We start from the raw sequence: 57,671 nt of genomic DNA on the forward strand, positions 1-57,671 counted from the left end.
GGCCATCGACGTCGACGATGGTCGACGGGTCGGCGGTCAACACCTCGTTCAGAAACGCAAGCCCGAGGACGGTCGGCCCTGCGGTCGCTACGCTGTTCCCCGCCGAATCGACGATCTCCAGCGTACCATTGCCATCCTGATACACCGCCCGAACGCGGATGTTCAGACCGGCGACATCGTCCGCTACCAGATAGGTGGCACCGATCGCCCGCGATACCTCGCCAGCGGCGACAAAGGAGATGTCTTCAAAGATGCCCGAACCCGGAACGTTTTCGACCTGCCAGTAGTAAGCCACGGGACCGGTTACCGCGCCGGTCGGATTGGCCGCACTCACGTTGTCCGCGTCGCGGACCGACTGGTCGCTGACGCGCAACAGTTGGCCGGCGACAGACGCATCGGTACGCGCACCGGTGGCAGCATCGAAGATTGCCAGACGCCCCACAGGTGCGCTGTTCAAGGCGGTGCCAACGCCGGACGCCTGCGCCTGGTCAGAGAACTGCAGACGCTCGATGCCCGTCAGGCGATCGACGCCATCACGCCCGGCCACCAGGTCGGTCACGATGACGGCATTGCCGTCGACAGCGACTGTGTACTCCGACGCATTACCGGTGAACACCGCGGTGTCGAAGCTGTCAGTGCCGGTCAGAATCTCCCGCACGATGACCAGTTGGCCCGGGTTGTAAGTACCGTTGAGCATCGCCTGAACCATCGGCGCCATGCTGTCGAACGTAGCGATTTCCGCGCCAGTGCCATCGGCGTTCGCCCGTACGCTGATGCGTACGTTCAGCCACTTGTCACCGTCGATGATGTCGTCACCACCGCGACCTTCGATGAGGTCGCTGCCGCTGCCACCGAGGATGATGTTGCCGCCGTCGAAGAACGTCGCTCCGACTGGCAGCAGGCCCGCCAGACCGTCGATCAGGCTGATGTTGGTCAGTACACTGCCGGTTGCACCCGCAACGGGTAGCGTTGCGGCAGTTTCGCTGTCACCGCGCAGGAAGTCACCGTGGGACGAACCCGACAGCCCTTCCATGATGTCGAAACGCACCAGCGCCGAGGCGCCCGAACCTGGCACCGGTGGCACATCGAAGAAGCGGTCGCTGTAATCGATGGTCACGCCCTGGGCGAGATCCTTGAAGGTTGCCCAGTCATAGCCGGAGCCGCCGATATAGCGGTCACCGAAGCCGAGACTGCCGACCATGATGTCGTCACCGCCTTCGCCATTGAACTTGTCGTTCTCGTTACCGCCGATGAATACATCGTTGCCGATGACCGGGTCGTTGCCGAGCGGGTCGAAGTTGTCGCCAGGCGCACCGTCCGAGGTGCCCTTCTCGATCCAGTCGTCGCCTTCGTTACCCATGTCCTGTTCGTTGGCCTTGCTGCCCAGGATGAAGTCATTACCCTGACCACCAATGGCCTCGGAGGCATCCTCACCGGTCACGATGAAGTCGCTGCCGAACCCGCCAATGATCAGGTTGATGCCGTTGCCTCCGTGCAGCACGTCGTTGCCGTCGCCACCCTGGATGTTATCGTCGCCGCCGGTGTCGGTGATGATGTCGTCGCCGGCACCACCGCGCAACTGGTCGTTGCCGTCACCGCCGTCGATGCGATCGTTGCCGCCATCCCCCCAGACCGTGTCATCGCCTTCACTGGAGATGAGGATGTCTGCGTCGTCTGTGCCACCCAGCACGATGTGCTCGGCACCGTTGTACCGGATGTAGTTGGTGTCCGGCCCCACGGTCAGCGGGTTGTCGCGGAACACTACCTGCTCGCCGTTCGGGCCGAGCGGGTCGGCGGTGAGCAGGCCTTCGTTGAATTGCCTGCCCTGATCCACTTCCAGATAGAACCCAGGGTCCGAGAACACCAGGCCCGGCAAGTGCGTGGCCGAGGTGTTGGCCATGATCAGCTTGGCGAACGAGTTGCTTTCAAGCTCGGCATTCATCGACAGGCCAGAGGTACGCTCCAGGTAGTAGAAGCGGTCGCCGTCCTGCAGTTTTTCCAGCTGGTTCTCGAACACGAAGTTGAAGGTCGAGCCGAGCATGCCGCCGAACGGGGTTTTCTGTTCGGCCAGGCCGCCGATCCACAGGTCAATGGCATCGACACCGGTGACCGTCACACCCTTCAGGTCGTCGGCAGTGCCCGGCACGCCATCCGTGCCGGCCAGCGTAACGTTGGCATAGGCACCCGTGCTGTTGAGGAAGTCCAGACGGTCAGCCGGCGCCCCCACACCACCAAAGACCAGCGCCAGGGCTGCCGCGCGCTTGCCTTCCAGTGTGAGCGCCGCCGTGATCGTGTCATGCGTGCCATAGGCCGCGATGAAGTTGATCAACGACTCCGGATGTTTGAGGTACTGCACCAGATCGACCCAGCTGGTGTACGGCTTGAGTTGGCTATCACCGGTCTGGCTGTAGATGTCGCGGCGGATCGCGTTGAGTGAGGGAATCCCCACGTCGCGGCCGCGGGCGATGTTGAGCGCAGGCAGGTCGAGCGGCAGGCCAAGCAGGTTGTTGCGCAGCGCCTCGGTGACGAACTCGTCGATTTCGTTACCGGCTTGCCGCGTTACCCCGCGTACGATCGCACTAGTCGCGTCCTCTGGCGATACGCCACTGGCGGCGTACGCCAACGGGTTGAGGAACGCCGCGATCAAGCCCATTTGCTGATCGGGATTAGCGCTGGCCGGATCGCCTATCACATTGAAGTCGATGTCGTAGCGATCGACGGTCTCGGTCAGCATCGAGTGGCCAAACCGATACACGGTGTGGGCGAACTCGGCGACGATCGAGGCATCGAGATCGACGTCGTAGACCTGGGTCGGTGCGAAGAACAGGTCGACTCTAGGCTGGATGGTCCGCGCAAACTCCTCGAACACCAGGTGCTGATACTGCATTTCGGTGCCGAACTTGGCCGCCTGGAACAAGCGCTCGCCATTCCACACAAGCGCATCGAACTCGGCCTGGGTGGCTGGCAACGCGGCCACCGGATTGAGCAGCCACTCGTTGAGGAAGGCCACGTCACCCGAGTCGAGCACGGTGTCCTTGGTCTGCTGGACCAGACGGTTGTGTTCGGAGTGGAAGATCGCATGCACCGCGGTCAGGCCGATGTTCTCGTTGACCCGGCCGTCGCCAGCGATGTAGTGAGCGTCGAGCAGTTCGTTGTCATAGGTCAGGTTGTTGCCGGCCGCGTCAATGGGCTGCGCATTACCGACAGCGGTGTCGGCATCCGCCTGCAGAACCCCACCGACGATTACCGGCGCGGCATTGTGGTTAATGTCGACGAGGAACTGGTGACCGGTGCGCACAGCATTGGTCAGGTCAAGGGGAGCAGTCGGATCGCCTTCGACAAGGAGGTCATCCGGCGTGCCGCCAAGACCGTCAGCCCCCTTCATCACCACCATCGGGAAGCCGTTCGGCCCCTTGATGAAATTGCCATAGGCGTCAGTCGCCAACAGCGGGGCGTTGTCGACGTCGGCATCGGTCAGGTTGATGCCGAGAATGTCACGGGCTTGCGCCTTGACCACCTTCCAGGTCGCCATGCCACCGATTTCGACGTCGTCCGCGGTACCAAACCGGCCATCCGCGCCCAGATCACGGTTGGTGATCAGCCTGCCGGTCGCTATAGGGCCAGTGTCGGTCAGTTGATAAGCGCGCAGGAACACCTGGTGCGACGGGTGCGAGCTATAGGTCTGGTTCTGGTCCACGAATGGCGTGGTGGTGTTGCTTTGTTCATGGATGTCGTCGGCCGTACCGAGAACGCCATCCGGCCCCGGCAGGTTGGTCGCGCGGGTCAGGACCATGAAGTTGGTCGGGCTACCGGGCACGAACAGTGGATCATCCGGTTGCAGCGGGATGAAGACGGTGCCCGAACCACCTTTGGTGACCAGGTCCAGACCATGATCGAAGAACTGCCCGAAGAAGGTCATCCAGGCGTTGAACGGCGCGGACAACCCCGCGTCCGCCGCGACGTTCTCGAAAAAGTACACATCGTGATCATCGGCAGTACCGAACTGACCATCCATCCCTGGGCTGGCGACAATCTGTACGCCTTCCTTGAGCACGTCGTCGTTACCCACCGCGCCGAAGTTCAGCACGCCGTCCAGGCCCGGGTTGAATGCCGTGGCATAGGCTGCCGGGTTGTTCGCTGTCTGATCGACGATCAGGTTACTGATGGTGCGTGGCTGCGAGTCAATCACAAGGCCACTGTTCTGCGCATACGACGTCCCCCCTTCCGCCGGATTGAAGACCGGATCGGTCAAGCGCGGAAAGACATTATCGGCGGCACCAAACTCGGTATTGTTGTTGCCATTGAGGTTCATCAGGTTGTTGTTCGACCCGTCGACCGCACGCAGGCCCAACGGCGCGCGGATATTCGGGATCAGCGAGAGGATGTCCTGACCGGACGCTTCGGCCTCCGCAATCTTGATCTGGTCAAGAATGAAATTGAGGTCGGAGCGGACCATGTGCAGGCCCGCGCCACCCGCAGTGGCATCGACTACAGGTACCAGCGCCGTTGGCGTGACCGGTGCACCGGCAACGATGGCAGCCGTCGGCGTGGAGAACAGGATCTCCGTGGTGCCATGACCGTCCTGATAGATCGCCTTGACCCGCAACGACAACCCGGCGAGATCAGGAGAGACCTTGAACGCGGTGCCGTCGGCGCTTTGGAACGCCAGGTCGCCAGCCGGCAACAGGATGATGTCCTCGAATACGCCGCTGCCTGGAGTTGCCTCGAATTGCCAGATGTAGGACACCGAGGAGTTGGTGATCAAGCCCTGCGGATTACCCGCCGCGACGTTGTCGGCATCGCGCACCCCGGCCACACTGACCGTCAGCGTGTCACCCACTGTTATTGCCCCGCCGTTGCCATCCGAGACAGTCGGACTGCCAACCGGTTGGGCATTGAGCCCATCCACCAGCACCAACTGGTCATCGGCGAATTGCAGGCGTTCGATATGCAGCAGGGTATCGGTGCCGTCGCGACCCGCGACGCTATCTATCACTGTATAGACATCGTCCGCCAGATCGTCCGTGCCACGGTCGTCAACGGTAACCGTATACTCGGCCTGAAGCCCGGAGTAGATGGCCGTGTCGAAGGCAGCCCCGCCCGTCGAGGTGCCGGGCATGATTTCCCGCACGGCCTTGAGCTGGCCAGGGTTAAAGGTGCCGTCCAGCATGAACGGGATCATATCGACCATGCTGTCGAAGGTGGCGATCTCAGGACCGGTATGGTTGACATCGCCAGCGGCATAAACGGCAATCCGCACATTGATCCATTTGTCGCCATCGATCAGATCATCGCCACCGCGGCCCTCGATCAGGTCGCTGCCATTGCCGCCGAGGATGATGTTGCCAGTGGCAAAGCCCGTGACCGGCAATCCGGCATCGGCCAGGAACTGGTCCAGTCCGCGGATCAGCGCGACATTGGTCAGCGCACTGCCCGTGGCACCACCGTGGTTGACGATAGTGACGGCATCGACATCATCGCCTTTGAGCACATCGCCAAAAGCCGAACCAGACAAGCCTTCGACCTCGGCAAAACGGTCGAGAATCGAGGCTGGCGAGGCACCGACCGGATTGAATATGCCGGCATTCTGGTTTGGTGCGTTACCGTGGGGCTGCGCCAGCGCCGCCAGGCTCAGGTCAACGGTCACGCCGACCTTGTCATTCTTGTAGGAGACCCAGTCGAAACCGGACATGCCGTCCATCTTGTCCTGGGCATCGCTGCCGATGAAGATGTCGTCGCCACCCTCGCCGATCATTTCGTCGAAGCCGCCACCACCGACAAAGATGTCGTTGCCGATCACGTCGTCATTGAGCAATGGCGAGAAGTTATCGCCAGGCGCACCGTCCTGGGCACCCTTCTCGATCCAGTCATCACCTTCGTTGCCGGTCGGTGGCAGGTTGGTCTTGGCACCGAGGATGAAGTCGTCACCCTGGCCGCCGAAGGTAGTGCTGATGTCTTCGGTGGTGATGATGAAGTCCTGGCCATCGCCACCCAGGATCAGGTTGCCCGCAGCAAGCATGCTGCCGACCACGATCACATCGTTACCGGCATTGCCTTCCAGACGGTTGTCGCCGAACGAGTCGGAGATGATGTCATCACCCGCGCCGCCCAGTACCGCATCGTTCCCGGCACCGCCTTCGAGGCGGTCGTTGCCGGCGTCGCCGTAAAGGGTGTCATCGCCGTCACCGGAAATGATGATGTCATTGCCGGCGGTGCCACCCATGACGATATGGTCTTCACCGGTGTAATGCAGATAATTGGTGTCCGGCCCCACGGTGTCGGGGTTATCGCGAATCACCAGCGGCACGACTTCCACGCCGTTGATCATGATGCCGCCCGTCGGATCGGCACGGCTGTCCACACCCAGGCCGGTGAACTGGGCGGCCTGATTCACTTCGAGAGTGAACGTCGGCGTCAGGAACACGGTGTTCGCCAGGTGGGTGACATCGGTGTTGAGCATGATCAGCTTGGCAAAGGAGTTGTTCTCAAGTTCAGTGCCGAAGTTCAGGCCCGCGGTACGCGACAGGTAGTAGAAGCGGTCGCCGTTCTGCAACGCCTCCATCTGGGTTTCAAACACGAAGTTGAACGTCGAGCCGAGCATGCCGCCGAACGGCATCTTCTGTTCGGCGAGGCCACCGACCCAGAAGTCGATGTCGTCGACGCCCGTGATCGTCACACCTGCCAGGTCATCTGCAGTACCCAGTACCCCATCCCTGCCTGCCGTCGTTACGTTGGCCCAGGCACCGGTGCTGTTGAGGAAGTCCAGGCGGTCAGCCGGCGAACCGGCAACATTGAAGACCAGCGCAAAGGCTGCAGCGCGTTTGTCTGCCAACGTGGTCGCCGCCGTGATCGAAGAATGCGTACCAAAGGCCGCAATGAAGTTCACCAGCGACTCGGGGTGCTTGAGGCTGTCCGCCAGGTCAGCCCAACTGATGTACGGCTTGAGTTGGCTGTCGCCTGTGGATGCGTAGAACTCACGGCGCGCCTCGTTCAAGGTGGGGATGCCGGTGTCGCGACCACGCGCCAGGTTCAGGCTCGGCAAATCGAGCGGTAGACCGAGCAGGTTGTTGCGCAACGCTTCGGTGACGAACTCATCGATCTCGTTGCCGACCTGACGAGTCACACCACGCACGATCGCCCCTGCCGCCTGGTCCGCAGTTACCCCGCTACCGGCGAACGCCAACGGGTTGAGGAAGGCTGCGATCAGACCCAGTTGCGAGTCCGGGTTGGCCGGGTCAGTGAGGAGCGGATTGAACGCGGGGTCGAAGCGATCGACGGTCTCGGTCAACATCGAGTGACCGAAGCGGTACACCACGTGGGCGAACTCGGCGAAGATTGCCGGGTTGATCGAGGTGTCATACCCGCTAGGCGCAAGGAATCCGTCGACCTGCGGCTGAATGGTCCGTGCGAACTCCTCGAACACCAGGTGCTGGTACTGCATTTCAGTGCCGAACTTGGCGGCCTGGAACAGGCGTTCGCCGTCCCACACCAACGCTGCGATCTCGGCGGGTGTAGTCGGAATCGCGGCCACGTCGACTGCCAGCCACTCATTCAGGAAAGCCAGGTCGCCGGCGGCTATGAGGGTGTCCTTGGTTTGCTGGACCAGACGGTTGTGCTCGGAGTGGAACACATGGTGCACGGTAGTCAGGCCGATGTTTTCGTTGACCCGACCGTCGCCGGCAATGTAGTGGGCGTCGAGCAGTTCGTTGTCATAGGTCAGGTTGTTGCCGCCCGCGTCAACGGGCTGCGCATTGCCGACAGCGATGTCGGCATCCGCCTGCAGAACCCCGCCAACGACGACCGGCGCGGCATTGTGGGCGATGTCGTCGAGGAAGCCATGCCCGGTACTCACCGCGTTGGCCAGACTGATCGGAGCTGCCCGGTTGCCTTCGACCAGTTGAGTGACGTCATCCGCTGTCCCGGCGATGCCGTCAGCACCGTTGCTGATGCGAATCACCACCTGCGGCATGCCGTTCGGCCCGCGGATGAAGTTGCCGTACGCATCGGTTGCCAGCAATGGCACGTTGTGTACATCGGCGTCAGTCAGGTCGATGCCCAGAATGTCACGGGCCTGGGCCTTGACCACCTTCCAGGTCGCCATGCCGCCATTTTCGCCGCTGCCATCGTCGGCAGTGCCGAACAGGCCATCGGCGCCGAGATCGCGGTTGGTAATCAAGCGCCCCGTGGCAACAGGATCGCCGGCCGCATTGAGCATGTACTCGCGCAGGAACACCTGATGCGAAGGGTGCGAGCTGTAGGTCTGGCTCTGGTCGACGAACGGCGAGGTGGTGTTGGTCTGGCCGTCATCGGCAGTGCCGACGACTCCGTCCGCGCCGGCGGTACGCACCGCGCGTGGCAGCACCATGAAGTTGGTCGGGCTGCCCGCTACGAACAACGGATCGTCCGGTTGCAGCGGAATAAACACGAAGTCGGTAGCGCTCTTGGTGACCAGGTCCAGGCCGTGGTCGAAGAACTGGCCGAAGAAGGTCATCCACGAGTTGAAGCTGGCGGTCAGGCCGACGTCCGGCGACACGTTGGGCATGAAGAACACATCCTTGTCATCGGCCGTGCCGAACACACCATCCAGCCCGGGGCTGGTGACGATCTGTACACCGTCCTTGAGCACATCGTCGTTGCCCACCGTACCGAAGTTGAGCACACCGTCCAGGCCCGGGTCGAACGCTGCGGCATAAGCCGCCGGGTTATTGGCGGTCTGGTCGACGATCAGGTTACTGATAATCCGTGGTTGCGGATCGGTCACCGACCCTGTCCCGGCGTATGCATCCAGAAACGAGGGATCAAGCAGGCGCGGGAACGCATCGTCCGCGGCGCCAAACTCGCTCTGGCTGGTGACCAGGTTGTTGAAGGTGCCATCGACGGTACGCAGGCCGAATGGCACCTGAGTGTTGGGAAGCAAATCAATGAGGCTGGTGCCGTCGGCATTCGCTTCTGCGATAAAGATTTGCTTGAGGATGAACTCCAGGTCCGACTTGCTGAAATTGGCCATTTTGGATTGCCCTCGATCTGTCTGGGTAAAGGCACGGGACGAGGAAATCCTCCCGCGCCAAGTCAAGTGCTGGCTTGCGCAGTTTGTTGGGTATGTTTTTTTTGCGAGAGATCTGGCGCTACCCGGGACTCGGGATACGCGCCTGGAGTTCGCGAAATGAATTGCTCGCCGGGCGATCAGGCAGAGCGGATTCGAGCCCTGGGCGGGCCATGGAATCTGGAAGTGAAGGCGAACGTCCTGGACACCACCTTCCCTCTGCAAAGAAACGAAATGATCGACATGATTCGGCTCCTCTCGGGAAAGTCACCGCGCCTTGCATTGCCAAAGCGATGGCAAGCTACAGGCGGGTGGGCTCCACCGATAACTAAGACTAAAGTTCCATAGCAAATTTTTGTCAATTTTACGTCGATAAAACAGACGACTGGTGTTAGTGCTTTTAACTATCTGTTTTTAAAAGATATATATGAAATTTAGTGTAGGTATAGAGCGAAATGTTATTTCTTACTGCCGGGAGCGCATAAAACAAATGAATAACATCGCAGCGCGTAACTACCCAAGTTCCTTTCATGTCCTTCATCCAGGACAACACTGTGCCCTTCCAGCCTTGGGTGGAGAGAATGCGCGCGTCGAACCGGAGGTACGGATGGCCGTCGAAAAAGGCCTGAAGCAAATACAGAAAGCCTGGGCAGATCGTCTCGGTAGCCCTGATGCGGCATGGCCGTCATCGCTCAATGTGTGGGAACGCCAGTCCTGTCCCGAGCAGTCGGGATAGAACGAACTCGCAAGGAAATCATGGTCTTGACCCGTAAAGCTATTTCACGCCGGAAAAATGGAAGAACGTCTCCGATTATGCGAAGGCAGCTCGCAACGCCATGATCAAAGAGAAAGGGAGGGCATCCATTACCCTCCCCTCTACTGTTCCGCCCTCCTGCGACGGTACTGACCAGGACCTCAGACGACCAGAATGAAGTCCGTCTGATCAACGGCCGCGCTGCTGACACCCACCAGGCGGATAGAGTCCGTTCCAATCCCTACCACCGTGTCCGCCCCGTCAGCCGTTATGCTCACGTTGGTCGCGAACACCGCGCTGGTGACTCCCATCCCCCTGATATCGAGCAAGTCCTGCCCGGCGGCCGGGTTAGCTCCGAAGTTCAGGATCGTATCGTTGCCGAAGCTTGGGGCAAACGCGAAGATATCGTTGCCGGCGACGCCGCCACTCATCACGTCGTTACCTGCGCCACCGACGAGGACGTCATTACCCGCCCCCCCCGCGATCGTGTTGTCGAGCGCGTTGCCGGTGCCCGCAAAGTCGCCGCTGCCGCCGAAAAACAGGTTGTCGACGTTGGCACCCAGGACGTAGCTCCCGAGCGAGGTCCAGGCCGTGTCAGTACCCTCACCGCCAAGCTCGGTCACCACGTCCCCAAGGTCGGTGACTTCGTAGACATCGTTGCCGACACCGCCGGTCATCGTGTCGGCACCTGTGCCACCGATGATGAGGTCGTTACCTGCGGCACTGACGAGGATGTCATTACCCGCGCCTCCCGCGATCACGTTGTCGAGCGCGTTGCCGGTGCCCGCGAAGTCGCCGCTGCCGCCGAAAAACAGGTTTTCGAGGTTGGCACCCAGGACGTAGCTCCCGAGGGAGGTCCAGACCGTGTCGTTGCCCTCACCGGTGAGCTCGGTCACCACGTCCCCGAGGTTGTCGACTGCGTAGACATCGTTGTCGACGCCACCGACCATCGTGTCGGTACCTGAACCACCGATGAGGATGTCGTTACCTGCGGCACTGACGAGGATGTCATTACCCGCCCCTCCCACGATCGTGTTGTCGAGCGCGTTGCCGGTGCCCGCAAAGTCGCCGCTGCCGCCGAAAAACAGGTTGTCGACGTTGGCACCCAGGACGTAGCTGCCGAGCGAGGTCCAGACCGTGTCGCTGCCGGCACCGCCGAGCTCGCTCACCACGTCCCCAAGGTCGGTGACTTCGTAGACATCGCTGCCGACGCCACCGACCATCGTGTCGGTACCTGCGCCACCGATCAGGACGTCGTTACCCGCACCGCCCACGAGCGTGTTGTCGAGCGCGTTGCCGGTGCCCGCGAAGTTGCCGCTGCCGCCGAAAAACAGATTGTCGACGTTGGCAGTCAGCGTGTAGCCCGAGAGCGAGGTCCAGACCGTGTCGGTGCCCTCACCGCCAAGCTCGGTGACCACGTCCCCGAGGTCGGCGACTTCGTAGACATCGTCGCCCACACCGCCGGCCATGGTATCGGCACCCGTCCCCCCGATGAGCATGTCATTGCCTGCGTCACCATTGAGGATGTCGTTGCCGCCCAAGCCGTTCAGGATGTCGTTGCCAGCACCTCCGCTGGCTATGTCGTCGCCTGCCGTGCCGGTGAATATGTCGTCACCGGCGGTACCGACAAACAGATTACCGACCACTGTCGTTGCGGCCGAGGTGACCCGCTCGAGTGTGCCGAGGTCATCGGTGTAACTCGCGACGACACGCAGTTGCTGACCGACCTGCGCCGGACTGAGCGTGAAGGTCGTGCCCGTCGCACCGGCGATGTCGGCAAAGATCCCACCGCTCCCCACCTGCCACTGATGGGTAATCACCGAGGTCGTGATCCCGTCGGCGTCGGTGAACGCATCCGTGGCGGTCAAGTCCGAGCCTAACGTAGGGGTCGTATCGCTGATCAGCACCGTGCCGACCGGCAGGAGGTTGACGGGGCTGCCGCCGAGCGGCGCAGTTAGCGCGGTCGGCGCCGAGAACACGCTTTCCAGCACGCCGTGGCCGTCCTGATAGATGGCCCTGACGCGCAGCGCCAGTCCAAGCTCAGCGGCAGTCACCGTGAAGGTCGGACCGGTCGCGGTTCCTAGTCCGCCTCCGAGCACAATACCAATGTCGTCGAAGACACCGGTGCCGGGGTTCGTTTCGACCTGCCATACGAAGGCGATGGGACCGGTGATCGCACCGCCCGTAGTGACATTGTCCGCATCCCTGACGGTGTCGGCCAACACCGTCAACACTTGGCCAACGGCCGGCGTGCCATCGCTGATCCTCAACAAGCCCACCGGCTCGGCGTTCAAGCCAGCGACGAGAACCTGCGACTGATCGGCGAACTGCAGCCGCTCGATATTGCTGAGGGTGTCGATCCCGTCCCTGCCAACGACACTGTCGGTGACTGTCACGGTGCCGTCGACGTTCTCGATGACGGTGTAGTCGGCCAGAAGGCCGGTGTACAGGGCCGTGTCGAAGGAATGGCCAGGGTTAAGGGGGTCAGGTGCATCCGTCAGGATCTCACGGACGGCGACGAGTTGGCCGGGGTTGTAAGTGCCGTTGAGCATGAGCGGCACCAACGGGACCATGCTGTCGAACGTTGCGATCTCCGGACCTGTGCCGTCGATGTTCTGCCGCACGCTGATACGCACGTTGAGCCACTTGTCACCGTCGACCAGGTCATCGCCACCACCACCTTCGATGATGTCGCTGCCGCCGCCGCCGAGGACGATGTTGCCGGCGCCGAACTGATCGTCGGCCGTACCCAGAATGCCATCCACGCCGGCTGCAGCGGTGCCGACGAACGAGCGCAGGCCGCTGACCAGGTCGAAGTTGGTAAGCACGCTGCCCAAGGCTCCAGAGGCCGCGATCACGGCCGCATCGGCATCATTGCCGCGCAGGATGTCGCTGAAGTGCGATCCTGACAGACCTTCCACCTGGCGGAACCGAGCCACGGTTGCGGCCAACTCCGGCAGTGGCGCGCCGAGAACGATGTCGGCGAGGCCCAGATCGACGCTCACGCCGAACGAGTCGTCCTTGAAACCGGCCCAGTCGTAACCGGAACCACCCAGGTAGCGGTCGCCCGCGCCGCCGTTGCCGTACATGATATCGTCGCCGCCTTCGGCCATGAATCTGTCGGGCCCGCCGGTGCCGATGAAGATGTCGTTGCCGCGTATCGGGTCGAGCCCGTTCGGATCGAAATTGTCACCGGGAGCGCCATCGGCGGTTCCTCTCTCGATCCAGTCGTCGCCTTCGTTGCCCATCAGTTGTTCGTCGATGGTACTGCCCTGGATGAAGTCGTCACCCGCGCCGCCGAAGACCTCCGAGGAGTCCGTGCCGCTGACGATGAAGTCCTTGCCGAAGCCGCCGAGGCTCAGATTGAGGCCGTTGCCGCCGTGGATGACGTCGTTGCCGTCGCCACCGTGGATGGTGTCGTCGCCGCCTATGTCGCTGATGATGTCGTCACCATCGCCGCCGATGATGAAGTCGTTGCCGTAGCCACCCTCCAGGCGATCATTGCCGCCGTCGCCATAGAGCGTGTCGTCGCCTTCGCTAGAGATGAGAGTTTCATTGCCGGCTGCGCCACCGAGCACCACATGGTCTTCGCCGGTGTACTGCAGGTAGTTGGTATCGAGACCGACCGTGCTGGGGTTGTCCCGAATCACCAGCGGAACCAGGGCGCTGCCGCCGACAGGATCGGTATTACCGGGCAGGTCGTCGACGGTGCCTACTATGCCGTCCGGACCTGCAATCACGCTCTCATTGAACTGCCTGGTCGGATCGACCTCGAGGGTAAAGGCCGGAGTCAAGAACATGACGGCCGGGAGGTGGGTCGCATCGGTGTTGGCCATCACCAGCCTCGCGAACGAGTTGTTCTCCAACTCGGTGACGAAGTTTTGCCCCGCGTTGCGATCCAGGTAGTAGAAGCGGTCGGCGTTCTGCAGCTTCTCCATCTGGTTCTCGAACACGAAGTTGAAGGTCGAGCCGAGCATGCCGCCAAACGGCACTTTTTCCTCGGCGAGGCCGCCGATCCAGAGGTCGATGTTGTCCAGACCGGTGATGGTGACGCCGGTCGGGCCACTCGCCCAGGCGCCGGTGCTATTGAGGAAGTCCAGCCGGTCCGCCGGCTCGCCGGCGCCGCCCAACACCAGGAGAGAGGCCGCGGCGCGCTTCCCGTCGAGCGTGGTGGCGCTGGTAATGGAGGCGTGCGTGCCATAGGCGGCAATGAAGTTGATCAGCGATTCCGGGTGCTTCAGGTGTTGCACCAAATCGGCCCAGCTGATGTAAGGCTTCAGGTTGCTGTCGCCCGTCGAGGTGTAGAACTCGCGACGCGCCTCGTTCAGGGTCGGAAGCCCGGTATCACGACCGCGCGCGATGTTGAGGGCGGGCAGGTCGAGCGGCAGTCCCAACAAGTTGTTGCGCACCGCTTCGGTGACGAACTCATCGATCTCGTTGCCGACCTGGCGCGTCACGCCGCGGACAATGGCACCGGCCGCCTGCGCAGGCGTCGGGCCGCTGGCGGCAAACGCCAGCGGATTGAGGAAGGCCTGAATCAGGCCGACATCGCTGGAGACGAAGTTGGGGTCCAGCCGGTCGATGGTCTCGGTCAGCATCGAGTGGCCGAGGCGGTAGACCGCGTGCGCGAACTCGGCGACGATCGCCGGGTCGATCTCGGTTTGATAGTTCTGGTGTTCAGGAATGAAGGGATCGATGTTCGGCTGAATGGTACGCGCGAACTCTTCGAACACCAGGTGCTGGTACTGCATCTCGGTACCGAATTTCGCCGCCTGGAACAGGCGCTCTCCGTTCCAGTGCAAGGCAGCGATCTCAGCCGCGGTTGTTGGCAACACCAACAATTGGGCATCGGGCATCAGCCACTGGTTCAGGAAGTTGACATCGTTGGAGGCGATGGCCACATCCTTGGTGTGCTGGACCAGACGGTTGTGCTCCGAGTGGAAGATGGAGTGGACGGTGGTCAGGCCGATGTTCTCGTTGACCCGACCGTCGCCGGCGATGTAGTGCGCGTCGAGCAGCTCGTTGTCGTAGAAGCCTGCGGCCACCGGGCCGCCGGCAACGTTATCCACATCGGCCAAGAGCGGAGCACCGGTCTGGCTGTCCACCGGAACGGCGGTGTGGGCGATATCGATGAGGAACTGATGGCCGGTGCGCACGGCATTGACCAGGCTGATCGGCGCAGCAGGATCTCCCTCGACGAGCACATCATCGGCGGTATCGGGAATACCATCCGGGCCCGTCATCATGACCATCGGGAAGCCGTTCGGGCCCTTGATGAAATTGCCGTAGGCATCGGTGGCGAGCAGCGGCACGTTGTCGAAGTCGGCATCGGTGAGGTTGATCCCGAGCAAGTCATGAGCTTGCGCCTTGACCACTTTCCAGGTGGCCATCCCGCCGATTTCGACGTCGTCGGCCGTGCCGAACACGCCATCGGCGCCCAGGTCACGATTGGTGATCAGCTTGCCGGTCGCCACCGGCGCGCCGGCGGCATCGAACTCGTAGGCGCGCAGGAACACCTGGTGCGAAGGGTGCGAGGTATAGGTCTGGTTCTGGTCAACGAACGGCGTGGTGGTGTTTGCAGCCTCGTGGATGTCATCGGCGGTGCCGAGGATGCCATCGGGCCCGGGCTGGTTGGTGGCCCGCGTCAACACCATGAAGTTGGTCGGGCTGCCCGGAACGAACAGCGGATCGTCCGGCTGCAGCGGGATGAACACCGTGCCGCTGCCGCCCTTGGTCACCAGGTCCAGGCCGTGGTCGAAGAACTGACCGAAGAAGGTCATCCAGGTATTGAACGGTGCGGACAGACCTGCGTCCGGCGCCACGTTAGGCATGAAAAAGGTCTGGAACGTCGTGCCGTCGGTACGGGTTCCGGTAATCACCTGTGCACCGTCCTTCAAGACATCGTCAACCGTGCCGAGGATGCCATCCAGACCGGGATCGAACGTGGCCGCGACCGCCGCCGGGTTGGTGGCGGTGTTGTCGGCGACCAAATTGCTGATGGTGCGCGGCTGCGAGTCGGTCACCAGGCCGCTGGTCTGGGCGTAAGTGGTGCCCGCCTCCGCCGTATCGAACTGCGCCGGAACCAGTCGCGGGAAGATCGTGTCGGCTGCACCGAACTCGTTCTGAGCCGTCACCAGGTTGTTGAACGACCCGTCGACCGTGCGCAGGCCCATACCCACCCGTGCATTTGGCAGCATGCTCAGGAGATCCTCACCGGCCGCATTCCTTTCCGCGATCTGAATCTGATCGAGAATGAACTGCAGATCGGCCCGGATATAGTGCACACCAGTGCTGGCAACCGGAGTCTCGGCCGGCAGCGGGGCTGCCGGTGGCGGAGCGACGCCGGCTACGACCGCTGCGGTTGGAGCAGAGAACGCCGTTTCGAGCACGCCATTTTCATCCTTGAAGACGGCCCTGACGCGCAATTCCAGCCCGGCGAGATCCGGGGTCACCGTGAAGGTCGGCCCGGACATACGCTGCGAGGCTGCTCCACCGTCGACAAGACGGATAATGTCTTGAAAGACGCCCGAGCCCGGAATCGCTTCGAACTGCCAGAAGAAGGCGATCGGTCCGGCGATCGCACCGCCGGTAGCGACGTTGTCCGCATCAGTCACGTCGGCAGCCGATACCCTCAGCAGTTGACCCGTGGTCGGCGTAGTGTCCGGGGTGTTGCTGGCAGCATCGAGTATGGTCAGCAAGCCCACCGGGTCGTTGTTGAGCCCGACCCCGCCTGGCAGGGTGAGCGACTGATCGTTGAACTGCAGCCGCTCGACATTGGTGAGGCGGTCGGTGCCGTCGCGACCGACGACGTTGTCGGCCACGGTGGTCACACCGCCCACAGTGGTGACGGTATAGTCGAGCAGGTTACCGGTGAACAAGGCCGTGTCAAAGGCGGGGGCCGCCGTCAGGACCTCGCGGACGATGACGAGCTGACCGGGGTTGAAGGTACCATCGAGCATGAACGGGATCATCGGCTTCATGCTGTCGAAGGTGGCGATCTCCGGCCCGGTTCCGTCGAGGTTCTGGCGCACGCTGATGCGCACATTCAGCCACATGTCGCCGTCGATCAGGTCGTCACCGCCGCGGCCTTCGATGATGTCGCTGCTATCACCGCCGAGGAGGATGTTGCCCGCGCCGAACTGATCGTCTACCGTGCCCACGATACCGTCCGGGCCGGCTGCAGCCGCGCCAAGAAACGCCCGCAGACCGGCGACGAGGTCAATATTGGTAAGCACGCTGCCTTGGACACCGGCAGCGGCGATCGTGAGCGCGTCGGCATCATCGCCGGTCAGCATGTCGCTGAACGCCGACCCCGACAGACCTTCCACCTGGGCGAAATTGGTATGCACGCCTGCAACAGAAGGCGACAGGGCCGATTGTTCGAAGACGATGCGGTTCATGTCCACAGTCACGCCGAAACGATCATCCTTGTAGGTGGCCCAGTCGAAACCGGACATGCCCAACATCTTGTCCGGGCCCTCACTGCCGATGAAGAGGTCATCGCCGCCTTCACCGATCATTTCATCGAAGCCGCCGTCACCGCTGAAGACGTCGTTGCCGCCGACCACCTCTGCCAGCAGAGCCAGTGGCAGGTTACCGGCGAAATTGTCGCCGGGGGAGCCGTCCTGGTTCCCGACCTCGATCCAGTCGTCGCCATCGCCGCCCGTCATTGGCAAGTTCACCCGGCTGCCGAGCATGAAGTCATTGCCGGCGCCGGCGAAGACCTCCGAAAAGTCCTCGCCGGTCACGATGAAGTCGTTGCCGTCACCGGCGAGGATCAGGTTTACGCCCTTACCACCGTGAATGACGTCGTTGCCGGCCTCACCGTGGATGACGTCGTCGCCGCCCGCGTCGGTGATGATGTCGTCGCCAGCGCCACCCTCGATCTCGTCGTTGCCGTAGCCGCCTTCGAGGCGATCATTGCCGGCGTCGCCCCAGAGCGTGTCGTCGCCGTCACCAGCGACGAGAATGTCATTGCCGACCGTGCCGCCGAGCACCACATGGTCTTCGCCGGTGTACTGCAGGTAGTTGGTATCGGGACCGACCGTGTTGGGGTTGTCGCGGATGACCAGCGGCGTGATCACGACGCCGTTGATGATGATGCCGCCAGTGGGATCGGCATTGCCGGGCAGGTCGTCGACGGTGCCCAGTATGCCGTCCGGACCGGCAATCACGCTCCGGTTGAACTGTCTGGTCGGGTCGACCTCAAGGGTAAAGGTCGGGGTCGAGAAGGCGAGCGCCGGGAGATGGGTCGCGTCGGTGTTGAGCATCACCATCTTGGCGAACGAGTTGTTCTCGAGCTCGCTCAGGAAGTTGAGTCCCTGGGTGCGGTGCAGGTAGTAGAGCCGGTCGCCGTTCTGCAGGTTCTCAAGCTGCTCCTCGAAGACGAAGTTGAAGGTCGAGCCAAGCATGCCGCCGAACGGCATTTTTTCCTCGGCCAGGCCACCGACCCAGAAGTCGATGTCATCAACGCCGGAGATGGTAACGTCGTCTGCGGTGTTCGCAATACCGTCCGCCCCGGCGTTGTTCGCCCAGACACCGGTGCTGTGGAGGAAGTCCAGGCGATCCACCGGCTCACCGACGCCGCCCAACACCAGGAGAGAGGCCGCTACGCGTTTCGCGTCGAGCGTGGTGGCGCTGGTAATGGAGGCGTGCGTGCCATAGGCGGCGATGAAGTTGATCAGCGATTCCGGGTGCTTCAGGTGTTGCACCAAATCGGCCCAACTGGTGTAGGGCTTCAGCTGGTTGTCGCCGGTGCCGGCGTAGAATTCACGGCGCGCCTCGTTCAAGGACGGGATGCCGGTATCGCGGCCGCGCGCGATGTTGAGGGCGGGCAGGTCGAGCGGCAGGCCCAGCAAGTTGTTGCGCACCGCTTCGGTGACGAACTCATCGATCTCGTTGCCGGCCTGGCGCGTCAAGCCGCGGACGATGGCGCCGGCCGCCTGCGCAGGCGTCGGGCCGCTGGTCGCAAACGCCAGCGGGTTGAGGAAGGCCTGAATCAGGCCGATCTCGCTGGAGACGAAGTTGGGGTCCAGCCGGTCGATGGTCTCGGTCAGCATCGAGTGGCCGAGGCGAAAGACCGTGTGCGCGAACTCGGCGACGATCGACGGATTGATCGTGTCATCGAAGTCCAGGAAGGCGTCGACTTGCGGCTGAACGGTACGCGCGAACTCTTCGAACACCAGATGCTGATACTGCATCTCGGTGCCGAATTTCGCCGCCTGGAACAGGCGCTCACCGTTCCAGTTCAAGGTCGTCAGATCAGCAGGAACAGCCGTGACGGGCGTCAGCAGCCACTGGTTCAGGAACGTCAGGTCGCCGGCGGCCGTAGAGGCGAGGACTGTGTCCTTGGTCTGCTGGACCAGCCGGTTGTGCTCCGAGTGGAAGATGGAGTGGACGGTGGTCAGGCCGATGTTCTCGTTGACCCGGCCATCGCCGGCGATGTAGTGCGCGTCGAGCAGCTCGTTGTCGTAGAAGCCAGCAGCCACCGGGCCACCGGCAACGAGGTCGGCATCGGCCGTCAGTGGCGCACCGGTCTGGCTGTCCACCGGAACGGCGGTGTGGGCGATATCGATGAGGAACTGGTGGCCGGTGCGCACGGCATTGACCAGGCTGATCGGCGCAGCAGGATTACCCTCGACGAGAATATCATCGGCGGTATCGGCAATACCATCCGCGCCCCTCATCATGACCACCGGGAAGCCGTTCGGGCCCCTGAGGAAATTGCCGTAGGCATCGGTGGCGAGCAGCGGCACGTTATCGAAGTCGGCATCGGTAAGATTAATGCCAAGCAGGTCGCGCGCCTGCGCTTTTACCACTTTCCAGGTGGCCATCCCGCCGATTGCGACGTCGTCGGCCGTGCCGAACAGGCCATCGGCGCCCAGGTCACGATTGGTGATCAGTTCGCCGGTCGCCATCGGCTTGCCGGCGGCATCGAGTTCATAGGCGCGCAGGAATACCTGGTGCGAGGGATGCGAGCTATAGGTCTGGTTCTGGTCGACGAACGGCGTGGTGGTGTTTGAAGCCTCGTGGATATCGTCGGCGGTGCCGAGGATGCCATCGGGTCCGGGCAGGTTGGTGGCCCGCGTCAACACCATGAAGTTGGTCGGGCTACCCGGAACGAACAACGGATCGTCCGGCTGCAGCGGGATGAACACCGTGCCGCTGCCGCCCTTGGTGACAAGGTCCAGGCCGTGGTCGAAGAACTGACCGAAGAAAGTCATCCACGAGTTGAACGGCGCGGACAGGCCCGCGTCCGGTGCCACGTTAGGAATGAAAAAGGTCTGGAACGTCGTGCCGTCGGTACGGGTTCCAGTAACGACCTGCGCACCGGCCTTCAAGACATCGTCAACCGTGCCGAGGATGCCATCCAGACCGGGATCGAACGTGGCCGCGACCGCCGCCGGGTTGGTGGCGGTATCGTTGACGATCAGGTTGCTGATGGTGCGCGGCTGCGAGTCGATCACCAGGCCGCTGGTCTGGGTGTAAGAGGTGCCCGCCTCAGCGGGGCTGAAGACTGGAGTAGTCAAGCGCGGGAAAAAGTTGTCGGCTGCGCCGAACTCGCTCTGATGCAGACCCAGGTTGTTAAACGTCCCGTCGACCGTACGCAGACCGAAAGCAAATTCCGGGCTCGGTATCAGGTCGACAAGCAACTGCCCGGCCGAGTTTGCCTCCGCGATGAAAATCTGCTGGAGAATGAACTCAAGATCGGATTGATTAAAGTTGGCCATTTGGATTGCCCTCGATGTGTCTGGGTAAAGGCACGGGACGAGAAAGTCCCGCCGCGCCAAGTCAAGTGCTGGCTTGCGCAGTTTGTTGGTTATGTTTTTTAGCGAGAGCTGGCGCTACCCGGGACCCGGGATACACGTCGGGAATTCGCGAAATGAGTTGCTTGCCGGGTGATCAGGCAGAGCGAATCCGAGCCTTGGGCGGGCCATGGAATCTGGAAGTGAAGGCGAACGTCCTGTACAGCACCGTCCCTCTGCAAAAGAACGAAATGAACGACATGATTCGGCTCCTCTCGGGAGAATCACCGTGCCTTGCATTGCCAAATGCTATGGCAAGCTTCAGCGGGCGGACCCCCGATAACTAAGACTAAAGTTCCATAGCAAATCCTTGTCAATATTACGTCGTTAAAACAGACGACCGGCGCAACGCCTCTCAACTAGCTGTTTTTAAAAGACATATAGAAAGTTGAGCGCAGGTATAGAGCAAAATGTTATTTCGAACTGTTTCGCCGCCACCTACGCTGCTGCATAAGGGAGCAACGCAGCGATTTCGCAAGACTCGCCATCCATAGAGCGACCGGCCTGCGTGTCCATAAGCTGTTCACGGAACTACATTTACCGTTGGCTGTTGCGCCAAAATGGCAACCGGCTTTTCGAAGTGGGAGGACCAACATGCCCAAGCAGTCGAGCATCCGTTCCGAACTGGCCGACGCGCTTTTTCGCATGCGCCGCAGTTTTTACTCGCTGGCAGCGTTCAGCGGCGTCATAAACGTCATGATGTTGACGCCAGCCGTTTATATGCTGCAGGTCTATGATCGAGCCCTGGTCAGTCGCAACGTCACGACGCTGGCGATGTTGACTGTGCTGGTGGTAGGTCTGTTCTTGCTGATGTCTACGCTGGAAATGATCCGCACCCGCGTGCTGATCCGGGTCGGCAACTGCCTCGACATGGAGCTCAACCAGCGCATTTTCACCGCTGCATTCGAGCGCAACCTGAGCCGCGCCGGAGGTAATCCGGCCCAGGCGCTGCAAGATCTCGCGCAGGTTCGTCAGTTCGTCACCGGCAACTCCCTGTTCGCTTTCTTCGATGCACCGTGGACGCCGATCTACCTGCTGGTCGCCTACCTGATTCACCCGATACTCGGACTGCTCACCCTGATCGGCTCGCTGATTCTGATGGGCCTGGCCTACCTCACGGAAAAGGCGACGCAGAAGCCGCTGGCCGAAGCCAATCAGGCCGCCCTGTCCTCCTCCCTGTACGCCAACAACAACCTGCGCAACGCCGAGGTCATCGAGGCCATGGGCATGCTGCCGTCGATCAGCAAGCGCTGGTTCCAGAGCCATTTGCGCATTCTGGAAATGCAGACGATGGCCTCCGACCGCGCCGCCTTGATCAGCAGCACCGGGCGCTTCGTGCGGATCACCTTGCAGTCGCTGATCCTCGGTGCCGGCGCGTTGCTGGCGATCGAAGGCAAGATCACTCCGGGGATGATGATCGCCTGCTCGATTCTCACCGGTCGCGCATTGGGTCCGGTGGAACAGGTCATCGCATCATGGAAACAACTGCTCGGCTGCCGTTCGGCCTGGGGCCGGCTCAACGAGATGCTGCACGACTATCCGCGCCGTCCACCGAGCATGTCGCTGCAGCGGCCGCAGGGCATGCTGGCGGTTGAGAATGTGTATGCCGGTGCCCCCGGTACCAACAACACGATTCTGCGCGGCGTGGGCTTCAGCCTTGTCCCCGGTGAAAGCCTTGGCATTATCGGCCCATCCGCCTCGGGCAAATCCACCCTCGCCCGCCTGCTGGTTGGCGTCTGGCCGGCGCAGGCGGGCAAGGTGCGCCTGGATGGCGCGGACATATTCAACTGGAACAAGGGCGAACTTGGCCCTTGGCTCGGTTACCTGCCACAGGACGTGGAGCTGTTCGAAGGCAACATCGCCGACAACATTGCGCGCTTTGGCGAAGTGGACAGCGAAGCGGTCATCCGCGCCGCCAAGACCACTGGCGTGCACGAAATGATCCTGCGTTTTCCGCAGGGTTATGACACTCGCCTGGGCACCGATGGCAGCCCGCTTTCCGGCGGACAGAAGCAACGCATCGCCCTGGCCCGGGCGTTGTATGGCGAACCTAATCTGATCGTGCTCGACGAGCCGAACGCCAACCTCGACGACGTTGGCGAAAAGGCCCTGGTCGATGCCCTGGCCGAACTCAAGGACCGTGGCGCCACCGTCATCCTGATTTCCCACCGTCCCAACGTACTCTGCGCCGTCGACAAGGTGCTGATGCTGCGCGACGGCGGCGTGCAGATGCTTGGCACGCGCGATGAAGTATTCGCAGCGCTGCGCAAGGCCAGTGTGATGCCTGCTGGCGCGTCGACCCCTCTGGCCTCCGTCAAAGCGCGGGAGTGACCGATCATGCAAATGAGCCAACACACCGAGATAATCAAGGCCGATACCAAGAGCATGGTAGATCTGGACGTCGGCAGGCCCGCGCGATGGGGCGTGTGGCTGGTGCTCGCCGGCTTCGGCGGCTTCCTCCTGTGGTCCTGGCTGGCACCGCTGGACGCCGGCGTGGTAGCCACAGGCACGGTCAAGGTCACCAACAATCGCAAAGCCGTGCAGCACCTTACCGGCGGTACCGTGGAGGCCATTCTCGTTCGCGAAGGCGATCTGGTGACAAAAGGTCAGGAGGTGGTCCGCCTCGACTCGTTGCGTGCCGCGGCCGAAGAGGGTGCGGTCAGCGCCCAGTACATCGTCAGCAAGACCGTGGAAAATCGCCTGGAAGCGGAACGTGACGGCCGCGCTGTGGTGAACTTCGATCCCGAGTTGCTCACGCGCTTCAAGGGGGATCACCGCCTGGAGGCCGCCATGGACCTGCAACAGCGCCTGCTGGACACCCGGCGCGCAGGGCTCGCTGGCGAAATCAGCATCCTGCAGGAGAACCTGGCTGCGTCGGCGGTGCAGCTCAAGGGCCTGCAGCAGGTCTACAGTGCCCGCGCCTCGCAGATCAGTTTCCTCAATCAGGAACTGCAAGGCACCCGTGTATTGGCAGCCGAAGGCTATGTGCCGCGCAACCACCTGCTTGAGCTGGAACGCAGCAATGCCGACCTCTCCGCCGGTCAGGCCGAGAACCTCAACAACATCGCCCGTGTGCGTAGCCAGACCACCGAAATCAAGCTGCGCATCCTGCAGCGCCAGCACGACTACCTGAAGGAAGTCGAATCGCAACTGACCGACACCGCCAAGGAAAACACCACTCTGGCCGACCGCTTGCGCTCGCTCGATTATGAAGTGACTCACACGGTGATTCGCTCGCCCATCGATGGCATGGTCCAGGGCCTGAGCATTGCCACCGTCGGCGGGGTCATTCAGCCCGGCTTCAAGATCATGGAAATCGTCCCGGTCAACGAACCCTTGCAAGTCGACGCGATGATTCCCGTGCAGGCCATCGACAAGATGGTCCCCGGCCTGCCCGTGGACATTTCCTTCCCGGCCTTCAACCATGCCAAGACGCCCAACATCCCCGGCCGCGTGAAGACCGTCTCCGCCGACCGCCTGATGGACGAGGAAAGCAAGCAACCGTTCTATCTGGCCCAGGTGGAAGTCACTTCCGATGGCATGGGCCTGCTTGGCAGCAATCACATTCGCCCCGGCATGCCCGCCAGCGTCACCATCAAGACAGGCGAACGCAACATGATCAGCTATCTTCTTAAACCAATGCTCGATCGTGTGGACAGCTCATTCAAGGAACAATGAGATGGAACGTCATTGCCTGCTCTTCTGCTTGCTTGGGTTGGCCCTGCCGGCCAGTGCCATGGACCTCAAACAAGCCTGGGATCTGTTGCAATTCCAGGGCCCTATCTATCAAGCCTCCGTGCATGAAAAAGAGGCTGGCGAGGAAAACCGCGCCATTGGCAAGGCCGGCCTGCTACCGCAGATCAATGCCTCGGGCTACCACAACAAGGTCAATGGCTCCCAAAGCCAGAACAACGTCGACAGAGATCTCCATTACGACTCCAAGGGCGCCAACGTGCGCCTGCGCCAGCCGCTGTTCAACAAAGAGAAGATGGCCGAATACCGCCAGGGTCAGCAGCGTGCCGACTACGCCGTCGCGGTGTTCGACGCCAAGACCCAGGACGCCGCGGTGCGCCTGGCCGAAAGCTATTTCGATGTGCTGCTGGCCAGCGAAACCATCGTCCTGGCCAAGTCCAAGCTGAATGCCTTCGAAGAACAGCTCGCCTCGGCGAAACGGCGCATGGAACTGGGGGCTGGCACCGTCACCGACATCGACGAGTCGACCGCTCGTCGCGACCTTGCCGATGCCGAACTGATCGAAGCACAAGACAACCTGATCAACGCGCGCGCCAAGCTCGAGGAATATATCGGTGAAACTCCCCAGTCACTGACCACCTTGCGCCCGAGCTTCGATACACCACCGCTGCTACCGAGCAACCTGCAGGACTGGTTGGTCAAAGCCCAGGCCGATAGCCCGCTGATCCATGCGCGCCGTTATAGCAGCGACCTCGCAGCGGAAGAAGTGAAGCGCGCCAGTGCCGGCCACTGGCCAACACTGGATTTCATTGCCGGCTACACCAAGGGTGAGAGCCAATCACTCTCCGAGTTGAATCAACGCAACCACTACGGCTCGATCGGGCTGGAAGTCAATATCCCGCTGTACAGCGGTGGCGGCGTCAGCGCGCTGACACGCCAGGCCAGTGCCAATAGCGATAAGGCCATCAATGAACTCGACGCCGCGCGACAGGAAGTCATCACCGAAACCACCCGTGAGTATCAAGGCATCCTGAGCGGCGCCAAACGCATTCGCGCGCTGGAGAAGGCAGTGGAATCCAACGAGCGCTCACTGGCATCGTCACGCAAGGGCTTCAAAGAGGGTGGCACCAGCACCAACTCGGATGTCCTCAATGCCGAAGAGCTGCTCTTCGTTGCGCGCCACGATCTGTTCGACGCCAAGTTGCGCTATTTGATGTCGCGCCTGCGCCTGGCCTCATCGGTGGGCAGCCTGGGCGACGACGATATCAACCAGATCAACGACTACCTCGGCCCGGAACTGCTGGTCACCAAATAACGCTCACCCGCCGGCCGGTCGAGCCAAGTGATGGCCGACCGGCGTTCCCCTCTGTCTGCTCACTTACCTTTAACCCGGCGCAGACAGGCAGCCGCCAGCAAAAAACAGCCAACGTTGAAACGTGCCCACTAAGTCCTTGATTCCCTTTATGCTCGATCCAGCTCCAAATCAAAAGCCACGCCCGGCTCCAGGCTGTAAACTGTGTCCCCATGCGCAAATTTTTGTACCTGACATTCTCCATGGCGTTGCTCGCCGCCCTCACGACCTACGCAATGTGGGCCGCGGACCGGCCGGTGGGTCATTACCTTTCGGACCTGCGAATCAACCTGGCGGTCGACCAGGGTACGCCTGCGGACCGTGGCAATCTGCTGGGCATCCAGCCCGAACTGTTTCCTACCGATTATCAAAGTCCCGAGCGTCTGCACCGCAAGCTCGCGGCCTATCTGCAAGCAGCCCGGGATCAGGGCTTGTTGAACGGCAAGACCGTCGTCGTGTTGCCGGAACACATCGGTACCTGGCTGATGGTCAGCGGCGAGAAGGACGAGTTGTATCAGGCCAGCACTCTCAAGCAGGCCATGAACTGGCTGGCGGTGAGCAATCCCCTGAAGTTCGCCAAGGCGTTGATCAGCGCCGAGGGTGGCAACCGTCTGGACGATGCCCACCTGCGCATGAAAGCCAAGGCAATGGCCAGGGACTACCAGGCATTGTTCGGAGGACTGGCCAGGGAATTCCACGTGACGCTGGTGGCAGGCTCCATCGTGCTGCCCGAACCGGGCATCATCGACGGCACCTTGAAAATCGGCCGCGGCGCTCTGTACAACAGCAGCGTGGTGTTCAACAGCGAAGGCGTGCCGATCGGCCAACCCCAGCGCCAGATGCACCCGTTCTTCGCAGAACAGAACGGGATCAAGGCGAACGGCGACCACTCGCTCAACGTCGTTGATACCCCCGCAGGAAGGCTGGGCGTATTGATCGGCCACGACAGCTGGTACCCGGAAAACTACCTCAAGCTCAACGACCAAAGCGTACAGCTGGTTGCAGTACCGGCCTTTATCACCGGCCGTGGCACCTGGGACCAACCGTGGCACGGCTACGGGGGATCGCCGGAACCGGTGTCGGTCAACTTGAAGCCCGGAGAGGTCAGTGAAGGCCAAGCCTGGCAGCGCCTGACCCTCACGACCCGGACACCGGCCAGTCAGGCTGTCGCTGGCATAAGTGTGTTCCTGCGAGGTCGGTTCTGGGATCAGGGCAGCGCCGGACATAGTTTCCTCAGCAGCAACGGCCAGCACTTCGCCGACGGCAACGCCCAGGGTGCGCGTTTGCTGAACCTCTGGTTGTAAGCCATGAAACCGCAGCCAATGCGCCTCGGCGATCTGTCGGTGGGCTTTGTTCATAGCCTGGCCGATGCCGTGCGCAGTCACGGTATCGATCCGCAGCCACTGCTCGACCAATACGGCCTCGATGCGGCGCGCCTGAGCGAAGCCGGTGCCCGGCTGTCGATACCGCGCTACATGCGCCTGGGCCACAGCGCCATTCAACTGACCGACAACCCGGCCCTTGGCTTGCGCATGGGCCAGCTCAGTCGCCTGAGCCAAACCGGTCTCGCTGGCGTGACTGCGGCGCAGGCGCCGACCGTACGTGAAGCCGCGCGCTGCCTGATTCGATTCGAAGCCTTGTATGGTTCGAATTATCGGGGTCAATCAAGCTTTCACGAAGACGCCCAGGGCGCCTGGCTACGTTTCTATTCGATCAGCCCCTATAACGCCTACAACCGCTTCGTGGTGGATTCGATCATCGCCGGCTGGTTGCAGCAATTATCCAGTGTCAGCCCTTCCCCGCTGCGCGCCGAACGTATCGAGATCGAATTCGAGGAGCCCGGTTACCGCGCGGCCTATGACGTTTTGGGTGATTGTCCGATTGTGTTTGGCAGCGAACACAATCAACTGCGCTTGAGCCTTTCCAGCCTCGCACAACGCAACCCCGAGCATTGCCCGAGTACCTGGCGGCACTTGCTGCAGTTGTGTGAGCGGGAGCTGGAGCAACTGACGCGCACCCGCAGCCTGCGTGAACGCATCATCGCGCTGCTGGGGCCGTTACTCAATGGTGGTCGGGAGCCCGACCTGCAAGAGGTGGCGGCACGCCTGAAGCTGCCTACCTGGACCCTGCGTCGCAAGCTCGCCGATGAAGGCACACAATTTCGTGCGATTCTCAACGACACCCGTCGCGACCTGGCCATGACTTACATACGTGACACGGAACTGGCGTTCGGAGAGATCGCCTACCTGCTGGGTTTTGCCTCAGCCGAAGCGTTTCAACGCGCTTTCAAACGCTGGAACGGGCAGACACCCGGCGAATTTCGCCGCAGCCATCGCCAATCCGCCTGATGCCTACAACTCGGTAGCGTCTTCCGCCGGCTCCAGTGGGTCCAGTTCGAAAGCCTGGTACTCGAGCAGTTCTTCTTGATAATCGTCCATTTTTGAATCCCCCAACCCGTAGTGAAAAACGTCTGAATAAATGACCCAGTCCTTGAGCATAAAGTGCCCGCGTGAAAGAAAAATGACGCGGACACGACACTCTGTCGCTACTGAATAAAACGTAGCATCTGGTCAGGAATTTATCATGGGGTTTTTCGCGGGAGGCTGCAGAACAGCGGACTTGCTTGATGCGGGTCAATCTTTTGGCTGGCCACAGGATCGGCTCATTTGATCCGACCCTGTGGTGTCACCCTCACTGGCCGGAGACAGGCATCGCCGGAATGGGTTCGCTCGGCGGCGGCAAGTCACTCGGGTTCGACGGTGGCGTGACGATTTCCGGGGACGGTGCCGGCGCTACACTCTCGGTCGGCGTGATCGGCGGCGCCTCAGGAGGCGGGGTCACCGGCTCGGAAGCCGCAGGCTCTGTAGCGGGTACCGGGGCAGGTGCCAGTGGTGCCGGTGCTGCCTTGGCTTCAGGCATGCCCAGATCGGTTTTCGGTTTTTCGGTAATGTGTGCCGCTTTTTTTGCTTCCGGTGGCAGGAACGACTCGATCAGTGCAAAGAAACGCTCATAGAACTTGGCCGACGTGACGGTTTCGCTGGCCACCTTGACCATCGAATCGTCCGATGAACCGATCGGCATCGATACCGAGCCCAGCACACCCACACCGAGACTGGCGGAGTTGTTGGTCTTCTTCAGCGCATAACGATCCTGCAGGGCGTTGGCGAATACAGTCGCGTGGTGCCCTTCGCTGCCGTCATCGGCACAGACCACACTGAAGCTGATCTCCATGTGGTTCTCGCCGGTCTGCTGGAAGCTCTTGTGACCGCTGACCAGCTTCGAATCGTTGCTGGTGATGATGTAACCCTGGCTGAGCAAGGCGCGACGGGCGGCTTCACAGCTCTGGGTATCGGTGACCGGATAGTTGCGGGAAAAGGTTCCGGAGTCGTCGAAGTTCTCATGCTCGTAGATGGCGGCCTTGTTCGAGGAACAACCGGCCGCAGCGGCAAGCATGGCTGCCAGCCCGACAACCCGCATGGGAAGTGATTTAAACATTGAACATCCTGAGGAAAACGGTTCGGGGCATATTGTGCAACAGAACGATGCTTAGCGGAGCATCGATCGTGCCTTAAAACGGTTACAGGCTGATTGACCCCGGTTTTACGGAAAAGTCACCGCAGCAAATGACGTACGGCGCACAACAAAAAAGACCCCGGCCTTTCGGCCGGGGTCTCCTGTACAGCACTAAACCTGGTCAGGTATCAGTAACGCTTGATATCCGCCTGGCTTTCCAGCTGCTTGCGATAAGCCGCAAAGTCTTGCTGGCCAATGCGTGAAGCGAGGTAGCGACGATATTGTGCTTTCTCTTCTTCGGTCGGCGCCGCTGCTTCGTTTACGCCATTGAGGCGCAGGACCATCAGGCTGCCATCGGCCAATGTCACGCTGGTGAAGGTCGGTTTGTCCTTGGTCGCAGGCTTGGCCATGCGGAACAGCGCTTGCAGCACCGCAGGATCAATCCCTTCCTGAGCACGGCTCGCCGCCTTGGTGACTTTCCAGGCCTGGCCATCGATCGCCTGATCCAGCGGGGTCTTGCCATCGCGCAGGCTGGCAATCAGGGCCTCGGCCCTGGTCTTGGCATCGGCGCTGGCGTGCTCCTTGGCCAATTGCACACGGATCGCGGCAGAAACGCTTTCCAGTGGCAATTGCGAAGGTTTCAGGTGCTCCTTGGCGCGCAACACGACCACGGTTTCCGGATCGAGCTCGATGGCGCCGCTGTTCGCCCCCTCATCCAGGACTTCCGGGCTGAACGCAGCAGTGATTACGGCACGGTTGGCCGCAATACCCTCACCGCCTTCACGGCCGAACGGCTTGGACGTCTGCACGGTCAGTTTCAGGTCCTGCGCTGGCTGAGCCAGATCGGACGCTTCGAACGAGGCGTCTTCCAGTTGCTTGCTCGCCTCGACGAAACGCTGCTCGACCTGCTGGGTCTTCAGAGCATGGGTCAGCTTGTCTTTCAGGCTGGCGAACGTTGGCACTTCTGGCGCTTGCACGCCCAACAGCTTGATCAGGTGGAAACCGAAGTCGGTGCGAACCGGACCAGAGACCTGGTCCTGGGCCAACGAATACAGGGCTTTTTCGAACGCTGGGTCGTAGACGCCAGGACCGGCATAACCCAGGTCACCGCCGTTGTTCGCCGACCCCGGATCCTGGGAGAACTCCTTGGCCAGCGCCTCGAACTTCTCACCCTTGGCCAGACGGGCCTGGATCTCTTCGATCTTCGCCTTGGCTTGTGCCTCGGTGGTCTTGTCGTTCACTTCAATCAGAATGTGCGCAGCCCGGCGTTGCTCGGACAGGTTCGCGATCTCTTTCTGATAGGCCGCTTGCAAGTCTTCGTCGCTGACGCTGACCTGATCGAAGAAGGAAGCTTTCTTCAGCTCGAGGTAATCGATGACCACCTGATCCGGCGTCATGAATTCCTTGGCGTGTTCGTCGTAATAGGCCTTGACCTCATCGTCGGTCAGCTTCACAGCCGCCGGGTCGGCCTTGATGTTCAGGGAAGCGAAATCGCGGGTCTGTTTTTCCAGACGGGCAAACGCCAGTACCTGTGCATCGGTCACGAAACCGCTACCAGCCAGGCCGGCACGCAGCTGACCAATCAGCATTTCCTGAGCCAGCATCTGGCGGAATTGCATGCGGCTATAGCCGAGTTGGCGAATCACCTGATCGAAACGCTCGGAGCTGAACTTGCCATCCACCTGAAACTCTGGTGTTTGCAGGATGACCTGATCAAGCGCCGCTTCGGAGAAAGCGAATTTAGAGTTTTCTGCGCCTTGCAGCAGCAGTTTGCGGTCGATCAGGCCCTTGAGCGCCGATTCGCGCAACATTTTTTCATCCAGCAAGGATGCATCGAAATCCTTGCCCAGCTGTTGCATGAGCTGGCGGCGTTGCATATCGACCGCCTGGCTCAGCTCGTTCTGGCTGATTTCATCGCCATTGACCTTGGCCGCATCATTACTGTGCGACGTGGCCTTGAAAATGGCGTCGAAACCGGTCAAAGCCATCAGAACAACGATGACCCCGATAATAGTCTTGGCAATCCAGCCTTGTGAATTGTCCCTGATATTCTGCAGCATGCGTCCCCCAGAAACGGTTGAACTTCAAAATTAGGCAACCGTGGAGCGTGGGTAGAATCCGGATAGAAGAAAGGCGCATCCGAGGATGCGCCTTCTCGTAACTGGCGGAGCGGATCGAGGGTTCGAACTGGCGACCCTCGGTGTCTTGAACCGGCGACCTGCAGTCAGGACTGCCGCTCCGCTGCCAAGTCAGGCATGACCCCGACCCGGATGGGTAAAAACCTGAATCGAACTTAGTTGACAGCTTCTTTCAGTGCTTTACCGGCTTTGAAACCTGGTTTTTTGGCTGCCGCGATTTCCAGTGTCTTACCGGTCTGTGGGTTACGACCGATTCGAGCTGGACGATCAGTTACGGAGAAAGTACCGAAACCAACCAGAACAACAGAGTCGCCAGCCTTGAGAGCGCCAGTGACGGATTCGATTACAGCGTCCAGCGCACGGCCAGCAGCAGCTTTCGGGATATCAGCGGATGCAGCGATAGCATCAATCAGTTCCGACTTGTTCACTCTAAGTCCCCTTATATCTATTTGAGTATGATTCTAAGTTTTTTTGGTGAAAGCAAAAACGAGTGCTGAATGGCCTACAGACACTTAAGAGCCGCTTTATAACAAGGGCTCTAAAAAGCTGTCAAGAAAGCCCCCCAGGCAAATACGTACTAATGCGTGCTAATTCTTTCCTTAGAATCTGCGTCGCGTTTCTCATCCTTCGCGACTATCTCCGGAGCCACGTCCGGCAAGGGCTCCGGCGCGTATTGCAACGCAATTTGCAGGACTTCGTCAATCCATTTGACCGGTTTAATCTGTAGATCCTGCTTGATATTGTCCGGAATCTCTTTGAGATCGCGCACATTCTCTTCAGGAATGATCACGGTCTTGATTCCGCCACGATGGGCAGCCAGCAGTTTTTCTTTCAAGCCGCCAATGGCCAGCACCTGGCCACGCAAGGTGATTTCGCCAGTCATGGCAACATCCGCGCGCACCGGAATGCCGGTCAATGCCGAAACCAGGGCCGTGCACATGCCCACACCGGCGCTAGGACCGTCTTTCGGGGTCGCCCCTTCCGGCATATGGATGTGCGTGTCGCGCTTCTCATGGAAGTCCAGGGGAATGCCCAGGCTCTTCGCCCGGCTGCGCACAACGGTCAAGGCTGCAGTGATTGACTCGACCATCACATCACCCAGGGAACCGGTCTTGATCAACTGGCCCTTGCCCGGCACGACAGCGGCTTCGATGGTCAGCAATTCGCCACCTACCTGAGTCCACGCCAGCCCGGTCACCTGACCGATCTGATCCTGCTGTTCGGCCAGGCCGTAGCGGAATTTGCGCACGCCCAGGAAGTGCTCCAGCATGTCTGCGGCAACCTTCACCGAGAAACGTTTTTCCAGAGCATGCTCCTTGACGGCCTTGCGGCAAACCTTGGCAATCTGTCGCTCAAGCCCACGCACACCGGCTTCACGGGTGTAGTAGCGGATGATGTCGCGGATTGCCTCTGCGTCAAACTCCAGCTCGCCTTTCTTCAAGCCGTTGGCCGCGATCTGCTTTGGCGAAAGGTATTTGACGGCGATGTTGATCTTCTCGTCTTCGGTGTAGCCCGGCAGACGGATCACTTCCATCCGGTCCAGCAGCGCCGGCGGGATATTCATCGAGTTCGAGGTGCACAGGAACATCACATCGGAAAGGTCGTAATCGACTTCCAGATAGTGATCGTTGAAGTTGTGGTTCTGCTCGGGATCGAGCACTTCCAGCAACGCCGATGCCGGATCGCCACGCATATCACTGCCCATCTTGTCGATTTCATCGAGCAGGAACAGCGGATTGCGGACACCCACTTTTGTCATCTTTTGAATCAATCTTCCTGGCATCGAACCGATGTAAGTACGGCGATGACCACGAATTTCCGCCTCATCACGCACGCCACCGAGGGCCATGCGCACGAATTTGCGGTTGGTGGCGTGAGCAATCGACTCCGCCAGGGACGTTTTACCCACCCCGGGAGGACCGACCAGGCACAACACCGGACCACGAATTTTCTTCACGCGTTTTTGCACGGCGAGGTATTCGAGGATGCGCTCTTTGACTTCTTCCAGGCCATAGTGGTCGGCATCCAGAATGTCTTCTGCACGCGCCAGATCCAGGCGCACTTTGCTCTGCGCCTTCCACGGCACCTGAACCAGCCAGTCGATGTACGAACGCACCACGGTCGCTTCCGCGGACATTGGCGACATTTGCTTGAGCTTGTTCAGTTCAGCCATGGCCTTGGTCAGCGCGTCTTTTGGCAGGCCGGCGGCATCGATTCGCTTTTTCAGCTCTTCGACTTCGTTGTGACCTTCATCGCTGTCGCCGAGCTCTTTCTGAATGGCCTTCATCTGCTCATTCAGGTAGTACTCGCGCTGACTGCGTTCCATTTGCTTTTTGACGCGACCACGAATGCGCTTTTCGACTTGCAGCAGATCGATCTCGGCATCCAGCAACGCCAGAACGTGCTCGACCCGGGCCGACAAATCGATGATTTCGAGGATTTCCTGCTTCTGTTCGATCTTCAGGGCCATGTGCGCGGCCATGGTGTCCACCAGGCGACCTGGCTCATCGATGCTGTTGAGCGATGACAGGACTTCAGCCGGGACTTTCTTGCCCAACTGCACATATTGCTCGAACTGGGATAGCAGACTGCGTACGAAGACTTCCGACTCACGCTCTGGCGCGTTGACTTCGTCGATCAGGGAGACTTCGGCACGGCAGTGGCCGTCCACTTCGCTGAAGCGCTCAATGGCGCCCCGCTGCTCACCCTCGACCAGAACCTTGACCGTACCGTCAGGCAGCTTCAGCAGCTGCAGAACGGTGGCAATCGTACCTACGCGATACAGGGCATCTTCGCCCGGATCGTCGTCAGCCGGGTTTCTCTGGGCCAGCAGAAGAATCTGCTTGTCACCCGTCATCGCAGCCTCGAGGGCTTCGATGGATTTCTCGCGCCCCACGAACAGCGGGATAACCATGTGCGGATAAACCACGACATCACGCAATGGCAGGAGAGGCAATTCGATGGTTGTCTTCATGATTTCGCCTCTACGGCGGCCGTAAGGCCGTAAACAGATGGAAGTAAGCTTGAAACCAAGATGGGGGCTGCCTTGGAAAAAAACAAGCGGATAAAAGAGCCACTTGTACGATTGCAGCTTATGAAAGCTGCTGCGATGCGCCGGATACGCCTTCAGAGACCGCTTTCGCTGCGGTGCGGCGATCCGAACAAGCCAGTTCCTGCAGGCCCACAATAGCAAAGGGGCCCGAAGGCCCCTTCTTTATTCAAGCTGCGTGACGCTTAAGCGTCCGGCGCGGCCTTGGCGGTCGGCTCACTGTTTTCGTAGATATACAGTGGTTTGGACTTGCCTTCTATCACGCTTTCATCGATCACTACTTTACTCACCTCCGATTGCGAGGGGATTTCATACATAGTGTCGAGTAATACACCTTCGAGAATCGAACGCAGGCCACGGGCACCGGTTTTACGCTCCAGGGCACGCTTGGCGACCGATTTCAGTGCGTCGGAACGGAATTCCAGATCAACGCCTTCCATCTCGAACAGCTTGGCATACTGCTTGGTCAGAGCATTTTTCGGCTCGGTGAGAATCTGCATCAATGCAGCCTCGTCAAGCTCGTCCAGCGTGGCAAGTACCGGCAGACGACCGACGAATTCCGGGATCAGACCGAACTTGACCAGATCGTCAGGCTCGACTTCACGCAGGGACTCACCGACTTTCTTGCCCTCTTCCTTGCTGCGCACTTCTGCATTGAAGCCGATGCCGCCCTTGGTGGAACGGTTTTGAATAACCTTTTCCAGACCAGAGAACGCACCACCGCAGATGAACAGGATGTTACGGGTGTCGACCTGAAGGAATTCCTGCTGCGGATGCTTGCGACCACCCTGAGGCGGAACGGAAGCGACCGTGCCTTCGATCAACTTGAGCAGGGCCTGCTGCACGCCTTCACCGGATACGTCCCGGGTGATCGACGGGTTGTCAGACTTGCGCGAAATCTTGTCGATTTCATCGATGTAGACAATACCCATCTGGGCTTTTTCCACGTCGTAATCGCATTTCTGCAGCAGCTTCTGAATGATGTTCTCGACATCTTCACCCACGTAACCCGCCTCGGTGAGGGTGGTTGCATCAGCGATGGTGAACGGAACGTTCAGCAAGCGGGCCAGTGTTTCGGCAAGCAGGGTTTTACCCGAGCCTGTCGGGCCGATCAGCAGGATGTTGCTCTTGCCGAGTTCGACGTCGTCATTCTTCTTGTCACGCTGATTCAGGCGCTTGTAGTGGTTGTACACCGCTACGGCCAGAACCTTTTTCGCACGCTCCTGACCAATCACATACTGATCAAGGATGCCGCTGATTTCTTTAGGCGAAGGCAATTTATGCGCGCTGCTTTCGGCCTGTGCTTCCTGCACCTCCTCGCGGATGATGTCATTGCACAGGTCGACGCACTCGTCGCAGATAAAGACCGAGGGGCCGGCAATCAATTTGCGTACTTCATGCTGGCTTTTGCCACAGAAGGAGCAATAGAGCAGCTTGCCGTTGTCCTCGCCGTTGCGGGTGTCAGTCATTCGTTCGATCCAAATCCGATAGGCTTGCAACACAAGATGAAGGCTATTGCGGGCTTTTTCAAGCCCGCTGGTGATCGGCCCCGCCGACCAGCCCTATTTTGAGCTGCTTATTTCAGGCTGGGCGCTGGGTGATCACTTCATCGATCAACCCGTACTCACGCGCGGCTTCTGCACTCATGAAATTGTCGCGGTTGGTATCGCGCTCGATTTCTTCAAGAGTGCGCCCGCTATGCAGGGCCATCAGCGTGTTGAGACGCTCACGAATAAAGAGGATTTCCTTGGCGTGGATTTCGATATCCGACGCCTGCCCCTGGAAACCGCCCAGTGGCTGGTGAATCATCACTCGCGAGTTCGGCAGGCAGTAACGCTTGCCAGCGGCACCGGCCGTCAGCAGGAACGCGCCCATGCTGCACGCCTGACCGATACAGGTAGTCGCCACGTTGGGTTTGATGAACTGCATGGTGTCGTAGATCGACATGCCTGCCGTCACCGAACCGCCCGGGGAGTTGATGTAGAGATGGATGTCCTTGTCCGGGTTCTCCGCTTCAAGGAACAGCAATTGCGCACAGATCAGGTTGGCCATGTAGTCCTCTACGGGACCGACCAGAAAGATCACTCGCTCCTTGAGGAGACGCGAGTAGATGTCGTAGGCGCGCTCGCCACGAGCGGACTGCTCGACAACCATCGGGACCAGGCCGCCTGCGGCCTGGATATCAGAGTTCTGCTGAATATACGAATTACGGAACATGCTCTGCAGTCACTCCCAAATAGTTATGTCTTGAATACGCATAAGCCAGCACGAAGGCTGGCTTATGGTGTTTGCTTCTTACCGCAAAAGTGATCAGTCGGCTTGTGGTGCTTCTACCGGCTTGACCGCTTCTTCGTAAGAGACCGATTTGTCGGTCACGCTAGCTTTCTGCAGAACAGTATCCACAACTTGCTCTTCCAGCACAACCGAACGAACTTCGTTCAGTTGCTGGTCGTTTTTGTAGTACCAGGACACAACTTGCTCAGGCTCTTGATAAGCCGAAGCCATTTCCTGAATCATCTCGCGAACGCGGGTTTCATCAGGCTTGAGGTCGAATTGCTTGACCACTTCAGCCACGATCAGGCCCAGCACGACGCGACGCTTGGCTTGCTCTTCGAACAGCTCGGCCGGCAGTTGGTCAGGCTTGATGTTGCCGCCGAACTGCTGGACAGCCTGCACACGCAGACGGTCGACTTCGTTGGACAGCAGAGCCTTTGGCACTTCGATCGGGTTGGTGGCCAGCAGACCGTCCATTACCTGATTCTTGACCTTGGATTTGATCGCCTGACGCAGCTCGCGCTCCATGTTCTTGCGAACTTCGGCACGGAAGCCATCCAGACCGGTTTCCTTGATACCGAATTGAGCGAAGAATTCTTCGGTCAGTTCTGGCAGCTTTGGCTCGGAAACAGTGTTGACGGTCACGGTGAACTCGGCGGTTTTGCCAGCCAGGTCCAGGTTCTGATAGTCCTCTGGGAAAGTCAGGTTCAGAACGCGTTCTTCACCGGCTTTTGCACCAACCAGGCCATCTTCGAAACCAGGGATCATGCGGCCGGAACCCAGAACCAGCTGAGTACCCTTGGCGGAACCGCCAGCGAACACTTCACCGTCGACTTTGCCGACGAAATCGATGTTCAGCTGGTCTTCGTTCTGGGCAGCGCGATCGGCCACTTCGAAACGGGTGTTCTGCTTGCGCAGGATTTCCAGCATTTTGTCCAGATCGGCATCAGCCACGTCAGCGCTCAGGCGCTCGACGGTGATACCTTCGAAACCGGCAACGGTGAACTCAGGGAACACTTCGAATACGGCAACGTATTCCAGGTCCTTGCCCGCTTCGAGGGACTTAGGCTCGATCGAAGGCTGGCCAGCCGGGTTCAGCTTCTGCTCAACCACAGCTTCGTAGAAAGAAGACTGGATCACGTCGCCTACAGCTTCCTGGCGAGCGTCAGCACCGAAACGGCGCTTGATTTCGCTCATTGGCACTTTGCCTGGACGGAAGCCAGCAATCTTGGCCTTTTGTGCGGTCTGCTGCAGACGCTTGTTGACCTGGCTCTCGATGCGCTCAGCCGGCACGGTGACGCTCATGCGGCGCTCAAGAGCAGTAGTATTTTCAACAGAAACTTGCATGGATATTCCTCGTTGCACAGACGTTAGCCGGCCGTTTCCGACCCCAGAATCAAGGGCATGCATTCTAGTGGGTCAAACTCAAGAAGTCACCCTACTGAAAACGGGCAAAAACACAGCAGGCAATTTATAGGTGCGAATGCACGAATGCACCTCGCCCCGATGGCAAATACAACCAATCACGCCAGGGCTCTGCGCCGACCCTTCTATTATAGAAGAGGTCGCCAATCATCTCCCTGACAGCCGAGCTCGCAAGCAAGGCCGGCGGACAGGACGGCATCATCGAGAAACATAAATACGACGAAACGCCCTGCCCCTGCGGCCCGGAACCTGCGACCACTGAAACAAAAAAGGCGCCAGACTTTTCAATCTGGCGCCTTTCGAAATATGGGGTGGACGATGGGGATCGAACCCACGACAACGGGAGTCACAATCCCGTGCTCTACCAACTGAGCTACGCCCACCATATTGCCTGTTAAAGAAGCCAAACAACTTCTTTATCAAGCTCCAGCCAGGCCAACAGCCTGAGTGAAGCTTTAATTGGTGCGGATGAAGAGACTCGAACTCTTACGCCTCGCGGCGCTGGAACCTAAATCCAGTGTGTCTACCAATTCCACCACATCCGCGGGTCAAGCTTTTAAAGCAAAGGCGCCAGACTGTTAATCCGGCGCCTTTCGAAATATGGGGTGGACGATGGGGATCGAACCCACGACAACGGGAGTCACAATCCCGTGCTCTACCAACTGAGCTACGCCCACCATATCGCGTTACTTGTGCCAAAGCTGCCTAATGGCGCACCCGGCAGGACTCGAACCTGCGACCATCCGCTTAGAAGGCGGATGCTCTATCCAGCTGAGCTACGGGCGCCTTGTTAGCTGTACCCTTGGAGGACTACAAACTAAGTGCTTTCCAGTCTCACAGAACCAAAATCCCGCTCAACCTTCCTAACCAGTGCTAGGCTGTGCCCGACAAGTGCGACGAATAGTATAGAGCCCCCCGAAGGTCGTCAAATCCTTTTTAAAAAAAATTCATTTAATTAAAGGAGTTAGGGGAATTTACAGACCAAGCGCCTTTGCCCTCACCGCATGACATGCGAGAATGCGTTCTCTTTTTTTCCCCTCTCGATGGTTAATCACGCGCAATGACTGCACAACTTATCGACGGCAAATCGATCGCCGCCAGCCTGCGCCAGCAGATCGCCCAACGTGTTACCGAGCGTCGCCAGCAAGGCCTGCGCACGCCCGGGCTTGCGGTGATCCTGGTCGGCAGCGATCCTGCCTCTCAGGTTTATGTCTCGCACAAGCGTAAAGACTGTGAAGAGGTCGGCTTTCTATCCCAAGCTTATGACCTGCCTGCCGAAACCACTCAAGAAGCACTGACCGATCTGATCGATCGCCTGAACGACGATCCTGCAATCGACGGCGTTCTGCTTCAGCTTCCGCTTCCCGAACACCTGGACGCCTCCAGATTGCTGGAGCGCATTCGTCCGGATAAAGACGTCGACGGGTTCCATCCTTATAACGTCGGTCGCCTGGCCCAGCGTATCCCGCTGCTGCGCCCCTGCACCCCCAAAGGCATCATGACCCTGCTGGAAAGCACCGGGGTCGATCTCTACGGGATGAATGCGGTGGTGGTCGGTGCGTCCAATATCGTTGGTCGCCCGATGGCCATGGAACTGCTGCTGGCCGGTTGCACCGTGACGGTCACCCACCGTTTTACCAAGGACCTGGCCGGCCATGTCGGCCGTGCGGACCTGGTCGTCGTGGCCGCCGGCAAGCCGGGCCTGGTCAAGGGGGAATGGATCAAGGAAGGCGCGATCGTGATCGATGTCGGCATCAACCGCCAGGACGACGGCAAGCTGGTCGGTGACGTGATCTACGAAACCGCCCTGCCCCGCGCCGGCTGGATTACTCCGGTACCGGGTGGCGTAGGCCCGATGACTCGTGCCTGCCTGCTGGAGAACACCCTGTACGCTGCTGAAACCCTGCACAGCTGAGTTTCAACGCGGACGCCGACTGCGCGACAAGGAACCCCGCCCTGGCGGGGTTTTTATTTGCCCGCTAAATACACCGACCGCCCGCCGGAAAATGACTTTTTTTTCATGTTCTCGGGACTTTCACCCGTTACTTGAACAACCATCGACAGTTATTCAGCCATACTCCAGAATGTCGCGCTTTTCAGGAAACAGCCCGTTACAAAACGGCTTATCAACACCCTTTATGAGTCTGCCAGCGTGAAAATTCGTCTTTCCATCCTGAGCCTATTTTTTGCAGTTACCGGGACTTTCCTCACGCCAATCGCCAGTGCTGACGAGACCACCGCAGCGCCGCGAGATACGAAGACACTCAAGCTCGCTTCCGGCAGCTCCCTGCTACTGGACATGCAGACCAACAAAGTCATCTATGCCAGCAATCCTGACGTGGTGGTGCCGATCGCTTCCGTCAGCAAGTTGATGACTGGCCTGGTCGTGGTTGAATCTCGGCAGAACATGGACGAATACATCGACGTCAACATCAGCGACACACCAGAAATGAAGGGCGTGTTCTCCCGGGTCAAGCTGCGGAGCGAACTGCCGCGCCGGGAAATGCTGCTGATTGCCCTGATGTCCTCGGAAAACCGCGCCGCTGCGACTCTGGCGCACCACTATCCGGGCGGCTATGCCGCGTTCATTGCTGCAATGAACGCAAAGGCCCGGGCACTGGGCATGACCAACACGCACTTCGTCGAGCCGACCGGTCTCTCCCCGCGCAACGTGTCGACCGCTCGCGACCTGAGCAAGCTGTTGATCGCCGCGCACAAGTACCCGCTACTGACCGAGCTGAGCACGACCAAGGAAAAAACCGTCTCGTTCCGTAAACCCAACTACAGCCTGGGCTTTCGCAACACCGACCATTTGGTTCGCAAGCCGGACTGGGACATCCAGCTGACAAAAACCGGTTTCACCAACGAAGCAGGTCACTGCCTGGTGCTGGTGACCCGAATGAGTAACCGCCCGGTGGCCCTGGTGATCCTTGACGCCTATGGCAAGTACACCCATTTTGCCGATGCCACGCGCATGCGTAATTGGGTAGAGAGCGGGAGGAGCGCGGACGTGCCTTCCGTAGCCTTGCAGTACAAGGCAGACAAGAACCTCAAGCAGCGGCAGAGCGGCGTGGTTGAAGTGTCGAAGTAACGTAATGGCAACGCATAAAAAGCCCCGATCGACCGGGGCTTTTTTTCGCCAGTCTGTCGTTGCGCCTAGGGTTTGAGTTTACCCAGCGGATCATAGGGTTTGGCCGGAGCCTTGGGGTTGTCGCCCGGTTTCACGTCCCTCGGTGCCTTGGCAGGCCCGATCGGGTCGACCTGTGGATCGGCAAGGTCCGGGGAGTCGGGATCGAAACCCAGTTCATTACCAGATGAATGTTCAGATGAGTGCGGACCGACGGGCGTTGTGGATCGAACCATGGGCACCTCCTGATCTCGGCCCGGGATAATGCTTCGGGCCCTCAAAGATCAGAGGCTGGTGGCGAGCAATGGTGCCCGTCGGGTGACAAACGGATCTACTGCGCGGCCAAGGCTTTTTTAGCCTTGGTGGCGGCCTGCTCCTGACCGGCCTGAGCCAGATCGTTGGCGGCCTTGAGCCAGCGCTGTTGATCGACCTGGGCCGGGATTTGCGTCGGACTCTGGATCAGCACCGCCCAACCACCGGCGTCCTTGAACGCCGACTCGAAGGAGCCGAAGCCCATCAGTTCACGGCGATTCATCCCGGCACGCAGCAGGACCGTCTGCTTCTGGCGGTTGTAGCCGGCCAGAATGGCATAACGCGGTTCGGACCACAGGGCCGAGCCTTCGGTAAAGCGCACCATTACCGGATAACCGGCGGCGACTTGCGTCAACAAGGCCGCAAGGTTGCTGTCCAGGGGATAAACAACCATCCCGTACTCACGGGCCAGGTTCTGCATGTTCTGTGGCAACCGGGCTTCGTCCCCCGGCAAATGCAACGGCTTGTCGAGCAAACCAGGGGTGATCACGATGCCTTGTTGAGACAGCATGCTGGCCAGCACCTGCGGCCCGCTTTGATACGCATCCCCCCGGTAGAATCGGCCGCTGAGTTCGACACGCTCCGGCAAACGCTTGATCTCGGGTGCAACGCTGCCGGCACAGCCTGCCAGGCTTGCCACGCAACCGGTGATCAGCATGGCCGACAAAATTCGAGAAAATACCCGCACCATGATCTCTCTCTTGTTAGGTTCAGACGCCAGGCAATCCCATTCCCGGCTTGGTCGTCGATCATAGGTCGCCGCGCCGCTACGGTATAGCTTTAAACGGTAGTCCTGTGCATTCGATAGAGCGAACTGGTTGGTGACTGCCGACTTTCGCTCAATAGCCTGAAATACAGCAACGGCTAGACTGTTCCCTGAAGGGACGACAGCGAAACGCATGTGCCCACAGAAGGGCAAGGAGGAGGCATAGATGAGCCTGACCATGATCATTGCGATGTTGATCGGCGGTTGGCTGGCGGTAGCCGCCGCCATGCTGTGGGGCGTGCTGCGTATTACTCGCCGCCACCATCACCCTGTTCAGCCCGTACCTGCGCCGCAAGCCGACGAGACACCGAGCCAGCACGCCAACGCTCACTGACAAACACCATTACCCGATACCAACAAAAACGGCCACCTGCACTCCATGGAGTCCAGGCGGCCGTTTCTTTTAGCGGCGGTCAGACTTCAGTGGCTACCCGCTTCTGCCTGGCCCGGCGGGACATCATGTTCAACGCCTCGATCGAAGCCGAGAATGCCATGGCCGCATAGACGTAACCTTTCGGTACGTGGGCGCCGAAGCCTTCGGCGATCAGCGTCATGCCGATCATGATCAGGAAGCCCAGGGCCAGCATCACCACCGTCGGGTTGTCGTTGATGAATTTGGCCAGCGGATCAGCCGCCAGCAACATCACCAGTACCGACACCACCACCGCGATGACCATGATCGGCAGATGCTCGGTCATGCCGACAGCGGTAATGATGCTGTCGATGGAGAACACCATGTCCAGCATCAGGATCTGACCGATCGCGGCAGCGAAGCCCAGGGTCACGGTCGAGGTCGCCGACTTCGGGTCTTCCGGTGCCGGGTCCATGCTGTGATGGATTTCGGTGGTCGCCTTCCACAACAGGAACAGGCCACCGGCAATCAGGATCATGTCTTTCCAGGAAAACGCGTGGCCGAGAATCTCGATCACCGGATTGGTCAACTGGACAATGAACGCGATGGTGCTCAGCAAGCCCAGACGCAGGATCAGCGCCATGCCGATACCGATGCGCCGAGCCCGCTGTCGATTGTGCAAGGGCAGCTTGTTGGTCAGGATCGAGATGAAGATCAGGTTATCGATGCCGAGCACGATCTCCATCACGATCAGGGTGGCGAGCGCGACCCAGGCGGTGGGGCTGGCGGCAAGTTGTAAAAGGTAGTCCATGGGTCAGTCCTGACTCGTTGTAATACGGTTTAGATTTCCTGGGAGGAAGATTCGGTTTTTTCCGATTCTTTTTCCGATGATTCTTTTTTGCTGATCAACCCGCCGGTGGCATCGCTGAGCGCCTGTTCGGCGGCCTTGTGGGTATCGTCAATCGCCTGTTTGGCGCTTTCAGCAGCCTTGCCCATCAACTGTTGCGCGCTTTTCTCGGCCTGATCGCAACCGGCCAGTACCAGTAAAGACGTGATCAGCAGTGCCGTGGCTTTAAGCTTCATGATGCTTTCCTCGATAGAACGAACGGGACCTGAACGATGGCCCGTTGATAGCGATGCATTCTAGGGAAGCGAACACTTCAGGAAAATTCGTATTTTCGCCATGTATACTTCGGTTTTTACGAACATAGGAGCTGCCGAAGGCTGCGATCTTTTGATGTTGCTTAAAAAACAAGATCAAAAGATCGCAGCCTTCGGCAGCTCCTACGGGGAACTCGGAAATGCTCAACTATCGGCAATTGCATTACTTCTGGGTGGTGGCCAAGACCGGCAGCATCGTGCGCGCCTGCGAGCAACTGAACCTCACGCCACAAACCATCAGCGGGCAGATTTCATTGCTGGAACAGACCTTTGGCATCGAGTTGTTTCGGCGCGTCGGACGGCAACTCGAACTGACCGAAGCCGGCCGCCAAGCCCTGCCCTACGCCGAACAAATGTTCCAGCTCGGCGGCGAACTGGAGCTGATGCTGCGGGCACAACCCAATGAGCAGCAGATTCTGTTTCGTGTCGGCGTGGCCGACGTGGTGCCCAAATCCATCGTCTATCGCCTGATCGCACCGACCATGGAATTGAGTGAACCGCTGCGCATCACGTGCCGTGAAGACAAGCTCGAACGTTTGTTGGCCGACCTGGCGATCCAGCGCCTGGACCTGGTGATTTCCGACAGCCCGATGCCGTCGCACCTGGACATCAAAGGCTACAGCCAGAAACTCGGGGAGTGCGGGATCAGCTTCTTCGCCACCCCTGAACTGGCGGCGCGTTATGGGCACGACTTCCCGCGCAATCTGCACAGTGCACCGCTGTTGATTCCCGGCCCGGAAACTGTGGTGCGCAGCCGTTTGCAACGCTGGTTCGCCGAGCAGCAGATCCAGCCAAAAATTGTCGGTGAGTTCGACGACAGCGCCCTGATGCAGGCCTTCGGCCAATCCGGCAGCGGGATCTTCATCGGTCCGAGCGTGATTGCCGATGAAGTGCAACGCCAATACGGCGTGGAGGTGATCGGCCAGACCGACGCAGTGAGCGAGTCGTTCTACGCCATCTCAGTGGAGCGCAAGGTCAGGCACCCCGGCATTGTCGCCATTACCGAAGGTGCCCGACGCGAGCTGTTTACAGCGCTGTAACCATTTCGCGCGGCTTGAAGGTCATCAGCGCTATCGCCAGCAGGATCGAGGCGAGGATAAAAGCCGCCGCGGCGAAGCCAAGGCCTTGCAGCCCAACGCTGTCAATCACCCGACCACCGATCATCGCACCCAGGCCGATACCGAGGTTGGCCCCGGCGATGTTCAGCGACGCGGCAAACGCTGGCGCTTCGGGCGCCGCTTTTATCAGGCGCACATGGCTGACCAGGAACAACGCCGCCTGGGTCACGCCCCAGATGCCCATCGCCGCTGCCAGACCGAGCGGCGAATGGATGTTCGGCACCAGCGCCACCAGGCCGGCAATCATGAAGGCACAGAACATCATCGACGCCATCAGCGGATGACGATCCACCGCCCGGCCACCCAGGGAGTTGCCGATCAGCCCGACCGCGCCGAAGCCCATCAGGCACCAGCCGACCACGGTGCCGTTGAAGCCGGCCAAGCGCTCAAGGATGTCCGCCAGATAGGTGTACGCGGTAAACATGCCGCTGAACACAATCACTGACAGCAGCACGTGACCGAGCATCAGCGGGCTGCGCAGGATCTTGAACTGCGACAGGAAGCTCACCTGATGCTGATGCAGGTTGGTTTTCGGCAAGTAGATAAACAGCAGCAACGCCTTGGCAAAGGCGATGACCGCCAGAATCGCAAAGGCACTGCGCCAACCGAATGCATCGCAAATCAGCGTGCCCACCGGAATGCCGAACACCGTCGCGCAAACGATACCGAAACCGATCTTGGCGATGGCACGACCTGCGTAATCCGGCCCGACGATGTCCACCGCCGTCTCGCTGGCCAAGGCCCAGAACACCGGCAGCCCCAGCGCCGGGATCAAACGGGCAAACGCCATCACCCAGATATTCGGCGCCAGTGCCGCCAGCGTGTTGGCCAGGCCAAACATGATCAACACCGAGATAAACAGCTTGCGCCGTTCGAAGCGGGCGAAGTACGCCGTCAGAAACGGCCCGAACGCGGCCACGGTGAAGGCGAACAAGGTCACCAGCAAACCCGCTTGCGGGATGCTGACGTCCAGATCCCGGGCGATGGCCGGCAACAGGCCAACGATGATGAATTCCGTGGTCAGCACCGTGAAACCGGCGGCAGACAACAGAAGAATGGGCAACAGCATGCAGAACTCCAGAAAAAACGACGACACCAGTGATAGCCCGAAGGCCCACTGGCAGAGATGAAAATGAGGATGGCGAATCTTAACAGAAGTGTTTGCGCGCGCGGTTGCACGAACCTGCCGATCTCGTTGAATGCCAGGGTGGCAGTTCGTCACAGGTCTGAAGGATCCAGCCTGCGCTGTGATAAAGTCCGCGCCCCGTGTTCCCCTCTCGGTTTCCCGCCTGCGGCCTGCCCTGTTTGTTGCCGCAAACCTGCGAAACCATGCACTTATAAAAAATCAGAGATGCCGCTTTATGACTGCTTCATCCCCTTCTCTCTTGCAACGCCTGAAACGCTTGAGCCTGGTCACACAGATCGTGATCGGCCTGATCGCCGGTATTGCCCTGGCCCTGTTTGCCCCTGACGTGGCGAAGTCCACGGCGTTCATCGGCAAAGTGTTTGTCTCGGCACTGAAAGCCGTCGCGCCGATTCTGGTGTTCGTGCTGGTCATGGCGTCGATTGCCAACCATAAACACGGTCAGGAAACCCACATCCGGCCGATTCTGTTCCTGTATCTGCTGGGCACTTTCGCCGCCGCCGTGGTGGCTGTGGTTGCCAGCATGACGTTCCCGTCGAGCCTGGTGCTGTCGACCCAGGACGTCGCGGTCACAGCGCCGGGCGGGATTGGCGAAGTGTTGCAAAGCCTGTTGCTGAGCGTGGTCGATAATCCGGTCAGCGCTCTGATGAACGCCAATTTCATCGGCATTCTGGCCTGGGCCATCGGTATGGGCATCGCCATTCGCCATGCTGGCAACACCACCCGTGAAGTGCTGGGCGACCTGTCCAACGGCGTGACCGTGATCGTGCGGGTGGTGATTCGCTTCGCCCCGCTGGGCATCTTCGGCCTGGTGGCCTCGACCCTGGCCACCTCCGGCTTCGGCGCCCTGATCGGCTACGCGCACCTGCTGGCTGTGCTGCTGGGCTGCATGCTGTTCGTAGCGTTGGTGATGAACCCGCTCATCGTGTTCTGGAAACTGCGTCGTAACCCGTACCCGCTGGTGCTGACCTGCCTGCGCGAGAGCGGCATCACGGCGTTCTTCACCCGTAGCTCGGCGGCGAACATTCCGGTCAACCTGGAGCTGAGCAAGCGTCTGGGCCTGCACGAAGACACCTACTCGGTATCGATCCCGCTGGGCGCGACCATCAACATGGCCGGCGCGGCGATCACCATCACCGTGCTGAGCCTGGCGGCCGTGCACACCCTCGGCATCACGGTAGACATTCCGACCGCGATTCTGCTGAGTGTCGTCGCAGCGATCTGCGCCTGCGGTGCATCGGGTGTGGCCGGTGGTTCGCTGTTGCTGATTCCGCTGGCGTGCAGCCTGTTCGGCATCCCGAGCGAAATCGCCATGCAGGTGGTGGCGGTCGGTTTCATCATCGGTGTGTTGCAGGATTCCGCGGAAACCGCGCTGAACTCGTCCACCGATGTGCTGTTCACCGCGGCGGCTTGCCTGGGTGAAGAGGCAAAAGCAGAACGATTGGCGTAAAGATCTTTTGATTCACCAATGAAAAGCCCGCCAAGGCGCAATCCTTGGCGGGCTTTTTTGTACCTGGACGGTTTAGAACGCGCCCATGTAGTCGCGCTTGCCCACTTCCACACCGTTGTGGCGCAGCAGTGCGTAAGCGGTGGTGACGTGGAAGAAGAACTGCGGCAGGCCGTAGGTCAGCAGGTAAGCCTGGCCGGTGAAGCGCTTCTCTTTAGGCGTGCCCGGGCGGGTGACGATCTCGATGCCTTCCTTGCCGTTGATCTGCTCCGGCGTGAACTCGCCGATGTAGGCCAGAACCTTGGCGATCAGTGCTTGCAGCTCAGCGAAGGTGGTTTCAGTGTCGTCGTACTTCGGCAGTTCGACTTCGGCCAGACGCGAAGAAATGCCTTTGGCGAAATCAACGGCGATCTGCACCTGACGCACCAGCGGGAACATGTCCGGGAACAGGCGCGCTTGCAGGAACGCATTCGGGTCGATGTTTTTTTCGGTGGCGTGGGCTTCGGCCTTTTTCAGCACGCCGCTGAGGGCGTTGAGCATTTGCTGGAGAACCGGGATGGAAGCGTCGTACAGGGAAATGGTCATGGCAGGTCTCGTGTGGTGACTGAAGGGAAACGTCGGCCGATTATAGCCGCCTGCCGCCCTCCCGAGACCGTACTTTTTCAGCTGCCGTAAACCTTCGCCGCCGGAACGGCCTGAGCCACCAGCTGTGCGACGGCATCACCCATCTCGCCGACCGCCCAGCGACCTTGGCGATCCAGTTCCGGACCACGGCGCCAGCCGTCGGCGATCGACAACTTGCCGCCCTCTACCTCGAACATCTGCCCGGTCACCTCGGCAGAAGCCTCGGAACCGAGCCACACCACCAGCGGCGCGACGTTTTCCGGGGAAAAGTAATCGAAGCCCTCCTCCGGCTTTTTCATGGTGTCGGCGAACACTTGCTCGGTCATCCCGGTGCGCGCGGCCGGCGCCAGGGCGTTGGCGGTGATCCCGTAGCGGCGTAGTTCAGCGGCCTGTACCAGCGTCAGCGAAGCAATGCCGCCCTTGGCCGCCGCATAGTTGGATTGACCAATGGAGCCCTGCAACCCGGCGCCGGAACTGGTGTTGATAATCCGCGCATCGACCCTGGCGCCACCCTTGACCTGCTCACGCCAGTACTTCACGGCGTGGCTGGAAATGCAGAAGTGGCCCTTCAGGTGCACAGCCACCACGGCGTCCCAGTCGGCTTCACTGAGGCTGGCGAACATGCGGTCGCGGCAGATGCCGGCGTTGTTGACCACCACGTTCAGGTCGCCGAAGGTTTCGATGGCCTGACGCACGATCTGCCCTGCCGAATCGTAGCGGGTATTGTGCAGCGCTGACTGCTCAGCCGTGAAGCCGATCAGCGGCAGTCTCCACCCATGCGCACCAGCAGCGCCGCACGGTCGGGTTTGAGGTACGGGTTGATTTCACCGACCTGGCATGACGCCAGGTTCTGCAGTTCCGGTGCGAGGGGTTCTTGCACAAACAGCAGCCCCGCCGGGCGGGACTCCGATTGCAACTGCGCCACCGTCAGTGGCGCCACCGGCCGGCCCATGTAATAGACCAGGCGGATATCCGGCTCACCGAGGGTATAAGCCTTCTGCCCCGGTTGCCCGTTGGCCAGCGTGGCAACCTGCTCAAGACCACCGACCCGATGCGACAACACCCGTGCTTCGACGAACATGTAGAACACCACGAACCCGGCCAGCATCACGTAGGGCACAACAGCCAGGACCGTGCGCCAGCGCCCTTTCAGGTCATCGAGCAACGCCGACCAGTGCATCGCCAGCAGCAACGCCATCGACGGGTAAACCGGCAACAGGTATTTACCGTGTTTTTCAGTAAACAAGGAAAAAACCAGCAGCGGCAGCAGACTGCAAATCAGCAACATGCCCGCCTCACGGCGCGAGCGGATCATTGCCCAGAACTTGCGCGGCTGCACGAATGCGATCAGCCAGAACGGGAAGAAGTCACCGGCCAGGTACAACAGATACGCGTACCAGGCCTCGGCGCCTTGTCCGTCGATCTTCTTCACGATGTCTTCGCTGATGATCGAGGCCCAGATCCCCCAGCCCTGACTCACCGACACCGCCACGTACCAGGAACTGCCCAGCACCACGGCAATCAGCCAGCCCCAACCGTCGCACAGATAAGCCTTGGCCCGGGCATCGCGGTAGATCAAGGCATAGGCCAGGATCGGTGCCGTCACCCACAACAGGCAAACCGGTCCTTTGGTCAGCAGCGCGCAACCCAGCAGTACGTAGCTGAGCCGACTCCACAAGACCCGGCCTTGCAGGAAGATGAACTGCCAGGCGGCCAGCAGCGCGCCGAAGCACAGCAGGGTCAACAGCATCTCGATTTCCGAGCGCCGTGCAAACAGGCTGAAGGCACCGTTCGCGGCCAGGAACACCACGGCGAACAAACCGACCTGCCGCCCTGCCTGCCGGACGCCGTATAGATAGGTGCCCACACAGCACAAGGCGGCGGCCAGTGCCGAAGGCAAACGCACGCTCCACTCGGACAAGCTGCCCAGCACCGCCGTCGACACCAGGCCGGCCCAATAGAAAAACGGCGGTTTGGACAAGTACAAATCGCCGTTCATGTAAGGCAGCAGCCAACTGCCTGCCTCGCGCATTTCGCGCACGGTTACGGCACGGCGGGCCTCGTTGACACTGAGGAATGGCACGCTGCCCAACCCCCAGAAAAACAGCAACGCAATCGCGATAGTCACGAGCAACGTAATATTTCGGGTCGATAACGATCCGCGCATAACCTACTCCTTCAGGTGTTTGCTTTTTTTGATCAATTGCAGGTTGCGAAAGTAGACGAGGGAGCCAAACGCCTGCCCGGCGATGAACACCGGGTCTTCACGGTAAATGGCATAGGCGAGCAACAAGGTGCTGCCAACGATGCTCAGGTACCAGAAGCTCACGGGGATTACGCTGCGTTTCTTGTACTCGCTGTACAGCCACTGCAGGACGAACCGCCCGGTAAAGGCGATCTGGCCGGCAAAACCGACGATCAGCCACAAGGCTTCGCGGGTGAGATTCATCCTTCAATCTCCTGGGCAATGGTGTTCAACCGCGTACGCTTGATCAGCCACCAGACACCGAACAGATCAAGAATGCCCACCAGGGCACGGTCGAGGTTGCCGTATTTCGACACCCCGGCCGTACGCGGCCGGTGGTTGACCGGGTGCACGATCATGCGCCCGTTATGCCGCTGGATCAGCGCCGGAATGTAGCGATGCATGTGGTCGAAGTACGGCAGGCGCAAGAACGCCGCGCGCTCGATCAGCTTCAGGCCGCAACCGGTGTCCGGGGTGGCGTCCTTGAGCAGGCGGCGGCGCAGGTTGTTGGCGAACCGCGAGGCGTAGCGCTTGCTCGCCGTATCACGGCGGTTGACCCGGTGCCCGGCGACCAGTTGCACATCGACCTGGCCCGGTTCGCCGCGCACCAGCGCCAGCATGCCGGGAATGTCCGCCGGGTCGTTCTGGCCGTCGCCATCGAGGGTCGTCAGCCATTGGCCGCGGGCCTCCTGCGCGGCGTGGTACAGCGAAGTGCTCTGCCCCAGCGAGCGCTCGTGATGCAGGATGCGCAAAGTGTTCAAGCCGTCGTGGCGCATCTGCCGCAGTTCCTGCAGGGTCGAATCGGTGCTGCCATCGTCGACGACGATGATTTCGTACGATTCAGCGGCCAACGCGACGCGGATTTCCTCAAGCAATGGCTTGAGGTTGTTCGCTTCGTTCTTGGCGGGGATCAGTACGGATACAAAAATGTCCTGGCTCATGGAGTCACTCTCGCCTTTATTGGATTTCTTTTATCAGAGGCGAATGAAGGTGTTGTACACCGGCCGACTCGATGCAGGGTTCAGTTTTTTTGGGCGATGACGCCAACAATATCCCGCCCTGTGGACGCACTCGCGCGCGACCCCGCATACGGTGCCCGGCCGATTGTAAAAATGGCGTTAATAATTCATACACTTTTTGTAATCATTCCCTTGATGACGCAACGAATTCGGTTGCCATTGGCGCCGGCCCATCTAAAGTGCATCCACGCGAGTGAAAAACATGAATCGGGTAAGGATGCAGAACCATGAGCACTGAGCAAGAAACGACTTTAGACGAGCCGCGACTCGACAGTACGGAAATCCGTATTCTGGGCTCGTTGATCGAGAAGCAGGCCACCAGCCCGGAAACCTATCCCCTGACCCTCAATGCCCTGGTGATTGCCTGCAACCAGAAAACCAGCCGCGAGCCGGTGATGAACCTCACACCAGGCCAGGTCGGCCATAGCCTGCGCGTCCTCGAAGGACGCGGTTTCACCAGACTGGTGATGGGCAGCCGCGCCGATCGCTGGGAGCACCGGGTCGACAAGGCCCTGGAACTGGTGCCGGCGCAGGTCATCCTGACCGGGCTGATGTTTCTGCGCGGCCCGCAGACCGTCAATGAACTGCTGACCCGAAGCGGCCGCATGCATGAATTCGAGGATGCCGAACAGGTGGTGCATCAGCTCGAACGCCTGATTGCCCGGGGCCTGGCCGTACTGATTCCGCGTCAGGCCGGCCAGCGTGAAGACCGCTATACCCACGCTCTGGGCGACCCGGCGGATATCGAGGCGATCATGGCGGCACGGCAAAACCCGGCCGAGCGTGGCAGCAGCGGGGTTTCAGTGGAACGTATCGAAGAACTGGAAGCACGCATCGCCGCACTGGAAGAACGACTGGCCCGCCTCGAGTAAACGCAGCCCCCGCATTTGCTGTCTGGCCCGAAACCCGCAATCACCGTCAACCCCGTGTAGGAGCTGGCTTGCCAGCGAAAGCGATCTGTCAGGCAACATCAATGTTGAATGGGCCGGCCTCTTCGCTGGCAAGCCAGCTCCTACAGTTTGATTGGTGTCTGGCACAAATCCCGCGATAACCCTCAATCCCTTGTAGGAGCTGGCTTGCCAGCGAAGGCGATCTATCAGGCAACATCGATGTTGAATGGGCCGCCCTCTTCGCATCGCCTAGCTGCGGGCAAACGCCACGGCCTTCTGGAATTGCTCGTCCGTGGGCCGTACGCCGGTATAGAGAACAAATTGCTCCAGTGCCTGGATCGCGATCACTTCCAGGCCGGTGATGACCCGCTTACCTGCGGCACGAGCACGCACGATCAACGGTGTTTCCGAGGGGATCGCCACCACATCGAAAACAGTTTCCGCTTTTTCGATCACGTCTGCCTCAAAGGCCAGTTGATCGGCCTCCGGCCCTCCCGTCATGCCGATCGGGGTGACGTTGACCAGCATCTGCGGGCGACGCTTGCCCAGCTCTGCCTGCCACTCATACCCCAGCGACTGCGCCAGCGCCTGGCCGGCGCGCTCGTTGCGGGCCACGATCAGACCGTTTTCATAGCCGCCATCGCGCAAGGCGCTCGCCACGGCCTTGGCCATGCCCCCGCTGCCGCGCAGGACAAAGGTCGAGTCCCTGGGCACCTGATGTTTCTCCAGCAACTGGGCCACGGCGATGTAATCGGTGTTATAGGCCTTGAGATGACCGTCGGTGTTGACGATGGTGTTGATCGATTGAATGGCGGCGGCCGAGACGTCGAGTTCATCCACCAGGGCAATGCAGGCTTCCTTGAACGGCATCGACACGCCACACCCGCGAATCCGCAGGGCGCGAATGCCCGCAACGGCACCCGGCAGGTCCTGGCTGGCAAAGGCCTTATAATAAAAATTCAGGCCCAGCTGTTCATACAGATGATTATGAAAACGCAGACCAAAGTTCCCGGGGCGCCCTGAAAGGGACATGCACAACTGGGTATCTTTGTTGGGGTTCATCTGCATGGGAATGCTCCTTCAAATGCACTTTTCGGATGGACGGGATTAGCCCTCCATCGGGTTCTGATCGATCATATAAGCGTGATTACAAGGGCTTACACCGATCGGTAAGAAAGTCGGTACAGACCTTACACAAAATTTACTCAACAGCCGTGCAGTTTTTCAGAAATACGCTGTCTTAGAAGTATCCCCGCGACAATCCTTGGGTCTATTGCAGACACAAGCGCCGGGCTGAAGAACCGAGGAACTATCATGATCCGTAAAGTCCCCACAGTTGCCTTGCTGATCGGCGCCCTCGCTATTACAGGACAGGCGCAAGCCCATGGTGGTGGTAATTACTGGCAAGGTCCGGCGGTGTTTGGTGCGATTGTCGGTACTGCCATTGTCGGCTCGGCCCTGATCAACGCCAACCGCCCGGTCTATGTCGCACCGCAACCGGTCTACTACCAGCCCGCGCCGGTTTATTACGCACCACCGCCTCCGGTTTACTACCAGCCGGCCCCGGTCTACGTGCAGCAACCGATCTACTACCGCCCGGCTCCGGTGTACTACGGACCACCCCGTGGTTACTACGGCCCGCCTCGCGGCTACTACGGCCATCACTACGGCCGCTGGTAACGGACTCATCAGGCCCCGCTGAAACAGCGGGGTTTTTTTTATCCCTTTTATCGGTGCTGGTCTGGATAAATCTCGCCAAGGTCGCTATCGGGACAATGCCCGTGGTGCAAACGGGCAATATGGACTCGACCCGTTTTCTGCCGTGCGGCAAAAACGGTCATATTTTTGTCATGACAGTTCCGCAAGCTCGGTGCTGTCCGTCGATAACAGGTTGATAACAACAAGGACGACCACATGCCAACGCAAAACCCGCACCGCATCGTCGGACTGTGCACCTCCGGCAAGGTCTACAACGCACTGACCGAACTCAAGCACCTGGAAGGCCATCGCAGCGCCAAGTTTCTCTCGCTGCTGACGCAAAGCCTGGTGCGCAAGGGCCTGCTCAATGAGCAGGAAGTGGTTCATATGCTCGATCAGGTGGTCAGCTGACCGACCGACGGTCGTTTGCCCCCGCTGGCATCAATGACCACTATCGAAAGCGTTGATTACCCCTCAAGGCACCCGGACCTTAAAGTAACTCCACAGATTGATGGAGGTACTTTTCATGTCCAAGGTTCAGATCATGTCCGTTATCGGCAGCGCGGTTCCCCCACAGCTCAGAGAGCTGGGCATGCTCGCCTGCTGGTATCTGGTGCAGGACGGCGTGCAGATCAGCGGCCCGCTCACTTCGCTGCCCGCCGCCCGGGAGCTGTCGCAACGCATCGGCACCGGCCAGTCCGGCAGGCTCAGCGCCTGAAGCAACTGTGTGAAAAGGCTGGCGATGAGGTTTAGTCCGCCACGGCTCGCGCGAATGCCACTGGTTTTTTGATCCGGCATAGATCCAGGTCAATAAACCCTCGGTACAGGAGGTTTACCCTGCGCGGCTTTTGCGACCGACACCGCCATGAACCTCACCGCGCCAGAACTGCTCGCCCCCGCCGGCACCCTGAAAAACATGCGTTACGCCTTCGCCTACGGCGCCGATGCCGTGTACGCCGGCCAACCGCGCTACAGCCTGCGGGTGCGCAACAACGAATTCGACCACGCCAACCTGGCTCTCGGCATTCGTGAGGCCCAGGCTCAGGGCAAGCGTTTTTACGTAGTGGTGAACATCGCGCCGCACAACGCCAAGCTCAGGACTTTTCTCAAGGACCTTGAGCCGGTGATCGCCATGGCCCCGGATGCGCTGATCATGTCCGACCCCGGCCTGATCATGCTGGTGCGCCGGCACTACCCGCAGATGCCTATCCACCTTTCGGTGCAGGCCAATACGGTGAACTGGGCGAGTGTCGAGTTCTGGCAGCAGCAGGGCCTGAGCCGGATCATCCTGTCCCGGGAGCTGTCGCTGGAAGAAATCGCCGAGATCCGCGAGCAAGTGCCAGCCATGGAGCTGGAAGTGTTCGTGCACGGCGCGTTGTGCATGGCCTATTCCGGGCGCTGCCTGCTGTCGGGCTACATGAACAGGCGCGATGCCAATCAGGGCAGTTGCACCAATGCCTGTCGCTGGAAATATTCAGCGCAACCGGCCACCGAAAACCAGCTCGGCGAGATCGTCCAGACGTTCGATCCCGAACCGACCCTGGGCATCGGCGCGCCTACCGACCAGGTGTTCCTGTTGCAGGAAGCCAATCGTCCGGGCGAACAGATGCCCGCCTTCGAAGACGAGCACGGCACTTACATCATGAACGCCAAGGACCTGCGCGCCGTGCAGCACGTCGAACGCCTGACGCACATGGGCGTGCACTCGCTGAAAATCGAAGGCCGGACCAAATCGCACTTTTATTGCGCGCGCACCACCCAGGTCTATCGCCGCGCCATCGATGACGCCGTGGCGGGCCGGGTCTTCGACCGCGACTTGATGACCGACCTGGAATCCCTCGCCCAGCGCGGCTACACCGAAGGGTTTCTGCGCCGGCATGTGCATGACGAGTACCAGAACTACCAGAACGGCAGCTCGGTGTCGGAACGCCAGCAGTTTGTCGGTGAACTGACAGGCCAGCGCCAGGATCGACTGGCCGAGGTCAAGGTGAAGAACCGCTTCGGCCTGGGCGATCACATGGAACTGATGACGCCCAGGGGCAACTTCCACTTCGATCTGCATCAGTTGCAAAACGCTAAAGGTGAAGCGATCGACGTCGCGCCGGGCGATGGGCATACGGTGTATTTGCCGATACCGGATGCGGTGGATCTGGAGTTTGGGTTGTTGATGCGGGATGTGGGTGTGAACTGATCTTCAAATACACACATCCCCCTGTAGGAGCGAGCTTGCTCGCGATTGCGGTCTACCAGTTAACATTGCTGTGACTGACCGACCGCTATCGCGAGCAAGCTCGCTCCCACAAGGGATCGAGTCACCTTGCAAAACTTCATGCACAAGGACTCGACATGCTTGCCCTGCCATGGATCAACCTGGCCCTCCTCTCCCTCGGCTACAGCCTGGCGCTGACCTACGGCCATCTCGGTTGGCTCTCTGCAATCTCGGTGTTCTTGTTACTGGTCGCCGGTGCCGCAGTCCGCCAACGCGAAATCCCTTTTGTCCGCTACCTCGGCCACGGCCTGTTCATCGTCCTGGCCTTGGCATTGGCAACGCATTGGCTACCCGGTTTCTACAACGGTCGCGGCATCGCCCCCCAGCGTTTTACCGATAATGCCGTGCCATTTTCCATGTACCTGAATCAGGACAAACCCCTGATTGGCTTCTGGCTATTACTGGTCTGCCCGTGGATTGTCGGCCGGCGTTCGTTGCGCCTTTCCATCTATGCCACCGCTATGGCGCTACCCCTGAGCGCCGTACTGGCCCTGGGTGGCGCGCTCTTGCTGGGTGTCATCAGTTGGGCACCGAAATGGCCCGACCACGCATGGTTGTGGGTGCTGAATAATCTGCTGCTGGTGACGCTGGTGGAGGAAGCGCTGTTTCGCGGCTACATCCAGGGCAGTCTGAGCCGGTGCTTCAAAGACCTGCCCTACGGCGAAAACCTGGCGCTTGTGCTGGCATCGCTATTGTTCGGCCTGGCGCATGTCGGCGCAGGCTGGCAATGGGTGTTGCTGGCGAGCCTGGCGGGGGTCGGTTATGGCCTGGCCTACCGTTTCGGCGGGTTGGGTGCAGCCATTGCCACCCACTTCGGTTTGAATCTGCTGCACTTCGGATTGTTCACTTATCCGATGCTGGCCGGGTAGCTGGCCATCGACCGAAAACACTCACCGGACCAGGTGCCATCACCTGCTTCGAGCGCTGATTTTCGCACCTGCAATCATCCCCCCGATAACGGCGCATCGGATGTTATAAATCATTCAAATGCCGACGCGATTCTGGCGCCACCATTGACAATATCCAATAAATACTGAGCAAAACCGTTTTTTTTGCGCCTGAGCAGTCCGCGCCTACGGTTATCTTTCGTCAGGCTATGATGGGGAACCAATCGCCTTGACTACTGTCTTGCGCTGCGATTAACCTCCCGCCCCACGAATGGAAGCGAATCGTCCTACACGACGACGTCCTCTGAAAATGAATTCCAACAACGCGTTTAGCGCGCCGTTGTGCCGTGCGGTAAATCATGCTGAAGCCTCGCTCCCCCCTCCAAATCAAAAAATCGGTCATTTTTGCCCTGGTGCTGCGTGAAGCGCGCTCGCGTTTTGGTGACCGGCGCATGGGGGCGAGCTGGACACTGATCGAGCCGATTGTCCACCTGTTGATTCTGAGCGTAGCGTTCACCCTGATTCGCGGCAGCACCGTCGCCGGCATCGATTTCCCGGTGTTTGTCC

At 60.0% G+C, this 57,671-nt stretch carries 35 protein-coding genes, 4 tRNA genes and 2 pseudogenes (2 of these 41 cut by a window edge); 17 read left to right on the forward strand and 24 right to left on the reverse strand.

The window, feature by feature from the left end; genetic code table 11:
- A protein-coding gene (locus KGA81_RS00245; RefSeq protein ID WP_223544078.1) for a peroxidase family protein crosses the window boundary here: on the reverse strand, positions 1 to 9,007 show its 5' portion. It extends 1,622 nt beyond the left edge of the window; 9,007 of the gene's 10,629 nt are visible here — the first part of the coding sequence; its start codon is at positions 9,005 to 9,007; its stop codon lies off the left edge, out of view.
- Positions 9,008 to 9,958: 951 nt separating this feature from the next.
- Positions 9,959 to 20,527: a peroxidase family protein gene (locus KGA81_RS00250; RefSeq protein WP_223544079.1), complete on the reverse strand. Its 10,569-nt coding sequence runs from the start codon at positions 20,525 to 20,527 to the stop codon at positions 9,959 to 9,961.
- A gap of 669 nt (positions 20,528 to 21,196) precedes the next feature.
- On the opposite strand from KGA81_RS00250, the gene KGA81_RS00255 reads away from it, so the two are divergent.
- From KGA81_RS00255 to KGA81_RS00275, 5 genes are all read left to right on the forward strand, one after another.
- Positions 21,197 to 22,933: a type I secretion system permease/ATPase gene (locus KGA81_RS00255; protein WP_223544080.1), complete on the forward strand. Its 1,737-nt coding sequence runs from the start codon at positions 21,197 to 21,199 to the stop codon at positions 22,931 to 22,933.
- A 6-nt stretch (positions 22,934 to 22,939) separates the two neighbouring features.
- On the forward strand, positions 22,940 to 24,280 hold the full coding sequence (locus KGA81_RS00260; RefSeq protein ID WP_223544081.1) for an HlyD family type I secretion periplasmic adaptor subunit: 1,341 nt from the start codon (positions 22,940 to 22,942) through the stop codon (positions 24,278 to 24,280).
- Between the two features lies 1 nt (position 24,281).
- On the forward strand, positions 24,282 to 25,610 hold the full coding sequence (locus KGA81_RS00265) for a TolC family outer membrane protein (protein WP_223544082.1): 1,329 nt from the start codon (positions 24,282 to 24,284) through the stop codon (positions 25,608 to 25,610).
- 209 nt (positions 25,611 to 25,819) lie between these two features.
- Positions 25,820 to 26,950: a carbon-nitrogen hydrolase family protein gene (locus tag KGA81_RS00270; RefSeq protein ID WP_223544083.1), complete on the forward strand. Its 1,131-nt coding sequence runs from the start codon at positions 25,820 to 25,822 to the stop codon at positions 26,948 to 26,950.
- A gap of 3 nt (positions 26,951 to 26,953) precedes the next feature.
- Positions 26,954 to 27,994: an AraC family transcriptional regulator gene (locus tag KGA81_RS00275; RefSeq protein ID WP_223544084.1), complete on the forward strand. Its 1,041-nt coding sequence runs from the start codon at positions 26,954 to 26,956 to the stop codon at positions 27,992 to 27,994.
- A 343-nt stretch (positions 27,995 to 28,337) separates the two neighbouring features.
- On the opposite strand, the gene KGA81_RS00280 is transcribed toward KGA81_RS00275, so the two are convergent.
- The 11 genes from KGA81_RS00280 to KGA81_RS00330 form a co-directional block, all read right to left on the reverse strand.
- On the reverse strand, positions 28,338 to 29,141 hold the full coding sequence (locus KGA81_RS00280; RefSeq protein WP_223544085.1) for a DUF2242 domain-containing protein: 804 nt from the start codon (positions 29,139 to 29,141) through the stop codon (positions 28,338 to 28,340).
- A gap of 206 nt (positions 29,142 to 29,347) precedes the next feature.
- Positions 29,348 to 31,219, reverse strand: a complete 1,872-nt coding sequence (locus KGA81_RS00285) for a SurA N-terminal domain-containing protein (RefSeq protein WP_223544086.1) — start codon at positions 31,217 to 31,219, stop codon at positions 29,348 to 29,350.
- A 233-nt stretch (positions 31,220 to 31,452) separates the two neighbouring features.
- On the reverse strand, positions 31,453 to 31,725 hold the full coding sequence (locus tag KGA81_RS00290; protein ID WP_002552737.1) for an HU family DNA-binding protein: 273 nt from the start codon (positions 31,723 to 31,725) through the stop codon (positions 31,453 to 31,455).
- Positions 31,726 to 31,874: 149 nt separating this feature from the next.
- Positions 31,875 to 34,271, reverse strand: a complete 2,397-nt coding sequence (gene lon, locus KGA81_RS00295; RefSeq protein WP_223544087.1) for an endopeptidase La — start codon at positions 34,269 to 34,271, stop codon at positions 31,875 to 31,877.
- A gap of 260 nt (positions 34,272 to 34,531) precedes the next feature.
- The gene (gene clpX, locus KGA81_RS00300; RefSeq protein WP_007982210.1) at positions 34,532 to 35,815 is read right to left on the reverse strand and encodes an ATP-dependent Clp protease ATP-binding subunit ClpX; all 1,284 of its coding nucleotides are present in this window, start codon (positions 35,813 to 35,815) and stop codon (positions 34,532 to 34,534) included.
- 112 nt (positions 35,816 to 35,927) lie between these two features.
- Positions 35,928 to 36,563: an ATP-dependent Clp endopeptidase proteolytic subunit ClpP gene (gene clpP / locus KGA81_RS00305; protein WP_108219131.1), complete on the reverse strand. Its 636-nt coding sequence runs from the start codon at positions 36,561 to 36,563 to the stop codon at positions 35,928 to 35,930.
- Between the two features lie 93 nt (positions 36,564 to 36,656).
- Positions 36,657 to 37,967, reverse strand: coding sequence for a trigger factor (tig, locus tag KGA81_RS00310; protein ID WP_223462327.1), 1,311 nt, complete (start codon positions 37,965 to 37,967; stop codon positions 36,657 to 36,659).
- Positions 37,968 to 38,352: 385 nt separating this feature from the next.
- A tRNA-His gene (locus tag KGA81_RS00315) sits at positions 38,353 to 38,428 on the reverse strand.
- A gap of 77 nt (positions 38,429 to 38,505) precedes the next feature.
- A tRNA-Leu gene (locus KGA81_RS00320) sits at positions 38,506 to 38,590 on the reverse strand.
- Positions 38,591 to 38,646: 56 nt separating this feature from the next.
- Positions 38,647 to 38,722, reverse strand: a tRNA-His gene (locus tag KGA81_RS00325).
- A 32-nt stretch (positions 38,723 to 38,754) separates the two neighbouring features.
- Positions 38,755 to 38,831 (reverse strand) — tRNA-Arg (locus KGA81_RS00330).
- A 274-nt stretch (positions 38,832 to 39,105) separates the two neighbouring features.
- Here KGA81_RS00330 and folD point away from each other — a divergent pair.
- Both folD and pbpG read left to right on the forward strand, forming a co-directional pair.
- Positions 39,106 to 39,960: a bifunctional methylenetetrahydrofolate dehydrogenase/methenyltetrahydrofolate cyclohydrolase FolD gene (folD, locus tag KGA81_RS00335; RefSeq protein ID WP_223544088.1), complete on the forward strand. Its 855-nt coding sequence runs from the start codon at positions 39,106 to 39,108 to the stop codon at positions 39,958 to 39,960.
- A gap of 237 nt (positions 39,961 to 40,197) precedes the next feature.
- Entirely contained in the window at positions 40,198 to 41,136 is a 939-nt protein-coding gene (gene pbpG / locus KGA81_RS00340) for a D-alanyl-D-alanine endopeptidase (RefSeq protein ID WP_223544089.1), read from the forward strand.
- A gap of 65 nt (positions 41,137 to 41,201) precedes the next feature.
- On the opposite strand, the gene KGA81_RS00345 is transcribed toward pbpG, so the two are convergent.
- The gene (locus tag KGA81_RS00345; protein WP_223544090.1) at positions 41,202 to 41,408 is read right to left on the reverse strand and encodes a DUF6021 family protein; all 207 of its coding nucleotides are present in this window, start codon (positions 41,406 to 41,408) and stop codon (positions 41,202 to 41,204) included.
- Positions 41,409 to 41,503: 95 nt separating this feature from the next.
- Positions 41,504 to 42,237, reverse strand: a pseudogene (locus KGA81_RS00350) (peptidase C39 family protein).
- A gap of 179 nt (positions 42,238 to 42,416) precedes the next feature.
- On the opposite strand from KGA81_RS00350, the gene KGA81_RS00355 reads away from it, so the two are divergent.
- Complete coding sequence (locus KGA81_RS00355) at positions 42,417 to 42,584, forward strand: hypothetical protein (RefSeq protein WP_223544092.1); 168 nt, start codon at positions 42,417 to 42,419, stop codon at positions 42,582 to 42,584.
- Between the two features lie 79 nt (positions 42,585 to 42,663).
- Here KGA81_RS00355 and KGA81_RS00360 read toward each other — a convergent pair whose 3' ends face one another.
- Positions 42,664 to 43,413 (reverse strand): TerC family protein, encoded by a 750-nt coding sequence (locus KGA81_RS00360; protein WP_223544093.1) that lies wholly within the window; start codon positions 43,411 to 43,413, stop codon positions 42,664 to 42,666.
- A gap of 29 nt (positions 43,414 to 43,442) precedes the next feature.
- The gene (locus KGA81_RS00365; protein WP_150715918.1) at positions 43,443 to 43,685 is read right to left on the reverse strand and encodes a hypothetical protein; all 243 of its coding nucleotides are present in this window, start codon (positions 43,683 to 43,685) and stop codon (positions 43,443 to 43,445) included.
- Positions 43,686 to 43,903: 218 nt separating this feature from the next.
- Between KGA81_RS00365 and nhaR the strand changes: the two genes are divergently transcribed.
- On the forward strand, positions 43,904 to 44,803 hold the full coding sequence (gene nhaR / locus KGA81_RS00370; protein WP_223544094.1) for a transcriptional activator NhaR: 900 nt from the start codon (positions 43,904 to 43,906) through the stop codon (positions 44,801 to 44,803).
- Here the strand turns inward: nhaR and KGA81_RS00375 are convergent.
- Positions 44,790 to 45,950, reverse strand: coding sequence for an MFS transporter (locus KGA81_RS00375; protein WP_223544095.1), 1,161 nt, complete (start codon positions 45,948 to 45,950; stop codon positions 44,790 to 44,792). The genes nhaR and KGA81_RS00375 overlap by 14 nt on opposite strands.
- Before the next feature lie 292 nt (positions 45,951 to 46,242).
- On the opposite strand from KGA81_RS00375, the gene sstT reads away from it, so the two are divergent.
- Positions 46,243 to 47,475 (forward strand): serine/threonine transporter SstT, encoded by a 1,233-nt coding sequence (gene sstT / locus KGA81_RS00380; protein ID WP_223544096.1) that lies wholly within the window; start codon positions 46,243 to 46,245, stop codon positions 47,473 to 47,475.
- A 72-nt stretch (positions 47,476 to 47,547) separates the two neighbouring features.
- On the opposite strand, the gene KGA81_RS00385 is transcribed toward sstT, so the two are convergent.
- From KGA81_RS00385 to KGA81_RS00405, 5 genes and pseudogenes are all read right to left on the reverse strand, one after another.
- Positions 47,548 to 48,057 (reverse strand): DUF1993 family protein, encoded by a 510-nt coding sequence (locus KGA81_RS00385; protein ID WP_108219140.1) that lies wholly within the window; start codon positions 48,055 to 48,057, stop codon positions 47,548 to 47,550.
- Positions 48,058 to 48,134: 77 nt separating this feature from the next.
- Positions 48,135 to 48,818, reverse strand: a pseudogene (locus KGA81_RS00390) (SDR family NAD(P)-dependent oxidoreductase); the annotation flags it as partial.
- 35 nt (positions 48,819 to 48,853) lie between these two features.
- Positions 48,854 to 50,263: an ArnT family glycosyltransferase gene (locus KGA81_RS00395; RefSeq protein WP_223544097.1), complete on the reverse strand. Its 1,410-nt coding sequence runs from the start codon at positions 50,261 to 50,263 to the stop codon at positions 48,854 to 48,856.
- Positions 50,264 to 50,266: 3 nt separating this feature from the next.
- Complete coding sequence (locus KGA81_RS00400) at positions 50,267 to 50,545, reverse strand: lipid-A-disaccharide synthase N-terminal domain-containing protein (RefSeq protein ID WP_223544098.1); 279 nt, start codon at positions 50,543 to 50,545, stop codon at positions 50,267 to 50,269.
- Positions 50,542 to 51,282 (reverse strand): glycosyltransferase family 2 protein, encoded by a 741-nt coding sequence (locus KGA81_RS00405; protein ID WP_223544099.1) that lies wholly within the window; start codon positions 51,280 to 51,282, stop codon positions 50,542 to 50,544. The genes KGA81_RS00400 and KGA81_RS00405 overlap by 4 nt, the downstream gene beginning before the upstream one ends.
- A 305-nt stretch (positions 51,283 to 51,587) precedes the next feature.
- Between KGA81_RS00405 and KGA81_RS00410 the strand changes: the two genes are divergently transcribed.
- Entirely contained in the window at positions 51,588 to 52,232 is a 645-nt protein-coding gene (locus KGA81_RS00410; protein ID WP_223544100.1) for a YceH family protein, read from the forward strand.
- A 267-nt stretch (positions 52,233 to 52,499) separates the two neighbouring features.
- Here KGA81_RS00410 and KGA81_RS00415 read toward each other — a convergent pair whose 3' ends face one another.
- Positions 52,500 to 53,318 (reverse strand): shikimate 5-dehydrogenase, encoded by an 819-nt coding sequence (locus tag KGA81_RS00415; RefSeq protein WP_223544101.1) that lies wholly within the window; start codon positions 53,316 to 53,318, stop codon positions 52,500 to 52,502.
- Positions 53,319 to 53,564: 246 nt separating this feature from the next.
- On the opposite strand from KGA81_RS00415, the gene KGA81_RS00420 reads away from it, so the two are divergent.
- From KGA81_RS00420 to KGA81_RS00445, 6 genes are all read left to right on the forward strand, one after another.
- Positions 53,565 to 53,930, forward strand: a complete 366-nt coding sequence (locus KGA81_RS00420) for a hypothetical protein (protein WP_223544102.1) — start codon at positions 53,565 to 53,567, stop codon at positions 53,928 to 53,930.
- 234 nt (positions 53,931 to 54,164) lie between these two features.
- Positions 54,165 to 54,359 (forward strand): hypothetical protein, encoded by a 195-nt coding sequence (locus KGA81_RS00425; protein ID WP_223544103.1) that lies wholly within the window; start codon positions 54,165 to 54,167, stop codon positions 54,357 to 54,359.
- Between the two features lie 115 nt (positions 54,360 to 54,474).
- Positions 54,475 to 54,666: a hypothetical protein gene (locus KGA81_RS00430; protein WP_108219147.1), complete on the forward strand. Its 192-nt coding sequence runs from the start codon at positions 54,475 to 54,477 to the stop codon at positions 54,664 to 54,666.
- Between the two features lie 147 nt (positions 54,667 to 54,813).
- The gene (gene yegQ / locus KGA81_RS00435; protein ID WP_223544104.1) at positions 54,814 to 56,139 is read left to right on the forward strand and encodes a tRNA 5-hydroxyuridine modification protein YegQ; all 1,326 of its coding nucleotides are present in this window, start codon (positions 54,814 to 54,816) and stop codon (positions 56,137 to 56,139) included.
- A gap of 155 nt (positions 56,140 to 56,294) precedes the next feature.
- Positions 56,295 to 57,086 carry a CPBP family intramembrane glutamic endopeptidase gene (locus KGA81_RS00440; RefSeq protein ID WP_223544105.1) on the forward strand — a complete coding sequence of 264 codons (792 nt, stop codon included), beginning with the start codon at positions 56,295 to 56,297 and terminating at the stop codon, positions 57,084 to 57,086.
- 377 nt (positions 57,087 to 57,463) lie between these two features.
- Positions 57,464 to 57,671: the 5' portion of an ABC transporter permease gene (locus KGA81_RS00445; RefSeq protein WP_223544106.1), read on the forward strand. It continues 587 nt past the right edge of the window; only the first 208 of its 795 coding nucleotides appear in the window; it begins with the start codon at positions 57,464 to 57,466; its stop codon lies beyond the right edge, outside the window.

This window comes from Pseudomonas sp. A-B-19, assembly GCF_019947515.1.
In the GTDB taxonomy this organism is placed as follows: Bacteria; Pseudomonadota; Gammaproteobacteria; order Pseudomonadales; family Pseudomonadaceae; genus Aquipseudomonas.

Excerpts from the sequence above, each read along its gene's own strand:
- tig (WP_223462327.1), bottom strand. The coding sequence starts at position 37,967 with ATGCAAGTTTCTGTTGAAAATACTACTGCTCTTGAGCGCCGCATGAGC.
- KGA81_RS00365 (WP_150715918.1), bottom strand. The coding sequence starts at position 43,685 with ATGAAGCTTAAAGCCACGGCACTGCTGATCACGTCTTTACTGGTACTG.
- nhaR (WP_223544094.1), top strand. The coding sequence starts at position 43,904 with ATGCTCAACTATCGGCAATTGCATTACTTCTGGGTGGTGGCCAAGACC.
- KGA81_RS00265 (WP_223544082.1), top strand. The coding sequence starts at position 24,282 with ATGGAACGTCATTGCCTGCTCTTCTGCTTGCTTGGGTTGGCCCTGCCG.
- KGA81_RS00255 (WP_223544080.1), top strand. The coding sequence starts at position 21,197 with ATGCCCAAGCAGTCGAGCATCCGTTCCGAACTGGCCGACGCGCTTTTT.
- KGA81_RS00440 (WP_223544105.1), top strand. The coding sequence starts at position 56,295 with ATGCTTGCCCTGCCATGGATCAACCTGGCCCTCCTCTCCCTCGGCTAC.
- KGA81_RS00345 (WP_223544090.1), bottom strand. The coding sequence starts at position 41,408 with ATGGTTCGATCCACAACGCCCGTCGGTCCGCACTCATCTGAACATTCA.
- folD (WP_223544088.1), top strand. The coding sequence starts at position 39,106 with ATGACTGCACAACTTATCGACGGCAAATCGATCGCCGCCAGCCTGCGC.
- lon (WP_223544087.1), bottom strand. The coding sequence starts at position 34,271 with ATGAAGACAACCATCGAATTGCCTCTCCTGCCATTGCGTGATGTCGTG.
- KGA81_RS00250 (WP_223544079.1), bottom strand. The coding sequence starts at position 20,527 with ATGGCCAACTTTAATCAATCCGATCTTGAGTTCATTCTCCAGCAGATT.
- KGA81_RS00285 (WP_223544086.1), bottom strand. The coding sequence starts at position 31,219 with ATGCTGCAGAATATCAGGGACAATTCACAAGGCTGGATTGCCAAGACT.
- KGA81_RS00385 (WP_108219140.1), bottom strand. The coding sequence starts at position 48,057 with ATGACCATTTCCCTGTACGACGCTTCCATCCCGGTTCTCCAGCAAATG.
- KGA81_RS00270 (WP_223544083.1), top strand. The coding sequence starts at position 25,820 with ATGCGCAAATTTTTGTACCTGACATTCTCCATGGCGTTGCTCGCCGCC.
- KGA81_RS00405 (WP_223544099.1), bottom strand. The coding sequence starts at position 51,282 with ATGAGCCAGGACATTTTTGTATCCGTACTGATCCCCGCCAAGAACGAA.
- KGA81_RS00430 (WP_108219147.1), top strand. The coding sequence starts at position 54,475 with ATGTCCAAGGTTCAGATCATGTCCGTTATCGGCAGCGCGGTTCCCCCA.
- KGA81_RS00275 (WP_223544084.1), top strand. The coding sequence starts at position 26,954 with ATGAAACCGCAGCCAATGCGCCTCGGCGATCTGTCGGTGGGCTTTGTT.
- KGA81_RS00280 (WP_223544085.1), bottom strand. The coding sequence starts at position 29,141 with ATGTTTAAATCACTTCCCATGCGGGTTGTCGGGCTGGCAGCCATGCTT.
- yegQ (WP_223544104.1), top strand. The coding sequence starts at position 54,814 with ATGAACCTCACCGCGCCAGAACTGCTCGCCCCCGCCGGCACCCTGAAA.
- KGA81_RS00360 (WP_223544093.1), bottom strand. The coding sequence starts at position 43,413 with ATGGACTACCTTTTACAACTTGCCGCCAGCCCCACCGCCTGGGTCGCG.
- KGA81_RS00395 (WP_223544097.1), bottom strand. The coding sequence starts at position 50,263 with ATGCGCGGATCGTTATCGACCCGAAATATTACGTTGCTCGTGACTATC.
- clpP (WP_108219131.1), bottom strand. The coding sequence starts at position 36,563 with ATGTTCCGTAATTCGTATATTCAGCAGAACTCTGATATCCAGGCCGCA.
- KGA81_RS00415 (WP_223544101.1), bottom strand. The coding sequence starts at position 53,318 with ATGCAGATGAACCCCAACAAAGATACCCAGTTGTGCATGTCCCTTTCA.
- KGA81_RS00420 (WP_223544102.1), top strand. The coding sequence starts at position 53,565 with ATGATCCGTAAAGTCCCCACAGTTGCCTTGCTGATCGGCGCCCTCGCT.
- sstT (WP_223544096.1), top strand. The coding sequence starts at position 46,243 with ATGACTGCTTCATCCCCTTCTCTCTTGCAACGCCTGAAACGCTTGAGC.
- KGA81_RS00355 (WP_223544092.1), top strand. The coding sequence starts at position 42,417 with ATGAGCCTGACCATGATCATTGCGATGTTGATCGGCGGTTGGCTGGCG.
- KGA81_RS00425 (WP_223544103.1), top strand. The coding sequence starts at position 54,165 with ATGCCAACGCAAAACCCGCACCGCATCGTCGGACTGTGCACCTCCGGC.
- clpX (WP_007982210.1), bottom strand. The coding sequence starts at position 35,815 with ATGACTGACACCCGCAACGGCGAGGACAACGGCAAGCTGCTCTATTGC.
- KGA81_RS00410 (WP_223544100.1), top strand. The coding sequence starts at position 51,588 with ATGAGCACTGAGCAAGAAACGACTTTAGACGAGCCGCGACTCGACAGT.
- KGA81_RS00260 (WP_223544081.1), top strand. The coding sequence starts at position 22,940 with ATGCAAATGAGCCAACACACCGAGATAATCAAGGCCGATACCAAGAGC.
- KGA81_RS00375 (WP_223544095.1), bottom strand. The coding sequence starts at position 45,950 with ATGCTGTTGCCCATTCTTCTGTTGTCTGCCGCCGGTTTCACGGTGCTG.
- KGA81_RS00400 (WP_223544098.1), bottom strand. The coding sequence starts at position 50,545 with ATGAATCTCACCCGCGAAGCCTTGTGGCTGATCGTCGGTTTTGCCGGC.